Raw genomic sequence first — 56,245 nt, 5'->3', positions numbered from 1 at the left:
TGACCCGCGATGGCGGCGTCAGCCTCACCATCGCTATCGCGGGGCAAGCCCGCTCCCACGTTGTGCAAGGGCTGCCCTTACAACACGATGCTCATGCCATCGAAGGCGACTTCCACGCCCCGGCGCTGCACTTCGGCGCGTTCCGGCGAGTCTTCGTCGAGGATCGGGTTGGTGTTGTTGATGTGGATAAGCACCTTGCGCTGGCGCGGGAAGCCATCCAGTACCTCGAGCATGCCGCCCGCGCCGTTCTGCGCCAGATGGCCCATCTCGCGGCCGGTGCGGGTGCCGACGCCGCGGCGCTGCATCTCATCATCCTCCCACAGGGTGCCGTCGACCAGCAGGCAGTCGGCGCCGTGCATCATCTCCAGCAGCTTGGCGTCGACCTGGCCCAGGCCCGGCGCGTAGAACAGCTTGCCGCCGGTGCGGGTGTCCTCCACCAGCAGCCCGAGGTTGTCGCCCGGGTGCGGGTCGAAGCGGTGCGGGGAGTAGGGCGGCGCGGCGCTGCGCAGGGGGAAGGGGGTGAGGCGCAGGTTCGGGCAGGCGTCGATGACGAAGCTGCCTTCGAGCTCGATGCGGTTCCACACCAGGCCGCCGTTCCAGTGGCTGAGCATGTTGAACAGCGGAAAACCGGTGGTCAGGTCCTGGTGGACCATGTCGGTGCACCACACCTGGTGCGGGCAGCCCTCGCGCAGGCTGAGCAGGCCGGTGGTGTGGTCGATCTGGCTGTCGAGCAGGACGATGGCGTCGATACCGGTGTCGCGCAGGGCGCGTGCCGGCTGCATCGGCGCGAACGCCTGGAGCTGTGCGCGGATGTCCGGCGAGGCATTGCACAGGATCCAGTGCTCGCCGTCGTCGGACAGGGCGATGGACGACTGGGTGCGCGCCGTGGCACGCAGGGTACCGTCACGGTAGCCCTTGCAGTTGGCGCAGTTGCAGTTCCACTGGGGGAACCCGCCACCGGCGGCGGAACCGAGGATCTGGATGTACATGGGTACTCTCTAGCCGCAAAGGTTAGCCCGAAAGCCGTATCGGAAAAACGCAAACGCCCCGGCGGGCCGAGGCGTCGAACCGCGCAGACGCTTAACGGTTGGCGAAGTACATGGTCACTTCGAAGCCGATACGCAGGTCAGTGTATGCAGGTTTGGTCCACATGGGCTTGCTCCTTCCGGATGGGGTTTGGGGTGGTCGGCTCACTATTGGGTACTCCCCGGAGAGAGAGGTTCCATTGGCCGAGATTGCGCTATCTTACAAGAAAAATTTGTACCGAAAGGTTAATTCTTCGAAAAGCGCCATTGCATTTGCGGTAACAATCCCGCCTTTTTTCATAGCCATTCGGCGTCCGGGGCGGCGGCATTGGCCAGGCACAACCAACCGTGGCTGGCATCGAGCAACTGCTGGAGCAATGCATCCAGCTGGCCTTGTTCGACATTGAGGATAGACCCTCGCATGCGCGACAGGTCGGCATTGTGTGTCGCGATATGTGCCTGCCAGGCCCATTGCGTGATATCGGCGTTGGCCATCGCTGTCTCGTCGAACTGATCTGCCAGCTGCGCTCGCGCCGCTGGGGCCAGTGCGACGCCCTGGCGCAGCAGGTCCAGCAGATGGCCGAGGATCTGTGCGTGGTCGGCGTGCGGCGATTGCACGCCGAACAGCAGCCCGGCGTAGCCTTCGATCTGACGAAAGGCGCTGAACACGGCGTAACCCAGCTGCAGCTCGACGCGCAGGCGCTGATAGAACGGGCCTTGCAGCACGTGGGCGAGCAGGCGACCGGCGGCCTGCAGATCAGCCGGCAGCGGACAGAACAGCAACAGCGCGGGCTCGCTGCCCGAAGTCGGGACCTGCTGCCAACGGCGTCCGAGGATCGGGCGCGCTGGCGAGGCGGCGATCGGTTGTCCCATGAGGTCTTGCAGTGCCGTGCCCAGGGCGCCCTGTTGGGCGGGGGTGAACCCTTGCGCCAATCCCTGCCAGCGTGCCTGCTGCCAGAGTGTGTCGAGCCGCGACTGGTCCAGGGTGCAGGCTGGCTGCGATTGACCCTCACCCTTCAGTAAGGCGTCCGGCAGTGCCTTCAGCAGGGCACGGATCGGAATCAGCGGCGCTTCGGCTGCCGTTGGCGAGTGCCAATGCTCTCGGGCCGGCGCGCGCAGCAAGGTCAGGGCTTCCTGCGTGGCAATGATCACGGCCAGCGGATGCCCCGCCAGGCGCAACTGCCAGTACTCGCCAAGGGTCTCGAAGCCCAGTTGCAGCGCCGCCTGCGCGGCCCGCTCGCGCAGGGGTTGCAGGCTGTGTTGCAGAACGACCTGCATGCGCTGACGCAACGGCGAAGGAATGTGCCAACGCAGGTCGAGGGTCGCAAACTGGCGAGAGGGCGGCAGGCAGTCGCCGATATCGAGCCCTGCTGGCAACGGCGTGCTGGTCGCGGGTAGTTCGGTTGCCAGCAGCGCTTCATCGGGGGGCAACTGCCAATCTCCGGCAGCCGAGGAAGGCAAGTCCCACAGCAGTGCGGCGAAGGCGTCCAGGCCTTGTGTCCCGAGCCCTGCGAAAGGCCGGCCGGCACTGTCGCGCTGGGCCAGTTCCAGTGCGCTGGCGGCCTGTTCATGGCGTTGCTGCAGGCGGGTGAAGCGATCGTTCAGTTGCTTGTGGTCCTGTTGTCGCAGAAAACCCAGCCAGCCGTGCAGCAGCTCCCGGGTCTCGGCCAGGCAGGCCTGGTCCGACAGCTGCAGCTGGACATGCCAGAGCAACTGCCCGGCATGGGCGTGGAGTTGTTGCGCCTTGTAGCCCTGCAGCCAGCCGCGCCGGCGCAAGGCGTTCAGCCAACCGCCGGGCTGGCTGTCGTTGAGCTGGGCCAGCAGCAGTTCGAGCGCCTGTTCCGCGCCATCCGGCAGTCCGTCATGGGCGAACAGTAGGTCGCGGCGGTTGCCCCAGGCGTCTGGTTGGTGCAGCGGCGCGTCGAGCAAGGCGGGTGGCCGTTGCCGGGTGACGCTTTCGCCCTTGGCGAACAGCCCGCCGAACTGCCTGCCCAGGTGCGCCAGCTCATCCAGCGGCTGCGGGCCGGCCAGGCTCAGGGTGAGTTGCCCGCCCTGGTAGAAGTCGTGGTGGAACTGCCTCAGTCCTTGCTGGAAGGCCTGGCTTTCCAGCGGCAGGCTATGACGGTTGCCAGCATGGAAGCCGCTCAGCGGATGGCGCGCCGACACCGACTGCAACAGGGCGAACTGACGCTGTGCCTCGGGGTTGCGCGACCAGGCGATGAACTCGGCATGGATCACTTCCCGCTCGCGGCGCTGGCGTTCGATGGCGAAGTCCGGCTCGGCGAGCATTTGGCACAGACGCTCCAGCCCACCAGCCAGCGCCACGGGGGGCACTTCGAAGAAGAAGTCGGTGGTGCGCTCGCGGGTGCTGGCGTTGACCTGGCCACCCAGGCCCTGGACGTAGCGCATCAGGCCGTCGTCCAGCGGAAAACGCGTATTACCGAGGAAGAACAGGTGTTCGAGAAAGTGCGCCAGGCCCGGCCAGCGCGCTGGTGCGTCGTGGCTGCCGGCATGCACCCGCAGCGCAGCCGCCGCGCGCTTGAGGCGTGGCGCGTGGCGCAGGGTCAGGTGCAGGCCGTTGGCGAGGGTGAGGTGGCGAATGGCATCGGACATGACGCCATGCTAGCGCGCAATGCCGAGGTTGTCTGTTCTGGCCTTTTCGCGGCACAAGGCCGCTCCTACAGGCGACCGCGCCCCCCTGTAGGAGCGGCCTTGTGCCGCGAAAGGGCTGCAAAGCAGCCCCGGCAGCTCCAAGCCGAGCGCCAATTCTCAATACCCTGAAAGGACTGGCTGTTAATGCAGATCCCGACGCAAGTCCGCCAGGTAGGGAAACGCCTCCCGCCCTTTCAATACCCGCTCACGCTGCAGGTCTGCCAATAACAGTCCTTCCTCATCCCCGCCCATCACCAGCACATCACCATCCGGCCCGACGATGCTGCTCTGCCCGCAATACCGGATCTTGCCCTCGCTGCCGCAGTAGTTGGCGTACACCAGATAACACTGGTTCTCCTGCGCCCGCGAGCGCACGGTCACCTGGCAGACGAAGTCATAAGGCGCCATGTTCGCCGTTGGCACCAGGATCAGCTCGGCACCGTTCAGCGCCAGGCGCCGGGCGTTTTCCGGGAACTCGATGTCGTAGCAGATCAGCAGCCCGACCTTCCAGCCGTCCAGCTCGACCACCGGGAAGTGATCGGCGCCGGGGCTGAACATCGAGCGGTCCAGCTCGCCGAACAGGTGGGTCTTGCGGTAGTTGCACAGGCTGCGGCCATGGGCGTCGATCAGTTGCACGCTGTTGTGGATCGACCCGTCCTCGGCCTGTTCCGGGTAGCCATAGACGATGGCGATCCGGTGCGCCTGGGCGATCTCGACGACGCTCATGGCCGAGGGGCCGTCCTCGGCCTCGGCCAGGCGTTCCACCTGGTCCAGGCCGATGTTGTAGCCGCTGAGGAACATCTCCGGGCACACCAGCAACTGCGCGCCACGGGCGGCCGCCTGCTGGGCCTGGTGCTGCAGGCGCTCGAGATTGCCGGGCACGTCCAACGGCTTGGGCGTGCCCTGGAACAGGGCGATGCGCATGAGGCTACTCCTCCGCTCAGTCGGCCAGGGCGATCGGGCCGAGCTCGTGGAACACATCGCCCGGGCCGGGGTTGTCCGGGTGGGTCTGGCCACCGAAGTGGTTGATGATACCCCACACCGCATTGAGCGAAGTCTGCACCGCGCCTTCCACCCAGGCCGGGGTCCACGACACATCGTCACCGGCGATGAATATGCCGCGCTGTTCGGCGGGCATGTCCTGCTGCATGAAGTGCGCGTACATGCGCTGGTTGTAGCGGTAGTGGCCCGGCAGCGCGCCCTTGAAGGCGCCGAGGAAGTGCGGGTCGGCCTCCCACGAGATGGTGATCGGGTCGCCGATGATATGCCCGGCGATATCGGTCTTGGGGTAGATCTTCTTCAGTGCGTCGAGGGCCAGTTGCACGCGTTTTTCGGTCGGGTGCGGCAGCATCTTCAGGGCGTCGCTCATCCACGCGTAGGACAGGCAGATCACCCCCGGCTTGTCGTCGCCGTTGTCGAACAGGTAGGTGCCGCGGGTCAGGCGATCGGTGAGGGTCATGCTCATCAGGTCGCGGCCGGTTTCCGGGTCCTTGTCCTTCCAGAACGGCCGGTCGACCATGACGAAGGTCTTCGACGACTGCATGTAGCGGGTGCGGTCCAGGGCCATCCACATCTTCTGCGAGAACAGCGACTCCTCGCAGTCGATCTGGGTGGTCAGCAGCCAGCTCTGGCAGGTGGTGAGCACAGCTGCGTAATGGCGCACGTCGCCGTAGTTGTCGGTGACCGCCAGGCGGCCATCGGCGGCGCGGGCGATGCGCTTGACCCCGGTGCGCGGCGCGCCGCCGTGCAGGCCGCTGAGGCTGGTGCCGGCCGGCCAGTGGGCGCAACGCTCCGGCACATGGCGCCAGATGCCCTGCGGTACCTGCTCGACGCCGCCGACCACCAGGTGCTGGTGATCGTCGCAGTTGGTCATCACCACGCGGAAGATTTCCAGCATCGAGTTGGGGAAGTCCGAATCCCAGCCGCCGGTGCCGAAACCGACCTGGCCGAACACTTCGCGGTGCTGGAAGCTCAACTTGGCGAACGAGCGCGAGGTGGCGACGAAGTCATAGAAGGTGCGGTCGTCCCACAGCGGTACCAGCTTGTTCCACAGGTCCTTGAGGCGCGGCACGTCGCGGTCGCGGATGGCCTGCTGGATATCACCGAACTGCGCGCCGCTCTCCAGGGCGTCGGCCCAGGCCTCGGCCACTTCGTGGAACAGCTGCGGCAGGTCGGCGGATTTCTCGGCGTAGTAGGTTTGGCCTTCCAGGTCGATGACCGTGCTGCCCGAAGCTGGGGTCAGCGGGTTGGGGAAGGGCTTGGTCTCCAGGCCCAGCTTGTCGACGTAGTGGTAGAACGCCGTGGACGACACCGGGAAGCGCATGCCGCCCAGTTCGGCGACGATGCCGTCGGTGCCGTTGAACGCCTGCGAGCGCAGCCGGCCACCCAGCTTGGAGGCCTCGTACACCACCGGCTTGAGGCCCAGCTTCATCAGCTCGTAGGCCGCCACCAGCCCGGCGATACCGCCACCGACGATCGCCACCTCTTCGCCATGGCGCTCCTTGGGAATGCTGCCCAGGCCGGCCGGGTGCTCCAGCCAGTCGTCGAAGGCGAACGGGAAGTCGGGGCCGAAGATGGTGATGGGTTTCTTGCCGTCGGCGGGGTGGCGGTTTTTCTTGTTCATGTAATGACCTTGCCAGGGGCTGCGCAGGGGGCGGAGCCTGAGTATAGAGAATGCCTGGTGGCCATTTTATGAAGTGGGGTGCTCGTTATTAAGGTGCAGAGTGGCGTCGTTATGTGATTTGTTTCGTCTTAATGATTCATACTTATTCAATACTGACGAATCAGCTCAGCGATGCCAGGTGCTCGACGGTTTCAGGGTACTTCTGCACCAGTCGGATGAGTGCCACGGCCTGGGCGTTGGGCTTGGAGCGGCCCTGTTCCCAGCTCTCCAGGGTGCGGGCGTTGGTGCGCAGGTAGGCGGCAAACACTGCCCGGGACATGTTCAGGCGCTGGCGCAGTTCGGTCAGTTCGTTGGGGGCCAGCGGGGCAAGCTCCTCGAAGGTCACCTTGTGCGAGCGCAGGGTCAGTTTGCCGGCGCGCTCATGGGCGAGGGCGTCGAAGCCTTCGGTGAGTTCAGTGAAGATGTTGCGTGGCATTGGTGGCTCCTGCTTTTCAGGTGCGCCATGTTGCCATTTCTGTACGTGATCTACGTATAGAATATTACTTTCAAGTTGTTTCACTTGGCGGGTTCCCAAGTCTTGAGGCGAGATGCATACCTTGTGGGAGCGGGCTTGCCCCGCGAATTGGGCCGCATAGTGATTATCGGGTCATGGCACGGGCTCAGCCCGTGATCGCGGGGCAAGCCCGCTCCCACAAAGTCTACGTCGCGCTGGAGAGAATCAGCTTGGTCCTACAGAGACATGTAATAACAGGAAGTATCCTACGAGCCATGTAGCCTCGGTCTGGCAGTTTGGGAGAACCCTTCGCGGTTAACTTCAGCCGGTCACCGCCTATTCGGTGAGCGGGCGTGAGAACCCTCTTCCAACTTGAGCGCCGAGGCATGCGTTATGGCAGCCTTGCGCGGGCAGGCTTTTGCCTGGCCGGTTTCCAAGTTGGCCGGATTCTCACCCCGCGTACGGCTGCCACCCAATTCCCGTGAGAAGGATGCAGATGGCAGTAAACCCTGGCTCAACTTGGATACTGCGCTATGAAAAAGATCGTCCCCGACCCACCCCTCTCCCTGAACCCGACCACCGAGCAGTCCTTCTGCTCCTGCCAGTCCAGCCATCCCCCCATCTTCACCGTGCGCCCCGGCGTCGATGCCGCCGATGCCCTGGTCCACGCCAGCATGCTGGCCCGGGCCATCCAGGAAATCGCCGATGAATACGCCCAGCACCATGCCCCCGAGGCGGGGCGGGCGATGATCTGGTCGATCCTGCATTCGGCGGAAACGGTACGCGCGCTGCTGGAAGGGCTGCTCGAAGCGATGGAGGCCTGAGGGCCGGGCGTCGCGGTCAGCCCGGCTGGCCGCGGTCCACCTTGCTGCTGAGGATGATCGACGTGGTGGTCTTCTCCACCCCGTCGAGGCTGCCGATCAGGTCGAGCAACTGGTCCAGTTGCTCCGGCGAGTCGCTGAGCAGCCAGGCCACGTAGTCGAACTCGCCACTGACCGCGCACAACTGCTGGACCTGCCCCATGGCGCTGAGGTGGCGCACGATGTCCTTGCCCGAGCGCGGCTGCGCCTTGATCCCCACGTACGCCTGCAGGCCGCCGCCGATCAGGCGCTGGCCCAGGCGCACACCATAGCCGGTGATCACCTTGTTGCGCTCCAGGCGCTCGAGCCGCGAGTTCACCGTGGTGCGGGCGATGCCCAGCTGGCGGGCGAGGGTGGCGACGCTTTCGCGGGCATTGATCTGCAGCAGCGCGATCAACTGGCGATCGATGGCGTCAAGGGCGATGGAGGAGGTGGCCGGCATGGTAGGTCTCTTTTGTCGAGCTGCTAGCCTATGCAAGCGCGACCGCTTCGCGCAAGGCGCACAGAGGCGTCCGGGGCTGGTATTGCGCCGACAAGACGGTACGATGGCAGGCCGCTGCCATCGGGCAGCCTGGACCATGGCAGGAGTGATTGACCCATGAAGTTCAAGGACTGGTACTGGCGGCGATGGATTCGCCAACACGGTTGCAAGGTGAGCACAGGCATTTCCAAGTTCGGCAAGCGGGCGAAGCTGGCGCTCGAAGCCGAAGTGCGCATGGGCGATGTGGCGGTCAGCGCCGCCACCCTCGACGTCGCGATCGGGGCTCATACCTATATCCGCAGCGGCGGTTCGCTGCAGGTGGTCGAATCGATCGGGCGTTACTGCTCCATTGGCAGTGCGGTGGTCATCGGCCAGGAAAAATACGCCCACCCGACCGACTGGCTGAGTTCCCACCCTTTCCAGTTCACCGGCACCCAGTGGCAATACGAACCGCCGAGCACACCGGCGCGTATCGGCCACGACGTGTGGATCGGCGAAGGCGCGATGATCATGGAAGGCGTCGAGGTGGGCACGGGCGCGATCATTGCTACCCGCGCCCTGGTCACCCGGGACGTACCGCCCTACGCCGTGGTGGCGGGCTTTCCGGCCAAGGTCGTGCGTTTTCGATACCCGGAAGCGATGATCGAGCGTCTGCTGGCATCGCGCTGGTGGGAGCGCGATACCCGGCAGTTGCTGGAACTGCCGCTGCACGACCCTGCCGCCTGCCTTGACCGGATCAGCGAGCTGGGTGAAGCCAGTTATTCGCGGATCGAGATCTCGCGGCGCGGGTGCAAGGTGCTGGCGTCTGCTTGAGTCGCCGCGAGATTGAATCGACTGGGGCTGCTGCGCAGCCCATCGCGGGCAAGCCCGCTCCCACAGGCTTCGCGCATTGGCGGGCGATTGCGTGGGAGCGGGCTTGCCCCGCGATGGGCCACAGAGCGACCCCAGTCGTTTTCGATCAACGCGCGGCGCTGGTCTGCGCCGTGGTGGCACAAGGCGACTTCAGGCCAGCGGTCATGCTTTCGACGTTGTCGAGCATCTGGTTGCCCTTGTTGACCTTCTGGGCGTTCTCCGCCAACTGCATGCGCTGGTCATAGGTGGCCGAGGTGCCGTTCATGCTGTTCTTGGTTTCCAGCACCGAGTTGGCGATGCTCAGCAGGCTGCGGCCGGTGGAGATCAGGTTGTCGGTCGCACTGGGCGTGCACGGGGCGTTGCCGCCGGCCATCTGGCTGGGCTGCTGGCCCTGGTTGTAGGAACCCGGCGCTACACAACCGGCGAGTGTTACCAGCATGGGTGCAATGAGCAGGGCCCCAAGCGTTCCTTGGATGTTCATGTGACGTTCCCTCGATCACTGGGCTCCGACCCGGTGCCGAAGCGATGGAGGGATTCTAGAAACGCGGCAGTAATGGCGAAATAGAACGGGTGTGCTAAAGGCACTTTGCCGCTGGTCAGAGCGACCCGAGCTACAAATCCAGGGGAAGCTGGGCACTGTACTGCCAGTGTATTGTTTTTTGTACCGCGGAGCGGTCAGGTTTTTCGGCCATGACGTTGTTCTCCTGGTGAAAATGTGATCAAGGTTGTTGCAAGGTGGCAATTACACACCTAAGATGCCCGCCTTCTCTCACCCGACAGCAAAGGAGGTACATCATGCAACAGTCGATCACCCTTTGCAGGTCGCGCCTGGCTTGAACGCATTCGCCGCTACTCGTTAGCGGTACCGCAACGCCCGGCCTCTGGCCTGCCAATCCGAACATCTTTTTGTTTCAACCCATCAGGATTGGACTATGGGCACTTGCATTCGCAATTTGTCCGACGGCGCCGTATTGGTCGCCGCGGACGACACCTGGATCGAAGGAAAAGCGATCCAACAACTCGAAACCACCGCTCGCCTAGGGGGCATGCATCGGGTGGCCGGCATGCCGGACCTGCATCCGGGGCGTGGCTATCCGGTCGGCGCGGCATTCTTTTCCGTGGGGCGTTTGTACCCGGCGCTGGTCGGCAATGACATCGGCTGTGGCATGGCGCTGTGGCGCACGGACATCCCGACCGCCAAGCTGCATCTGGACAAGCTGGAGAAACGCCTTGGCAACCTCGACCTGCCGCTCGACGAGACGTGGCAGGAGGCCGTCGCCAGCTTCGGTTTGCCTGCCACGGGGCACGAGCGTTCTCTAGGCACCATTGGTGGTGGTAACCACTTCGCCGAGCTGCAGCAACTCGATGAAAACTACGACGATGCGGCCCTGGCAGCCTTGGGCATCGAGCGCAAACACCTGCTGTTGCTGGTGCACAGCGGCTCGCGTGGTTTGGGCGAGGCGATCTTGCGTGAGCAGGTCGACCTGTTCGGTCATCACGGACTGGAGGCGGGCAGCGAGGCCAGCACTCATTACCTGGGCCGGCACGACGGCGCGCTGCGTTTTGCCGAAGCCAACCGTCAGTTGATTGCCCGGCGCATGCTCGACCGCTTGCGTGCCGATGGCGATGTACTGCTCGACATCAACCACAACCTGGTGTCGCCAGCGCAGGTCGACGGGCTCGATGGTTGGCTGCATCGCAAAGGCGCCACACCGTCGGATCAGGGGGCGGTGGTGATCCCTGGTTCGCGCGGCGACTACAGCTACTTGGTACAGCCGATCGCCGACGAGCGCAGCCTGTTGTCCCTGGCCCATGGCGCCGGACGCAAATGGATGCGCAGCGAGTGCAAGGACCGCCTCGCCTCGCGCTACAGCGTCGAGCAGCTGAGTCGTACGGCATTAGGCAGCCGCGTGATCTGCGCCGACCGGGCGCTGATCTACGAGGAAGCGCCGGAGGCCTACAAGGCTATCGACTCGGTGGTGGGTGCCTTGCGTGAAGCGGGGTTGGTTCGCGTGCTGGCACGACTGAAACCGGTGCTCACCTACAAGACGCGCGGAGGGTGCTGCTGATGATCCTACTGCAACTCTCGGCGGCTCAGGGGCCGGAAGAATGTGCCCTGGCAGTGGCCAAGGCATTGCTCAGGCTGCAGGCCGAAGCGGATGCCCAGGCCGTGGCGGTACGGATACTCGAAGAAGAGCCGGGGTCGCGGCGCGGTACCTTGCGCTCGGTGTTGCTGGCACTGGATGGCGAGCAGGCCGAGCGCCTGGCGGATCACTGGACGGGCTCGCTGCAATGGACGTGCAGCAGTCCGTACCGGCCAGGGCATGCGCGCAAGAACTGGTTCTTTGGGGGCGCACGGTTTGCGCCACCGGCACCGGAATTGGCGAGCGAGATCCACTTCGAGACCTTGCGTTCGTCCGGGCCGGGTGGTCAGCATGTCAACACCACCGACTCGGCAGTGCGCGCCACGCACCTGGCCAGCGGCGTCAGCGTCAAGGTACAGAGCGAGCGTAGCCAGCACGCCAACAAACGCTTGGCGCTGCTGCTCATCGGTCAACGCCTGGCGCAACAGGCAGAGCAGGTCGACAGCGAACTGCGCGCGGAGCGGCGGTTGTTCCATCACCGCATCGAGCGTGGCAATCCACGTCGGGTGTTTCGTGGCGAGCGCTTCGAGCCGGCTGACAAGTAGAATGTGTGCGAATAGTCGTCGAGCAAAAGTCAGGCCGGGCGGCGTAGGCGATGCCGGCCCCACAAAAACGGATGAGGAAAGGACCCGGCTCGCACTCGGGTTTACGCGTTGCAAATGAGCATTCCGTATCTGAGGCGATCCCGCCAAAAACGCAAAAGCCGCGCAATGCGCGGCTTCGAAGATGGTGGGCCCACACGGACTCGAACCGTGGACCAAAGGATTATGAGTCCTCTGCTCTAACCAACTGAGCTATAGGCCCTCAGCAGGTGCGCAGGATTATAACGAGGGTTTCGATAGCGTGCCATCCGAAAGATCCGTTTGTGCTATGCGAAGAAAGGTCGCCGCGAACTCCTCCGGCGGCAGCGGCAGGCTGACGATGTAGCCCTGGATCTGTTCGCAGCCTTCGGCGGCCAGGAAGCGCTGCTGCGCCTGGTTTTCCACGCCTTCGGCAATGATCGTCAGCTGCATGCTGCGGCCCAGGGCGATGATGGCGCGGGCGATGGCGGCGTCGTGGGGATCGTCGGGCAGGCCGCGGATGAACGACTGGTCGATCTTGAGGATGTCCAGCGGCAGGCGCTTGAGGTAGCTGAGCGAGGAGTAGCCGGTGCCGAAGTCGTCGATGGCCAACTGCACGCCCAGCAGCTTGAGCTGATGCAGCACGCTCAGCGCTTCCTCGGCCTGGCTCATGATGAAGTTCTCGGTGATCTCCAGCTGCAGGTCGCCGGCCTTGAGCTGATAGCTGCGCAGCAGCTGTTCGATACGCCGGGCCAGGCTGGGCTGGCGCAACTGGGCACCGGCCAGGTTGATCGAGAGCGGGCCAAAGGCATGGTAGGCCTTCTTCCAGGCGTGCATCTGCCGGCAGGCCTGCTCCAGCACCCAGTCGCCGAGCTGCAGGATGGTGCCGTTCTCCTCGGCCAGGTGGATGAACTGCTCGGGCGGCACTTCGCCGAAAGTGGGATGGGTCCAGCGGACCAGCGCCTCTGCGCCGACCAGGCTCTGGGTCTTGAGGCTGAACTTGGGCTGATAGCACAGGCTCAGCTCGTTGCGCTCGATGGCGCGGCGCAGCTCGTGTTCCAGGGCAATGCGTTCGCTGGCCTGGGTGGTGAGCTCGCGGGTGTAGGCCTCGACGCGGTTGCGACCCTTGGCCTTGGAACGGTACATCGCGGCGTCGGCGTTGCGGATCAGGCTGGCGACATCGGTACCGTCCTGCGGGTACAAGCTGATACCGATGCTGGCGCTGGTGAAGAACTCGTGCTCGCCGGCCTGGAACGGCGCGTGGAAGCCGGCCAGCAGCTTGTTGGCGATGGCGCTGGCATCACTGGGCTTGTGCAGGCCGGGCAGGAGGATGATGAACTCGTCGCCACCCAGGCGGGCCACGGTGTCCACGTCGCGCACCTGCTCCTTGAGGCGCTGGGCGATGCCCTTGAGCAGCAGGTCGCCCACCGGGTGGCCGAGGCTGTCGTTGATGTGCTTGAAGCGGTCGAGGTCGAGGAACAGCACCGCGCCCTGGCGGTTGGATATCTGGGCGCAGTTCAGCGCGGCCTGCAGGCGGCTTTCGAACAGGGCGCGGTTGGGCAGGCCGGTGAGCGGGTCGTGGTGGGCCTGGTAGTCGAGCTTGGCCTGGGCGTGCTTGAGGCTGGAGATGTCGGCGAACACGGCGACGAAGTGAGTGATCTCGCGCTCGTGGTTGCGCACGGCGCTGATGGTCAGCCAGCCGGGGTACAGTTCGCCGTTCTTGCGTTTGTTGAAGATCTCGCCCTGCCAGTGCCCCTCGGCGGTCAGCTGGTGCCACATGGCGGCGTAGAAGGCGCTGTCGTGCTGGCCGGAGGCGAGCAGGCGCGGAGTCTGGCCGAGGGCTTCGATCTCGCTGTAGCCGGTGATCTCGCTGAAGGCGCGGTTGACCGCGCTGATGCGCTGGTCGGTGTCGGTGATCAGCACGCCCTCGGCGGTGTTCTCGAACACCGTGGCGGCCAGTTGCAGCTTCTCCTGCATCAGGTGGCGCTCGGTGATGTCGCGGGCGATGGTCAGCATGCAGTCGACGCCGCCGATCGGCAGCGGCCGGGCGGACAGCTCGCAGAGACGGATCTGCCCGTCGCTGCGGCGGATATGGCAGCTGAAGTCGCGCACGAAGCCATCGCGCTGCAGTTGATCGACCAGGCGCTGGCGCTCGTTGAGGTCGACCCAGATGCCCAGGTCCAGCGAGGTCTGGTCGACCGTGGTGCTGATGTCGTAGCCGGTCAGGCGGCAGAAACCTTCGTTGACCTCCAGCAGCAGGCCGTCGCTCTGGCGCGAGAGCAGCAGGCCGTCGGGGGAGGCGTGGAAGGCCTTGGCGAACTTCTCCTCGGAGGTCTGCAACTGCTGCTGGGTTTCCTTGAGCTGGCTGATGTCGCGGATTGCCACCACCAGTGCCGGCATGTTGTCCAGTTCGAAGGTTTCGGCCGAGGTCAGGCCGGTGAACAGTTCGCCGTTGTTGCGCCGGAAGGTCATTTCCAGGTTGCGGATGCCGCCGCGGTGCAGGCGTTCGAGCAAGGCCGGGCCGGTGCCGGCCACGCCCCACAAGCCGAGCTCGGTGGCGGTGCGGCCGATCACTTGCGCAGGATTCAGGCCGATCAGCTCCTCGAACGCTTCGTTGACCTCCAGCAGGCAGCCGTCGCTGTGTCGGGCGATGATCAGGATGTCCGGGCATTGCTGGAACACCGAGGCGAACTTCTGCTCCGACAGGCGCAAGGCATCCTCGGTATGCTTGGTCTCGCTGATGTCGATCATCAGCCCGCGCATCAGCGACTTGTGGCCGTGCTCGATCATGCTGACGATATTGCGCACCCACAGGGTATGGCCGTCGGCGCGGATCACCCGGTAGTCGAGGCTGTGATCGCGTCCGGCCGCCGTTTCACTGTCGCAGTAGGCCTGCGCCCAGAGGGCATCCTCCGGGTGCAGGATGCTGCGCCAGAAGCCGGGCTTGAGCCACTCGCCCGTGGGGTAACCGAGCAGGTCCTCGGCGTGGGGCGAGACATAGCTGTAGCTGAAGTCGTTGGCATCGGCCTCCCAGGCCACCGCCGACAGGCTCTCGATCAGGCCACGGTAGTGGTACTCGCTGCTGCGCAGCTCCTGTTCCAGGGCGATGCGCCGGGAAATCTCCGAACTCAGGCGGCGGTTGATGCGGATCACCACCGCCAGGATGGCCATCAGCATCAGCACCGCCGGCAGGCCATAGAGCAGTACATCGTGCCAGAAGGTCCGCTGATCGACGACGTTGCCCACCCAGCGTTGCTGGATGTGGCTGACTTCACTGCTGCTCATGTCGGCCATCACCTTGTCGAGGATGCCGACCAGCACCTTTTGCTGACGGGGCACGGCCATGGCCAGCTGGTAGCGGTAAGGGGTCTCGCCGCTGACGTACAGGCCGTCCAGCTTTAGCTGACGCAGGCTCCAGATGCTCGAGGCGAGGTCGCCGACCACCGCGTCGACCTCGTCGGTGGCCAGTGCCTGCAGGGTCGAGCTGACGTTGGGCATGGCCACCAGGTTGAGGTCCGGGTGGTGGGTACGCAGCAGTTCGTGAGGCGCGTAGTTCTCCACCACGGCGATCTTCAGGCCGTAGAGGTCCTTGAGGTTGCGTGGTTGCGCGCCGCCGGAATGGGCGAGGATGACGATCGGGAAGTCCAGGTAGGGGCGGGTGAAGGCCAGGTAGTTCTGGCGCTCCGGGGTGGACATGATCCCGGGGAGCAGGTCGAGGCGGTTGCTGCGCGCCTGTTCGAGCACTTCGGTCCAGCTGCTGGGCTCGATCGGCTTGAGGGTGATCCCCAGGCGTTCCTGGATCAGGGCGATGTAATCGGCGGCCAATCCCTGGTAGCGACCTTCCTGGTCGCGGAATTCGAACGGCGGCCATGAAGCATCGACGCCCAGGCGCAGCTGTGGGTGGGCGCTGAGCCAGGCTTGTTCCTCGTCGGTCAGGGTCAGGGCGCCGGCCGTTGTGTTCCAGGCGAGCAGGAGCAGCAACAGGAAGGCCGGCATCATGGGCATAGCGGCCTCTCGATCAGGGGGACTGATTCGAGTGTAGACGGGCATCTCGCCCGCTGGGTAGACCGTGGCAACGACCTTCTGTCACATAAGAAAAACCCCGGCCTGGGCCGGGGTTCGTCTTTACTCGTCGAGGAAGGAGCGCAGGTGCTCGCTTCGCGTCGGGTGGCGCAGCTTGCGCAGCGCCTTGGCTTCGATCTGACGGATCCGCTCGCGGGTCACGTCGAACTGCTTGCCTACCTCTTCGAGGGTGTGGTCGGTGTTCATGTCGATGCCGAAACGCATGCGCAGCACCTTGGCTTCGCGTGCGGTCAGGCCCGAGAGCACGTCACGGGTCGCTTCCTTGAGGCTTTCGACCGTGGCCACGTCGATCGGGGACTGCATGGTGGAGTCCTCGATGAAGTCGCCCAGGTGCGAATCTTCGTCGTCACCGATCGGGGTCTCCATGGAGATCGGCTCTTTGGCGATCTTCAACACCTTGCGGATCTTGTCCTCAGGCATCTCCATGCGCTCGCCCAGCTCTTCCGGGGTCGGTTCGCGACCCATTTCCTGCAGCATCTGCCGGGAAATGCGGTTGAGCTTGTTGATCGTCTCGATCATGTGCACCGGAATACGGATGGTGCGCGCCTGGTCGGCGATCGAGCGGGTGATCGCCTGGCGGATCCACCAGGTGGCGTAGGTCGAGAACTTGTAGCCGCGACGGTATTCGAACTTGTCCACCGCCTTCATCAAGCCGATGTTGCCTTCCTGGATCAGGTCGAGGAACTGCAGGCCGCGGTTGGTGTACTTCTTGGCGATCGAGATCACCAGACGCAGGTTCGCCTCGACCATTTCCTTCTTGGCGCGGCGGGCCTTGGCTTCGCCGATGGACATGCGACGGTTGATGTCCTTGATCTCGGCGACGGTCAGGCCGGTCTCGGTCTCGAGGTCGATCAACTTCTGCTGGCAGGCAACGATGGCTACGTCCTTTTCACCCAGGGCGGCGGCCCACTTGGTGTTGCGCTTGGCCAGGTCACCGGACCAGGTCTGGTCGGTTTCGTTGCTCGGGAACAGGCGCAGGAAGTCGGCGCGCGGCATGCGCGCGTCACGCACGCACAGCTGCATGATGGCGCGTTCTTGCTGGCGCAGGCGGTCAAGGGCGCCGCGTACACGCTCGACCAGTACGTCGAACTGCTTCGGTACCAGCTTGATCGGCATGAACAGGTCAGCCAGGGCCTGCATGGCGCCGATGCTGTCCTTGTGGCCTCGACCGTGTTTCTTCAGCACCTTGAGGGTGTCGACCAGCTGATCCTTGACCGCACCGAAGCGCTGCGCGGCAACGACCGGATCCGGACCGCTTTCGGTCTCTTCCTCGTCATCGCTGCTTTCAGCGTTTTCGTCGTCGTCGTCTTCTTCTTCCTTCGCAGCGGCGGCCTTGGCACCTGGAATCGGTACTTCTTCGGTCGGCGCGGCGATGTTGTCGTCAGGGTCGATATAACCGCTGAGGACATCGGACAGACGGCCGCCTTCGACGGTGACGCGGTCGTATTCGCTGATGATGTAGTCGACGGTGCCCGGGAAGTGAGCGATGGCGCCCATGACTTCACGGATGCCTTCCTCGATACGCTTGGCGATTTCGATCTCGCCTTCGCGGGTCAGCAGCTCGACGGTACCCATTTCGCGCATGTACATGCGCACCGGGTCGGTCGTGCGGCCGATATCGGTCTCTACTGCCGCCAACGCTGCGGCGGCTTCTTCGGCTGCGGCTTCGTCGGTGTCGGCTTCCGCCAACAACAGGGCATCCGCATCCGGAGCACTCTCGAATACGTTGATCCCCATGTCGTTGATCATGCGGATGATGTCTTCCACCTGTTCCGGATCTGAAATATCCTCAGGCAGGTGGTCGTTGACCTCCGCGTAAGTCAGGTAGCCCTGCTCACGACCGCGGGTGATCAACTCTTTGATACGAGATTGCTGTTGCGCTTTTCCGGACATAACACCCTATCCACTGAAGGTCTTGGCGGGCAAAAAACAAGCCGAGGATTATACCCGAACCTGGACCTCACGCGCCAGATGAGGTCGGGTTTTGTGCGGGAACATTGCGGCTCAGCAGGGCGAGCAGCTGAGATTTTTCCTCTGTACTCAGTTCACTTAGACGCGCTTTCCTGAGCAGATGTTCCAGGCTGCGCTCGCGTTGGCGAGCGGACAAACTAGTTATAGTGTCGAAAAACTGTTGTTCAAGGTTGTCGGCATCGATCAACCACTCCTTTTCTGCCAGGGCGCGCAACAGGCGGCCCTGTTCGGTGCCGTGCCAGCGTGCGATCAGCTGCATAGAGCTTAGCTTAGGATTCTTCTGCGCGGCCTCGATCAGCGCCACCAGCAGTTGACTGTACAATTGTTCTTCGTCGGCGAAGTGGCTGGCATCCTCGACCTTGCCGGCCAGCAACGGGTGGTGCAGCAGGGTGCGCAGGGCCGACAGCGTCGGCGGCTCGACCGGCGCCGGCACCCGTGGCGGGGCTTCACCGCGCTGGCCGTCGCGCTGCCAGGGCTTGCCACCTTTCTTGTCCCACGGCTTGCCGTCCCATTGCTTCTTGCCACCGCCCTTGTTCGGCGTCCAGGGGCGTTGCTCCTGTTGCGCCGGGGCGTAGTCGGGCTGGTAGTGCAGTTCGCCATGGTCCGGCGTGTAGCTGGCCATTGCGTCGTAGTCGTAGCCGGGGTCGTAATCCGGCACGCTGGGCGTCGGCGCGCTCTGCGCCAACTGCTCCATCTGTTGCGGGTCGAGGCCGGTGATTTCCTTCAGGCGGTTGCGCATCAACTGGCGCAGATTGGCGCCCGGCACCTTTTCGATCAGTGGTGCGGCGAGGGTGACCATGTGCGCCTTGCCTTCCAGCGAGCGCGGGTCGGCCTCGTTGCTCAACTGTTCGAAGAAGTAGTCGGCCAGTGGCTGGGCGTGCTGGTTGATGCGGGCCTGGAAGGCGTCGGTGCCTTCAGCGCGCACCAGGCTGTCCGGGTCTTCGCCCTCGGGCAGGAACAGGAAGCGCGCACGGCGGCCATCCTGCAGGCTCGACAGGGTCGCCTCCAGGGCGCGCCAGGCGGCCTTGCGCCCGGCCTGGTCGCCGTCGAAGCAGAACAACACGCTGGGTACCACGCGGAACAGGCGCTTGAGGTGCTCCTCGCTGGTGGACGTGCCGAGGGTGGCCACCGCGTTGCGCAGGCCCTGCTGGGCCAGGGCGATGACGTCCATGTAGCCCTCGACCACGATGATCTCGTCGAGGTTGCGGTTGTGCTTGCGTGCCTCGTACAGGCCGTACAGTTCCTGGCCCTTGTGGAACACCGGGGTTTCCGGGGAGTTCAGGTACTTGGGCTTGTCGTCGCCCAGTACCCGGCCGCCGAAGGCGATAACCCGGCCACGGCTGTCGCGGATCGGGAACATCACCCGGTCGCGGAAGCGGTCGTAGCGCTTGCTGCTTTCGGCATTCTCGATCAGCAGGCCTGCGTCGATCATCACTTTCTGCTGCAGCGAGTCGGCGCCCAGGTGCTTGAGCAGGTTGTCCCAGCCCGGCGGGGCGAAGCCCAGGCCGAAGTCGCGGGCGATCTCGCCGGACAGGCCGCGGCCCTTGAGGTAGTCCACCGCCGCCTTGCGGGTGGCGTGGCCGCGCAGGGCCTGGCGGTAGAACTCGCTGGCCGCTTCCAGCAGCGGGTACAGCGGTGAATCGGTTGGCTGGCGCGGCTTCTGTCCGCGACGGCCTTCTTCCCGGGGTACTTCCATGCCGGCCGCGCGGGCCAGTTCCTCGACCGCCTGGGGGAAGTCCAGGTTGTCGTGGTCCATGATGAAGCCAAGCGCGTTACCGCCGGCGCCGCAGCCGAAGCAGTAGTAGAACTGCTTGTCGGGGCTGACGGTGAAGGAGGGGCTCTTTTCCTTGTGGAACGGGCAGCAGGCGGACAGGTTCTTGCCGGTCTTCTTCAGCTGGACGCGCGAACTCACCACATCGACGATGTCGGTGCGGTTGAGAAGGTCATCGATGAAGCTCTGGGGAATCAGCCCGGCCATGGCAGTCTCGTCATCTGGCAGCTGGCAAGTCTAAACGCTTGTGCGCGGGTTTGGCGTGGGGTATCTAGCAGGAAGAGGAGTGTGCTCGTCACCAGCCCATGAAGGGCTCGTCAGAAAGGACGTGCACGCCTGGTCAAGGACCAGTTCTGACGCGTTGATGCAGGTTGCCCATGGCTTTTGCCGGGGCACCCAAGGCGCATGGCCAAGGGTTTGAAGCGACCGCTGCCATCAGCCCGGCACGAGGCCGGGCATGGCAGAAGCTTTGCGTAGAACGGCTGTACTTAGTACAGACGAACGGCGCGGCGCTGTTCGCGCTGAACCTTCTTGGCGTGACGCTTTACAGCGGCAGCGGCTTTGCGCTTGCGCTCGGCGGTCGGCTTCTCGTAAAACTCGCGGCTACGAACTTCAGCCAGTACACCGGCTTTTTCGCAGGAGCGCTTGAAACGACGCAGAGCTACGTCGAAGGGTTCGTTCTCTTTAACTTTGACGGCTGGCATCCAGGGCTACCTTAATTCATTACCGGGGTAGACGTGCTCCTGGCAAAACATAAGGTGTGCTGGAGAACGTCGGTTTTCAAGGGTTGCGGATGTTAACCCTTAGCTGGCCGGAATGCAAAGCCTCTGATCGAAAACCGCTGGTCGGCACCGGACACGGGGACTATCATGCGCGCCTTCGAATTCAGCCTCGACAAGGCACGGACCCATGCTAGTACTGGGATTGGAAACATCCTGCGACGAAACTGGCGTCGCATTATACGACAGTGAGCGCGGCCTGCTGGCCGACGCGCTGTTCAGCCAGATCGACCTGCATCGCGTCTACGGCGGCGTGGTGCCCGAGCTCGCCTCGCGCGACCACGTCAAGCGCATGCTGCCGCTGATTCGCCAGGTGCTGCAGGAAGCCGACTGCGTCGCCACCGAGATCGACGCGATCGCCTACACCGCGGGTCCTGGCCTGGTCGGCGCGCTGCTGGTGGGCGCCTCCTGCGCCCAGGCGCTGGCCTTCGCCTGGGATATTCCGGCGATCGGCGTGCACCATATGGAAGGCCATCTGCTGGCGCCGATGCTCGAGGAGCAGCCACCGGAGTTTCCGTTCGTCGCTTTGTTGGTGTCGGGCGGCCACACCCAGCTGGTGCGGGTCGATGGCATCGGCCAGTACGAGCTGCTGGGCGAGAGCCTGGACGACGCCGCTGGCGAAGCCTTCGACAAGACCGCCAAGCTGATCGGCCTCAATTATCCGGGTGGACCGGAAATCGCCCGCCTGGCCGAGCAAGGCACGCCCGGGCGCTTCGTGTTCCCGCGGCCGATGTGCGATCGGCCAGGCCTGCAGTTCAGTTTCAGCGGCCTCAAGACCTTCGCCCTGAACACCTGGCAGCAATGCCGCGACGCCGGGGACGACAACGAGCAAACCCGTTGCGACGTGTCGCTGGCGTTCCAGCAGGCGGTGGTGGAGACTCTGACCATCAAGTGCAAGCGCGCCCTCAAGCAGACAGGCCTCAAGCGTCTGGTCATCGCCGGCGGCGTGAGTGCCAACACCGCCTTGCGTGCTTCGCTGGAAGACATGCTGGCCAGCATCAAGGGCAATGTCTATTACGCCCGTCCACGGTTCTGCACTGACAACGGCGCGATGATCGCCTACGCCGGTTGCCAGCGCCTGCTGGCCGGGCAGCAGCAGGACCTGGCCATCAGCGTGCAGGCGCGCTGGCCGATGGAGCAGTTGCCGGCGGTGTGAGCCGCGCCGGGGTCATGCGCGCGCCTCAGAAATGGCGTTCGCGCCCGGCGAACAGGTCACGCAGGTTGTTGCGGTGGCGCCAGACGATCAGGATCGTCAACACCGTCATCGGCAACAGCGCTTCGGGCTCGCGCCAGGCCAGCAATGGCAGCGTCAGCGGCGTGGCGATCAAGGCTGCCAGCGAGCTGGTGCGGGTCAGGTAGAAGGTCAGCAGCCAGGCGCCGATGGCCAGCAGTGCGGCGGGAAAGTACAACGCCATGAGCATGCCGGCGGCGGTGGCCACGCCCTTGCCGCCCTGGAAACGGAAGTACACCGGGAACAGGTGGCCGAGCACCGCGCAGATGCCGACCCAGGCCTGTTCCTGCTGGTCGAGCCCGGCCAGGCGGGCCAGCAGTACTGGCAACATGCCCTTGCACAGGTCGCCGAGCAGCGTCAGGATCGCCAGCTTGCGGCCTGCCAGGCGTAGCATGTTGGTCGCGCCGGCATTGCCCGAGCCGCTGGAGCGCGGGTCGGGGCTGCCGCTGAGGCGGCTCAGGACGATGGCGAAGGACAGAGAGCCGAGCAGGTAGGCAAGCAGCGCCAGTGACCAAAACATGCTAACTATTCCGGGCGAGGACGCCCTGATTCTAACGGCGCCCGTCGCCCTTGTCGTGCTGTGGAGAGAAGTGCTTGGACAGAGTGTTCATCGAAGGCCTGGAAGTCGATACCGTCATCGGTGCCTATGACTGGGAGCGGGATATTCGCCAGTGCCTGCGCCTGGACCTGAGTTTCGCCTGGGACAACCGCCCGGCGGCGGCCGGTGACGACCTGTCACTGGCGCTGGACTATGCCAGTGTCTCGGCGCGCGTCCAGGCCTTTGCCGAGCAGGCGCGCTTCGAGCTGGTGGAGACCTTCGCCGAGCGTCTGGTGGCGGTGCTGATGGCCGAGTTCAACATCCCCTGGGTGCGGCTGAAGCTGACCAAGCCGGGCGCGGTGCCTGCGGCCCGTGGCGGTGTAGGCGTGGAGATCGAGCGCGGATGTCTCTGAGTACGGTATATCTCGGGCTGGGCAGCAACATCGACCGCGAGCGGCACTTGTGTGCGGGGCTTGATGCGTTGGCTGGCATGCTCAGTGACATGCACTGCTCCGCAGTGTTCGAGAGCCAGGCCGTGGGAATCAAGAGCGGCCCGTTTTACAACCTGGTGGTGCGCGGATGCACCGACCTGCCACTGCTGGAACTCGACCGCCGGCTCAAGTTCATCGAGGCCGAAAATGGCCGCTACGCCCCGGATCGCAAGGGCCTGCCGCTGGATATCGATGTACTGATGTTCGATGACCTGTGTGGCACGTTCAATGGTCTGGTGCTGCCGCGGGCGGAGATCGTGAAGAACGCCTTTGTGCTGTGGCCGTTGTCGTTGCTGGCACCGGAACTGGTGCATCCGGGCGAGGGCAAGTCCATGGGGCAGCTGTGGCGGGAGGCGAGCATTGAACAGGTACTGGCGCCGGTGCCGTTCGAATGGCGAGGGTTGCAGCTGACTCTGATGTAAGCCAGTACCGCCCTCTTCGCGGGTAAACCCGCTCCCACAGGTATCGCGCCGCTGTTGAGGGCGGTGAAAAACCTGTGGGAGCAACTGTCTTGCTCAATTTTTAGAATCTGGCGCGATCCCTGTGGGAGCGGGTTTAGCCGCGAAGGGCGGGGGCAGATCAAGCTGATTGGTATGCTTCGAGCGCCTTCAGCCGTTTGTCTTTCAGTGCGTCACCCAAGGCCTTTCCGGTCAGTCCTTTCTCAACCAGCGACTTCACCTCCACTGCCCGCGCCGCTTCAGCGGCTCCCCGCAGGTACATGCCCTGAGGGTACGCCGAGCCTGGCGCAGCCATCTCGCACGCGGCGATGAAATCCTCGAAGCGTTGCGGTCGTCGATACACATCGAACTTCTGCAGCAACTCCAGCAGGCTTGTCGGCTCCAGTGCCTGGGCTTCATCGGCCCGTTCGGCGAACTCTCCTACCAGTACTGCCAGTTCCTGGCATTCGCGCGGGACCTTGAAGCGCTGGTTGAGTGCCTTGATCGCCGTTGGCTGCAACCCGCGCAGCAGGCATGCCCAGCGCACCGGCAGTGGTTGCTGGTGCCTGGCCGCCTGGTGCAACGCAGCCAGTGTATCGGCGCCGTGCTCCAGCTCTGGCATCAGCTCGTTCAGCGCGCCGCAACTGCGCAGCACCTCGATGAACACCTGTGGCTCGCTTTCCATCAATGCCCGTTCGATCTCCTTCCAGCTGCGCTCGGCGGTCAGCGCCTGCAGCTCGCCCGATTCGGCGATCTGGCGCATCAGCTTCAAGGTGTCGTCGGCGACGTGGAAACCCAGGGGCGCGTAGCGGGCCGCAAAGCGCGCAACGCGCAGAACCCGCAGGGGATCTTCGGCGAACGCCGGGGAAACATGGCGCAGGATCCGCTGTTCGAGATCGGCCTTGCCGTGATAGGGATCGTGCAGCGCGCCGTGTTCGTCCTCGGCCATGGCATTGATGGTCAGGTCGCGCCGAACCAGGTCTTCCTCGAGGGTGACTTCGGGGCTTGCATGAAAGGTGAAGCCGCCATAACCGCGCCCGCTCTTGCGCTCGGTACGGGCAAGGGCATATTCCTCACCGGTCTTCGGGTGCAGGAACACCGGGAAATCGGCGCCGACCGGGCGGAATCCCTGGGCCTGCATCTGTTCGACGGTGGCGCCAACCACCAACCAGTCGACGTCGCTGACCGGACGGCCAAGCAGGCGGTCGCGCACGGCGCCGCCAACCTTGTAGATCTGCATGTGAAACCTCCATTTCTGCCGACAGGATACCTTGTCGGCAGAAATGGTGCGGGCCGGGCTAGAGGTGGTGCACCACGGCCAGGTCCATGCGCCCGTAGTCGCCGGCCTCGCTGTGCTCGCTGCGCGGTGGCATGTGGTGGGTCTTCATCACCTGGTCGCCCTGCACGGTCTCCAGGTGGATATCGAAGCCCCACAGGCGATGCAGGTGCTTGAGCACCTCCTCGGTGGAGTCGCCCAGCGGTTTGCGGTTGTGCTGCTGGTGACGCAGGGTCAGCGAGCGGTCGCCGCGCCGGTCGATGCTCCAGATCTGCACGTTGGGTTCGCGGTTGCCCAGGTTGTACTGCGCGGCCAGCTGCTCGCGGATGGTGCGGTAGCCGTCCTCGTCATGGATCGCCGGCACCAGCAGGTCGTCACGCTGGTCGTCATCGAGGATGCTGAACAGTTTGAGGTCGCGCATCACCTTGGGTGACAGGTACTGCAGGATGAAGCTTTCATCCTTGAAGCTGCTCATGGCGAACTTGATCGTCGACAGCCAGTCGCTGCCGGCGATCTCCGGGAACCAGCGGCGATCCTCATCGGTGGGGTACTCGCACATGCGGCGGATGTCGGTGTACATGGCAAAGCCCAGGGCATAGGGGTTTATGCCGCTGTAGTAGGGGCTGTCGAAGCCAGGCTGGAACACCACGCTGGTGTGCGACTGCAGGAACTCCATCATGAAGCCTTCGGTGATCAGCCCCTCGTCGTACAGATCATTCATCAGGGTGTAGTGCCAGAAGGTCGCCCAGCCTTCGTTCATCACCTGAGTCTGGCGCTGTGGGTAGAAATACTGGGCGATCTTGCGCACGATGCGCACCACTTCGCGCTGCCAGGGCTCCAGCAGCGGGGCGTGCTTCTCGATGAAGTAGAGGATGTTCTCCTGGGGCTCGGCCGGGAAGCGCGCGTCGTCTCTCTCGCCGCCTTTTTCGGCGCCCTTGGGGATGGTGCGCCAGAGGTCGTTGATCTGCCGTTGCAGGTGCTCCTCGCGCTCCTTCTGCCGGCGCCGCTCTTCCTCGGCGGAAATGGGGTAGGGGCGCTTGTAGCGGTCCACGCCGTAGTTCATCAGGGCGTGGCAGGAGTCGATCAGGTCCTCGACGGCATCGATGCCGTGGCGCTCCTCGCATTGAGCGATGTACTGCTTGGCGAACACCAGGTAGTCGATGATCGAGCTGGCGTCGGTCCAAGTGCGGAACAGGTAGTTGCCTTTGAAGAAGCTGTTGTGGCCGTAGCAGGCGTGGGCGATCACCAGTGCCTGCATGCACATGGTGTTCTCTTCCATCAGGTAGGCGATACACGGATCGGAGTTGATCACGATCTCGTAGGCCAGGCCCATCTGGCCACGGCTGTAGGACTTCTCGGTGCTGAGAAACTGCTTGCCGTAGGACCAGTGGTGATAGCCCAGCGGCATGCCCACCGAGGCGTAGGCGTCCATCATCTGCTCGGCGGTGATCACTTCGATCTGGTTGGGGTAGGTGTCCAGGGCGTAGCGAGCGGCCAGGCGACTGATCTCGCGGTCGTAGGTCTGGATCAGCTCGAACGTCCATTCGGAGCCGGTGGAAATGGGCTGGCGTCTCTGCTCTCTGGCGGTCATGTGGCTAACCTGCGCTGGAAGAGTTCACGGAAGACCGGGTAGATGTCGCCGGCCGATACCAACTGCTGCTGGGCGAAGGTGTCGGGGAACGCCTCGCCGATGCGCTCGTACTCGTACCACAGCGCCTGGTGTTCGCGTGGGGTGATCTCGACGTAAGTGTAGTACTGCACGTGCTGCATGATCTGGTTGGCGAGGATGTCGCGGCAGATCGGCGAGTCGTCGTTCCAGTTGTCGCCGTCCGAGGCCTGGGCGGCGTAGATGTTCCAGTCGCTGGCCGGATAGCGCTCGGCCATGATCTCCTGCATCAGCTTGAGCGCGCTGGAGACGATGGTGCCGCCGGTCTCGCGGGAGTAGAAGAACTCTTCCTCGTCCACTTCACGGGCGCTGGTGTGGTGGCGGATGAACACCACCTCGATGCGGTCGTAGTTGCGCTTGAGGAACAGGTACAACAGGATGAAGAAGCGCTTGGCGATGTCCTTGGTGGCCTGGGTCATGGAGCCGGACACGTCCATCAGGCAGAACATCACCGCCTTGGAGCTGGGGTTGGGCTGCTTGACCAGCAGGTTGTACTTCAGGTCGAAGGTGTCGAGGAACGGCAGGCGGTTGATGCGCGCCTTGAGCCGCTCGATCTCGATCTCGGTGTCCTGGATGTCGGTGAAGTTGTCCGGTTCCTCGACCTTGAGCCGGTCCAGCTCCTTCTGCGCCTCGCGCAGCAGGGCGCGGCTGCTGCCGGTCAGGGCGATGCGCCGGGCGTGGGCCGAGCGCAGGGTGCGGACGATGTTGATGCGCGACGGGTTGCCCTCGTTGGCAATGCCCGCGCGTACGGTCTTGAAGGTGTCGGCACCGGTCAGGTGGCGCTTGACCAGGTTGGGCAGCTCCAGGTCCTCGAACATGAATTCGAGGAATTCTTCCTGGGTGATCTGGAACACGAAGTCGTCCATGCCCTCGCCGGAGTTGCCGGCCTTGCCGCGGCCACTGCCACCGCCGCCACCTTGTGGCCGGGCGATGTGTTCGCCGGCGGTGAATTCCTTGTTGCCGGGGTGGACGATGGTCTGCTTGCCGCCACGACCGTGGTGCAGCACCGGTTCGTCGATGTCACGACCCGGGATGCTGATCTGTTCGCCATGCTCCATGTCCATGATGGAGCGGCGGCTCACGGCCTCTTCGACGGCCTTCTTGATGTGTTCACGGTAACGCCGCAGGAAGCGCTGGCGATTGACCGTGCTCTTGTTCTTGCCGTTCAGGCGTCGGTCGATTACGTAGCTCATGGTCCCTCCGGTAGCTGGGAACAGCTGCATGCTTCAAGCTACGAGCTGCGCGTAAAAGCAGCCGCCGCCGTCCGGGCCGGCAAGGCCAGCCTCGGACGCACGGCGTGTAGCGTGTCGCCTTATTGCGATTTCCTGACCCGCAGGTACCATTCCGACAGCAGTCGAACCTGCTTGTCGGTGTAGCCACGCTCCACCATCCGGGTGACGAAGTCGTTGTGCTTCTGTTGATCCTCCTTGCTGGCCTTGGCGTTGAAGCTGATGACCGGCAGCAGGTCCTCGGTGTTGGAGAACATCTTCTTCTCGATCACCACCCGCAGCTTCTCATAGCTGAGCCAGCTGGGGTTCTTGCCGTTGTTGTTGGCCCGGGCGCGCAGCACGAAGTTGACGATCTCGTTGCGGAAATCCTTCGGATTGCTGATGCCGGCCGGCTTCTCGATCTTCTCCAGCTCCTCGTTGAGGGCGATGCGGTTGAGGATCTCGCCGGTTTCCGGGTCGCGGTATTCCTGGTCCTGGATCCAGAAGTCGGCGTACAGCACGTAACGGTCGAAGATGTTCTGGCCGTACTCGCTGTAGGACTCCAGGTAGGCGGTCTGGATTTCCTTGCCGATGAACTCGATGTAGCGCGGTGCCAGGTATTCCTTCAGGTAGCGCAGGTAGCGCTCGCGTACCTCGGCGGGGAACTGCTCCTGCTCGATCTGCTGCTCCAGCACATACAGCAGGTGCACTGGGTTGGCCGCCACCTCGTGAGGGTCGAAGTTGAACACCTTGGAAAGGATCTTGAAGGCGAAGCGGGTCGACAGGCCGTTCATGCCCTCGTCGACGCCCGCAGAGTCGCGGTACTCCTGGATCGACTTGGCTTTCGGGTCGGTGTCCTTGAGGTTCTCGCCGTCGTACACGCGCATCTTCGAGTAGATGTTGGAGTTCTCGGGCTCCTTCAGGCGTGAGAGCACGGTGAACTGGGCCAGCATCTTCAAGGTGTCCGGCGCGCAGTGCGCCTTGGCCAGGGAGCTGTTGATCAGCAGCTTGTCGTAGATCTTGATCTCGTCGCTGACGCGCAGGCAGTACGGCACCTTGACGATGTAGATCCGGTCGATGAACGCCTCGTTGTTCTTGTTGTTGCGGAAGGTGTGCCACTCCGATTCGTTGGAGTGGGCCAGCAGGATCCCGGAGTAGGGGATCGCGCCCAGCCCCTCGGTGCTGTTGTAGTTGCCTTCCTGGGTCGCGGTGAGCAACGGGTGCAGGACCTTGATCGGCGCCTTGAACATCTCGACGAATTCCATCAGGCCCTGGTTGGCCCGGCACAGGGCGCCCGAATAGCTGTAGGCGTCGGCGTCGTTCTGCGGGAATTCCTCGAGCTTGCGGATATCCACCTTGCCCACCAGGGCAGAGATGTCCTGGTTGTTCTCGTCGCCCGGCTCGGTCTTGGCGATGGCGATCTGGTTGAGAATGGATGGGTAGAGCTTGACCACCTTGAACTTGCTGATGTCGCCGCCGAACTCCTGCAGGCGCTTGGTGGCCCAGGGCGACATGATGGTGTTGAGGTAGCGGCGCGAGATGCCGTATTCCTCTTCGAGGATCTGGCCGTCCTCGGCGGCATTGAACAGGCCCAGGGGCGATTCGAATACCGGCGAGTCCTTGATGGCGTAGAACGGCACCTTTTCCATCAGCTGCTTGAGTTTCTCGGCCAGCGACGATTTACCGCCGCCCACCGGGCCCAGCAGGTAGAGGATCTGTTTCTTCTCTTCCAGGCCTTGGGCGGCATGGCGGAAGTAGGAGACGATCTGGTCGATGCACTCTTCCATGCCATGGAAGTCGGCAAAGGCCGGATAGCGGCGGATCACCTTGTTGGAGAAGATCCGCGACAGCCTGGAGTTGCTTGAGGTGTCGATCAGCTCTGGTTCGCCGATGGCCAGCAACAGCCGCTCGGCCGCCGAGGCATAGGCGCTGCGATCCTCTTTGCACAGCTCGAGGTACTCCTGCAGCGAAAGTTCTTCCTGGCGGGTGGACTCGAAACGTTGTTGGAAGTGGCTAAAAATGCTCATGACGTCACCTCGCTCGATACGTGGAGACGACGCCGGATCAGTCAGCTGATGCTGGCATGCAACCGGGCTCGCCGATTGCTGTATACCCCCCAGAACACCTTGGAACGCTACCGATGACCCGCACGCCGGTGTACCGGCTCTCCCCTTTTTTGGATGGCCTGGGCTTAAGGATAGTTGGTTATACGCAAGGTCAAGGGCGGGGAGCCGAGAAGAGGCCTGCGACCGTTCGTCAGGTCGGGCGCAAGCCCGCGCCAAGCGCGGGCTGGAGGAAAAATGAAAAAATTATTCGGCGCTGCCCTGGGCGGTTTCCGCCGGGTAGGTGTTGCGCCACAGCTCGAAGCCACCGTCGATGCTGTAGACGTTGGAGAAGCCCTGGCCGACCAGGTAGGCGGCAGCGCTCTGGCTGGAATTGCCGTGGTAGCAGACAACCAGTGTAGGCGCGTCCAGGTCGGCGTTGCGGATGAAATCGGCAACCGAGTGATTATCCAGATGAGTGGCGCCGGCGATGTGCCCGGCGGCATAGGCCTGCGGGTCGCGAATGTCGACCACGACCGCGCCTTGCGCACGCAGGGCGAGGGCTTGCTCTGGGGTAATGCGCTTGAATTCGCTCATGGGTGCGGTTCCTTCAGGGGTGTTCGTTGAGTGGAGCCGGCGGGCGCGGGGTGCCCTCGCGGGTGCAGTCGCAGCGGTGGAACTCACCACTGTCGACATTGTACAGGGTCATCGCGCCGCCCCAGACGCAGCCGGTGTCCAGGGCGATCACGCCGGGCACATCAACGCGGCCTTCGAGGGCGGCCCAGTGGCCGAAGATGATCTTCACATGACGCGAGCGACGGTCCGGGTGATCGAACCACGGCTTGTAGCCTTTGGGGGCGCTGTCGGCGCCTTCCTTGGTCTTGAGGTCGAGCTTGCCGGCGGCAGTGCAGAAGCGCATGCGGGTGAAGTAGTTGGTGATCACCCGCAGGCGCTCGATGCCGGCCAGGTCCTTGCTCCACTTGTTCGGCTCGTTGCCGTACATGCCGTCCAGGTACAGCTTCAGGCGACCGTCGTCGCGCAGCACTTCCTCGACCTCGGCCGCCAGCTCCAGCGCCTTGCCAAGGGTCCATTGCGGCGGGATGCCGGCATGGACCATGGCAATGCCGCGGGTTTCGTCGTAGTGCAGCAGCTTCTGCCGGCGCAGCCAGTCGAACAGCTGGTCGGCGTCCGGGGCCTCGATGATTTCGCGCAGGGTGTCGCTTTTCTTCAGGCGCTCGACATTGTGCCAGGCCGCCAGCAGGTGCAGGTCGTGATTGCCCAGCACGCAGACCAGCGCATGGCGGATCGAATAGAGGTAGCGCAGGGTCTCGAGGGACTCGGGGCCACGGTTGACCAGGTCACCCACCAGCCACAGCCGGTCGACCGCCGGGTTGAAGCGCACGCGTTCAAGCAGGCACTTGAGTGGTTGCAGGCAGCCTTGCAGGTCGCCGACCGCGTAGGTGGCCATCAGTGCAGGGCCCCGGGCACGGCCAGGCGGAACGGCGCGATCTCGGCGTCGAAGCGCTTGCCGTCCTCGGCGAACATCTGGTAGCTGCCCTGCATGGTGCCGACGCGGGTGCTGATGACCGCGCCACTGCTGTAGGTGTGGCTCTGGCCGGGCTCGATCAGCGGCTGTTGGCCGATCACGCCGGCGCCGCGCACTTCCTCGACCTCGCCGTCACCGTTGGTGATCAGCCAATGGCGGGACATCAGCTTGGCCGTGACCGTGCCGTTGTTCTGCACGGTGATGGTGTAGGCGAAGGCGAAACGGCTGCTTTCGGGGTCGGATTGGTCTTTGAGATAGCGGGTCACGACGCTGACGTCGATCTGATAGCGGGGGTCGGACATGCAAGGGCCTTGGGCGAACTGACGCAATAACGCAGTCTAGGCCATTGAGAGGGGGGAGGGCCAGCGGGGTGGGGCTTGAGATCGTTGTTATCAGTACCGGCCTCTTCGCGGGTAAACCCGCTCCCACAGGAATCGCACGCGGTCACTGTGGGAGCGGGTTTACCCGCGAAGAGGCCGGTACAGGCGATATCAGGCTTGCTGATCAGCCAACTGGTCAGCCAGGCGCACGAAGGCGGCCAGGTCCAGCTGCTCGGGGCGCAGGCTGCCGTCCACACCGGCGGCTTCGATGGCCGTGCTGTCGAGCAGACCTTTCAGGGTATTGCGCAGGGTCTTGCGGCGCTGGTTGAACGCCTCGCGTACCACCTGTTCCAGCAGTCGCGCATCCTTGGCCGGATGAGGCAGCACTGCGTGCGGCACCAGGCGGACGATGGCCGAGTCCACTTTCGGCGGCGGGTTGAAGGCGCCAGGGCCAACGTTGAACAGGTGCTCGACCCGGCAGTGGTACTGCACCATGATCGACAGTCGCCCCCAGTCACCGCCACCCGGGCCGGCAGCCATGCGCTCGACCACTTCCTTCTGCAGCATGAAGTGCATGTCGCGGATCAGCCCGGCGTGGCTGAGCAGATGGAAGATCAGCGGGGTGGAGATATTGTAGGGCAGGTTGCCGACCACCTTCAGGCTACGCTCTGGCACGCCCAACTGGTTGAAGTCGAACTTCAGGGCATCACCCTGGTGCAGGCGGAAGTTGTCGCGCCCGGCGAACTTGTGTTGCAGGATCGGCACCAGGTCCTTGTCCAGCTCCACCACGTCCAGCTGTGCGCCGCTGCCCAGCAGCCCCTCGGTCAGGGCGCCCTGGCCCGGGCCGATTTCAAGCAGGTGTTCGCCGGCCTTGGCGTTGATTGCCCGCAGGATGCGGTCGATGATTCCGGCGTCATGCAGGAAGTTCTGGCCGAAGCGCTTGCGCGCCCGGTGTTGGTAGTGCTCGGTCATGGTCGGTTCTCGGCCATCTGGTAGGCGGTTTCCAATGCGACGCGCAGGCTGCCGGTATCGATTCGACCGGTGCCGGCCAGGTCCAGGGCAGTGCCGTGGTCGACCGAGGTACGGATGATCGGCAGGCCCAGCGTCACGTTGACCGCGGCGCCGAAGCCCTTGTACTTGAGTACGGGCAGACCTTGGTCGTGGTACATCGCCAGCACCGCATCGCAGTGCTCCAGATATTTGGGGGTAAACAGGGTATCGGCCGGCAGCGGACCGCGCAGGTCCATGCCTTCGGCGCGCAGGCGCTGCAGCGCCGGCTCGATGATGTCAATTTCTTCGCGGCCCAGGTGGCCGCCTTCTCCGGCATGCGGGTTGAGCCCGCAGACCAGGATGCGTGGGTTGGCGATGCCGAACTTGTCGCGCATGTCCGCATGCAGGATGCGGGTGACGCGCTCCAGGCGTTCGCCGGTGATGGCGTCGGCAATATCGCGCAGGGGCAGGTGGGTGGTCACCAGGGCCACGCGTAATCCTCGGGTGGCCAGCATCATCACCACTTGCGCGGTATGGGTGAGGTCGGCGAGGAATTCGGTGTGACCGGAGAAGGCAATGCCACTCTCGTTGATCACACCCTTGTGCACGGGGGCGGTGATCATCCCGGCGAACTGCCCGTCGAGGCAGCCCTGGCCGGCCCGGGTCAGCGTCTCCAGCACGAACGCGGCGTTGGCTTTGTCCAGCTGTCCGGCCACCACCGGGTTGGCCAGTGGTGTGTCCCAGACGTACAGGCTGCCGGCGGGGGCTGGCAGGCTGGGGAAACTGTCGGGGGTGACGGGCAGCAGGCTGACGGCCAGCCCCAGCTGCGTGGCCCGCTCGGCGAGCAGGTCACGGCTGGTGATGGCGATCAGGGGGTGGGGCTGGGCCTCGGCGGCGAGCAGCAGGCACAGGTCGGGACCGATGCCGGCCGGCTCGCCGGGAGTGACGGCGAAGCGCAGGGGTTTCACTGGGCGACCTGGTCGGCGCCAGGCAGCTTGATTTCAACGTAGGCTTCGTCGCGGATCTGGCGCAGCCAGTTCTGCAGCTCTTCGTCGTACTTACGGTTGCGCAGGACGTTCATGGCCTGCTGCTCGCGAGCCTGTTCAGTGCTGTCGGTGGCGCGGCGGCCCAGCACTTCCAGCACATGCCAGCCGTACTGGGTCTTGAACGGCTTGGTCACCACGCCTTGCTCGGCGCTGGCCATCTGCTCGCGGAACTCGGGTACCAGGCTGTTCGGGTCGACCCAGTTGAGATCGCCGCCGTTGAGCGCCGAACCCGGGTCTTCCGAGAAGCTCTTCGCCAGCTCGGCGAAGTTTTCACCGTTCTGGATCCGGTCGTACAGGCGCTCGGCCAGTTGCTCGGTGGCGGCTTCACTGCGGATTTCGCTTGGTTTGATCAGGATGTGGCGTACATGCACTTCGTCGCGCAGGATGCTCTGGCTCCCGCCGCGCTTCTCTTCCAGCTTGAGGATGATGAAACCGTTGGGGATACGGATCGGCTGGGTGATGTCGCCGACCGCCATGCTGCTGAGCATCTTGGCGAAGTCTGGTGGCAGCTGGCCTGCCTGGCGCCAGCCCATTTCACCGCCTTCCAGGGCGTTTTCACTGCGCGAGCGAGCGATGGCCATCTGGCCAAAGTCCGCGCCTTGCTTGAGCTGCTGGTAGACATCGCCTACCTGGCGCGCGGCGGCCTGGATGGCCTCCGAGTTGGCGCCTTCCGGGGTCGGGATGAGGATGTTGGCCAGGCGATACTCTTCCGACATCTGCATCTTGCCCAGGTCCGAGTTGAGGAAGTTCTTCACTTCCTGCTCGGACACCTGAATGCGCTCGGCCACGCGGCGCTGACGCACGCGGCTGATGATCATCTCGCGCTTGATCTGCTCGCGGGCATCGTCGTACGACAGGCCGTCGTGGGCCAGGGCGGCGCGGAACTGCTCCAACGACATGCCATTGCGCTGGGCAATGGTGCCGACGGCCTGGTTCAGTTCTTCGTCGGTGATGCGGATACCCGAGCGCTCGCCGATCTGCAGTTGCAGGTTTTCGACGATCAGGCGTTCCAACACTTGCTGTTCCAGCGCGCTGGTTGGCGGCACACCGCCGCCACGCTTGGCGATGGTCTGCTGCACTTCGCGCACGCGCTGGTCCAGCTGGCTCTGCATGACCACGTCATTGTCGACGGTGGCCACGATGCGGTCGATGGGTTGCACCGCGGCATGCACCGCGCCACTCAGCATTGCGGCGCCCAGCATCAGCGGGCGCAGACGATCAATAAGCTTGCTCTTCACGTGTACGGTAACCTTGAATGCCTTGGTCCAGGAACGATTCGACCTTGTTGCCGACTACACCACCGAGCCCTTTGAGCACGATCTGCAGGAAGATCCCGTGGTCGCCCTTTTCGTTTTCAGGTATTGCCTGGCTGAAGTCGTCGTAGTCCATCCAGTAGCGATTGATCAGGCGCAGTTTCCAGCAGCAGTTGTCGTACTCGAAGCCGCCCATCGCTTCCAGCGTGCGGTTACGGTTGTAGTCATGCTGCCAGCGGGCAATGACGCTCCATTGCGGCACGATCGGCCAGATGACCGAGAAGTCGTGCTGCTGGATCTTGTAGTAGTCCTTGATGTAGCCCGGCGTGCCCGGCGTACCGTAGTCACCACCGCCGACCTTCCAGTTACCGGTCTGCGAGTCGTAGGTGATCAGGTCGTTGCGGTAGCGATAGCCGAGGTTGACGACCTTGTTCGGGTTGTCCTCGGGCTGGTAGTGGAACATCGCGCTGCCCGAACGAGGGCTGTGGGTGTCCGGATCCCAGTTGTAGTCCGAATTGAAGCGCCAGTCGCGGTTGAAAGCGTATTCGTATTCAAGCGCGTACGGCGAGACATCCGACTTGCTGTCCACTCGGGTGCGGTAGTCGATACCTGGCAGCTGGACCTTGCGATCCTTGAAGTAGAAAGCCTGGCCGATACTGAAGCGCTGGCGCTGGAAACCGTTGTCTTCGATCCAGCGGTTGGTCACGCCCAGCGACAGCTTGTTCTCGTCGCCGATGCGGTCGGTGCCGGTGAAGCGGTTGTCGCGGAACAGCGACGAGTAGTTGAAGGTGCTCTCGCCGGAGTCGAACAGCGGGATGTCGGTCTGGTCCTTGTACGGCACGTAGAGGTAGAACAGACGCGGTTCGAGGGTCTGGCGGTAGTTGGTCCCGAACAGCTGGGTATTGCGATCGAAGTACAGGCCGCTGTCGACACTGAAGACTGGAATATCGCGGTTCTGATTGCTCTTGAAGTCGCCATACACGTCAAGCAAGCCCGGGTTGGTGGCGAGGTCTTGCTTGCCCTTGTTGTCGAGGTCGAGGTCATAGTGCGTGTAGACGTACTTCAGCTTTGGCGTGACATAGCCGTAGCTGGCCTCGAGCGGCAGGCTGATCGAGGGAGCGAAGTTGAGGCGGGTGCCGTTGGAGCGGGCAATGCCGAAGAGGTTTTCATCCAGTCGGCGACCAGGGAGGCCGGCAGAGGCATCCGGATTACCATCTTTATCCAGGACGAAGTCATTCTTCAGATCGCGATCAAAGCGCACCGCCTCGGATTCGTAACCAAAGTCCAAACCGCCCGGATGGAATGGCAGCATGCCGCTGAGGGTCAGCTGAGGCAGGCGGTCATAAGGCGTGATCTGCGAAATGGTCGCCAGCTCATAGGCGTGCACGTTCAGGCCAGCGGTGTAGGAGTCGCCACGGTAGGTGAGCGTGCCACGCTGGTTGATGTAATCACGGCTCTGCACGCCGATCTGGTCGGTTTCCAGGTCCTGGAAGTAGAACGGGTCGCTGATGTCGGTGTAGTCGACCTCGGCCATCAGGCGCTGGTCCAGGCCGCCCTTGTGCTGCCAGTTGACCATCCAGCGATCTTTCTTGTAGTCCGTCTGCAGTTCGCGGTCGTTGTCCTTGTCGTTCAGGAAAGCGCCGCCGAACTGCCCTTCGCTGGACTTGGTCAGGTAGCGGAACTCGCCTTCCATCAGCATGCCGCGCTTGGCCATGTAGCGCGGGTACAACGTGGCGTCGTAGTTAGGCGCCAGGTTGAAGTAGTACGGCGTGACCAGCATGAAGCCGGTGTCGCTGCTGGAGCTGAACGACGGCGGCAGGAAGCCGGACTGGCGACGGTCGTCGATCGGGAAGTAGATGTACGGTGTGTAGAACACCGGGAAATCCTTGACCCGCAGCGTCACGTTGGTCGCGGTGCCGAAGCCGGTGGCCGGGTTCAGGGTGATGTTGTTGCCCTTGAGCTGCCACGCGTTGCTGCCCGGCTCACAGGTGGTATAGGTACCGTCCTTGAGGCGGATGATGGCGTTCTCGGCGCGCTTGGCGTACAGCGCGTTGCCGCGGATGTGCGACTTGTGCATCACGTATTCGGCGTTGTCGACCCGGGCTTCGCCGGTGTCGAGCTGGATCTGCGCCTCGTCGCCGACCACCAGCGAGCCGTTGTCGCGGATCTTGACGTTGCCCTTGAGCTCGCCGCGGTTCTCGGCCTGGTACAGGTTGGCCTCGTCCGCCTCGGCCTGCATGCTGCCCTGGCGCATGACCACGTCACCGGCGAGGGTGGCGATCTGCTGCTCCTGCTGGTACTTGGAGACCTTGGCGTTGATGTAGGTGGGCGACTCGTCCTTGGGCGTGGAGTCGTTCATGCCTGGGCGGGTCGGCTCGATGTAGGCGCCGCCGCAGTACGGGCCGGTCTCGGCCAGCTGCGCAGCGGTGAGCTTCTCGCGCGGGACCCAGTCCAGGTGGCTGTAGTCTTCGCTGCGCGATTTCAGGCCGCGGCCCTTGGCCTCGGTGACCAGCATCGGCTTCTCGGCCTCGGGTGCGGCGGCTTCGCCAGGCGCTTCGGCGCCCGAGCTGGCAGCGGCAGCACCCGGATGAACCGGGCGCGGAGGCAGGTTGGCGGAGGTCTTGGGCTTGCAGTCCCAGCCACCGGAAGCGGAAACTTGGCAGTCGAACTGCTCGGCCGCCACCACGTACGACGTGGCCAGGGGTTGCAGGGCCAGCAGACCGCCTGTCACCAGCAATGGAAACTTTCTACGAAACGCGGGGGATTTCAATGCCATCTTATTAGTCCGGGCTTCCTGCGTGCCATCTGCCCGCGTGTGGGGGCCGCACGCCTCTCGATGGTCTGAAAAAGATGCTGGATAATAAAGCATGACCCGCTTGACGGCTAGGGCCGTCGGAGAACCCTTGTAATGCCCGATCACGATGTACGCCTGCAACAACTGACCGCCTGGCTTGCCGGGCAACTGGAGAGCCTGTTCCTTAGCAACGCCTGGGGCGAAGTGCCCCCCGGCAGCCTGACCGCCGCCAGCAGCGATGCGAGTTTCCGCCGTTATTTCCGCTGGGAGGGCGCCGGCCACAGCTTCGTGATCATGGATGCGCCGCCGCCGCAGGAAAATTGCCGTCCGTTCGTCGATATCGATCACCTGCTGGCCACGGCGGGCGTGAACGTGCCGGTCATTCATGCCCAGGACCTGGAGCGTGGTTTCCTGTTGTTGGGCGATCTGGGCCGTCAGACATACCTGGACATCATTGGCCCGGACAACGCCGACGCGCTGTTCGCCGATGCCATCGATGCGCTGCTGGCATTCCAGCGCCTGCCGATGGACGCGCCGCTGCCCAGCTACGACGTTGCCCTGCTGCGCCGCGAGGTCGAGCTGTTCCCCGAGTGGTACGTGGGTCGCGAGCTTGGCCTGAACTTCACCGAAGCGCAGCAGGCCACCTGGCAACGGGTCAGCCAGGTGCTGATCGACAGCGCCCTGGCCCAGCCCAAGGTGCTGGTGCACCGCGACTACATGCCGCGCAACCTGATGCAGAGCACGCCCAACCCGGGCGTGCTGGACTTCCAGGATGCCGTCTACGGCCCGGTCACCTACGACATCACCTGCCTGTTCAAGGACGCCTTCCTCAGCTGGCCGCAGGCGCGCGTGGAAGGCTGGCTGCGTGGTTATTGGGAGAAGGCCCGCGCCACCGGCATCCCGGTGCAGCCTGAGTTCGAGGCGTTCCACCGTGCCAGCGACCTTATGGGGGTGCAGCGCCACCTCAAGGTCATCGGTATCTTTGCCCGCATCTGCCACCGTGACGGCAAGCCGCGCTATCTCGCCGACGTGCCGCGTTTCTTCGCCTATATAGATGAAGTGGTCGCTCGCCGTCCCGAACTGGCCGAGCTGGGGCAACTGATTGCCGAGCTCAAGGGCGAGGCGCGTTCATGAAGGCGATGATCCTGGCGGCAGGCAAGGGCGAGCGCATGCGCCCGCTGACCCTGCATACGCCCAAGCCACTGGTGCCCGCGGCCGGCAAGCCGCTGATCGAATACCACCTCGAGGCACTGGCCCGCGCCGGTATCCGTGAAGTGGTCATCAACCACGCCTGGCTCGGCCAGCAGATCGAGGACCACCTGGGCGACGGCAGCCGTTTCGGACTGAGCATCCGCTACTCCCCGGAGGGCGAGCCACTGGAAACCGGTGGCGGGATCTTCAAGGCGCTGCCGCTGCTTGGGGATGCGCCGTTCCTGCTGGTCAACGGTGATGTCTGGACCGACTACGACTTCACAGGCCTGAATGCTCCCCTGCAAGGGCTGGCGCACCTGGTGCTGGTGGACAATCCCGGCCATCACGGCCGTGGCGACTTCCGCCTGGCGGATGGCCAGGTGAGCGATGGTGACGAAGCGCCGGGAACGCTGACCTTCAGCGGCATCTCGGTGCTGAGTCCGGCCCTGTTCGAGGGTTGCCAAGCCGGCGCGTTCAAGTTGGCCCCGCTACTGCGCAAGGCCATGGTCGAGGGGCGGGTGAGCGGTGAGCACTATCGTGGCCACTGGATCGATGTCGGCACCCTCGAGCGCCTGGCCGATGTCGAGCGCCTGATCGGCGAGCGTGCCTGACATGTGGTGGCCGAGCACAGTGATTGGTGCCGGTGCCGGTTTCGCCGTGGCCAGCATCCCGGGGGCATTGCTGGGGGCGTTGCTGGGACAGGCCATGGATCGGCGCCTGCGACTGCAGGGTTGGGAGGATGTGCGCGAGCGCCTGGGTGGGCGCCCGGCGCTGCGTGACGAGGAACTGCTGTTTGTCCTGCTCGGACGCCTGGCCAAGAGCGACGGCCGGGTGCTCGAGGGGCATATCCAGCAGGCGCGTCAGGAGATGTCGCGGCTGGACCTGGCCGAGCCTGCGCGGATGCGGGCGATTGCCGCGTTCAACCGCGGCAAGTCGGGCAAGGGCCGGCTGGGTCACTACCTGCGCCGGATCAAGCTGCAGCCTCACGCTGCCGAGGGTACCCTGCGTGCCTGTTGGCGCATGGTCTGGGCCGACGGCAAGGCAGGGCGTCAGGAGCGCGACCTGCTGTTGGGCTGGGGGCAGCAGTTGGGGCTCAGTCGCAACCAGGTGCAGGCCATGTCGCTGGAGTATGAACCGCGCAAGTCGGCGGTCGAGGGCGGTGCGATGACCTATGCCGCAGCGTTGAGGCTGCTGGGGGTGGAACCGGATACCGAGGCGGACAAGGTCAAGCAGGCCTACCGGCGTTTGCTCAGCCGACATCACCCGGACAAGCTGGTGGGCAGTGGCGCCAGTGAGGCCAAGGTGCGCGAGGCGACCGAGCATACCCGCGAGTTGCATCAGGCCTATGCCATGATTCGCAAGCGGCGCGGGCTTTAGGTTTGCCATCGCAGGGCAAGCCCGCTCCCACGTTGTTGGAGTTGGCTTGTCCCTCGATACGCGTCACTCTTCCTTGGGCTTCAGCCAGCCGCGTACCCTGCGCAGCAATTGCTCCTGCTCGGCGGCCTTGTTGCCTGGAACGACCATCAGCGACAGCTGCCGGTACTGGCTGTTCTTCTCGCGCTTGCTGGCTTGCAGGCGTTGTTGGGCAGCCAGTCGATCCTGGCTGCGGGTTGTGTAGTACAGATCAGCCGTTGGTACTTTCAGGGTCGGCGTCAGGCTCAGCAGGTCGTGCTCCACCCGCGCCGGCGTCTGTGCGGCGACCATCACCAGTTTCTGCACCTGGGGCGGCTGCTTCTCGCTGAGGTAGCGCGCGGCCCAGTACGCGCCACTGCCGTTACCCAGCAGCACGATGCTGCGCGCTTTCTGCTGCTGGGCATAAGCCACGGCGGCATCGAGGCGGGCGAAGATACGTTCGGCATCCTCCTCACTGGTGTGCTGGTCGGCCTCGACCGCGTCGGTGCTGTCGGCCGCATCCGCCTCGGGCGCGGTGGCCTGGGCGACATTGGCATTGGCGTCTGCTGGCGTGTCCTTGGCTGGAGCCGACTCGCCTTCTTCCTTTTTCGGTTCGACCACCGGCTTGGCTTCGACCCGGGCCTGCGGGCGTTCTGCAAGCAGATCGGGCAGGCTCAGGCTCAGGGTGCTCCAGCCGACATCGGGGAAGCCACGGCGCAGCGGGCCGACGGTGGTTGGCCAGTCAGCACTTTCGCCGGCACCGGGAACAATGATCACCGCGCCTTGCGGATCGCTGTCGTTGGCCGGCTTCCACAGGGCCAGGAAGTTCTCGCCATTGGCCTGCAAGGTCTGTTGCTCGGCCTTGGGCACCTGGCGCTCAAGGGCCAGGGCGTCGTCCTGGCTGCGTTCAAGCAGCGCTGGTCGGGGAGCGGGGGCCGCAGTTTCGGCGGCATCCTGCGGTTTTTCGGCGTCGGCGGCCCGAGCGCCGAGCGGCAGGAGCGAAGCCAGGCAGAACATTGCCAGCGTCGTGCGATAAAGTGTGAACATCGATCAATCCAAGGCCAGAATCATACCGGCAGCCTAATGGTATTTGCCCGCGACGGCCACGCCAGGCGGCCGTCATTGCCAAGACGAGCGTAGAGATGAAGCGAGTGCGTTGCCTGTGGGTTATCGGCTGGTTGTGTCTACCCTTGATCGCCCTGGCAAAGCCGGAGGCGCCGCCACCCGTGGTGCTGGAACCGGCCCAGCAGCAGTGGCTGGACGAACACCGCGGCTTGCGCGTCGGCCTGGTACTGCAGGCGCCCTATGCTCAGTTCGACCGCCGACTGCAGCAATTCTACGGGGCCAACGTCGAACTGATCGACGCACTGTCCCGGGCACTGCGGCTGGACCTGACCTGGCGCGGCTTCCCGGATCAGGCGGCGCTGGAGCACGCGTTGCAGGCGGGAGAGATCGATTTCGCTCCAGGCCTGACGCAGACACCCACCAGCCTGCGGCTGTGGTTGTTCAGTGACCCTTACATGCGTGTGCCGCAGTTGGTGGTGGGGATGCGCAGCGGCGCGGTGGCCGTGGAGCTGGAGAAGCTGACCGCCAACGAACGGGTGGCGGTGCGCATGCCGGGCTCCCTGGCGGACTACCTGCGGAGCAACTACGGCAACCTCAACCTGCAGGGCGTGCCCAACGAGCGGGAGGCGCTGCAGCTGGTGTTGGGTGGGCAGGCCACCTTCGCCGTGCTGGACGAGGCGCAACTGAGTCGGTTTTCCCGCGAAGGCGAGTTCGCCGACCTGGCGGTAGTGGGTGACATCGGTTTGCCGCAGTTGCTGCGGGTCGGATCACGGCGCGATTGGCCCGTGCTCGCCGATATCCTCGAACGCGCCTTGCAGGCCCTGCCGGCCAAGACCCTGGAGCAGATGCACCAGCGCTGGTTGCAGCCCAAGTACCCACGCTTTTCCGAGTCCGCCGGCTTCTGGCAGAACCTCGCCTTGCTGTTCGGCCTGCTGCTGTTGTGTGCCCTGGCCACCCTGGTCTGGCAGCGACGCCAGCAGCGCGGCTTGGAACGAGGCTTGCTGGCGGCCCGCGAGAGCCTGGTGGAGCGCCAGGTGCGCGAGGAGGCCTTGCGCCTGAGTCAGTTCTCCATCGACCAGAGCACGGTGGGCATCCTCTGGGTCAACTGGGACAGCCATGTGCGCTACGCCAACCATGCCGCCGAACGCATGCTGGGTTTCGTCGAGGGGGCATTGCTGGAGCGGCCGCTGGTCGATATCGAACCGAATCTGACGATGGATCGCTGGCTGGAACTGTGGAAGCGCGCACGCACCGGGGATGGCGGCGAGCAGCAGTTTGAAAGCCAGTGCCGGCGCGCCGACGGCAGCCTGTTCCCGGTCGAGTTGTCGTTGTCGTTCCTGCGTTTTCGCGATGCGGAGTATCTGGTGGTGTTCCTCGCCGATGTCACCGAGCGCCAGCGCGATCTGGCCGCGTTGCGCGAAAGCGAGGCGCGGCTCAAGGGCATTGCCGGCAACGTGCCGGGGCTGGTGTTCCGCCTGGAGCGCGACCCGGCCGAGGGCGACCCGGAGTTCCCCTATATCAGCGAGGGCAGCGAGGCATTGGTCGGCTATACCCCGGCGGCGATCCAGCACCCGCAGATGGGGCTGCGCAACCTGGTCCACCCCCAGGACCGCGCCGACTATCACCGGGTCCAGGACCTGGCCCTGGCCAGCGACCAGGACTGGTCGTGGCAGGGCCGTATCCTCACCCGCCAGGGCGAACAGCGCTGGGCTGACATCAAGGCGACTACGCGGCGCCTGGCCGATGGGCGCATGGTGTGGGATGGTGTGGTCTGGGACATCACCCAGGGCAAGCAGGCCGAGCTGGCCCTGGCCGCCTCCCAGGAGCAGTTGCGTGAGTTGTCGGCGCACCTGGAGAGCGTGCGCGAGGAGGAAAAGGCCCGCATCGCCCGCGAGGTGCATGACGAACTGGGGCAGATGCTCACGGTGCTCAAGCTCGAGGTGTCGATGTGCGAGCTGGCCTATGCCGAGCTGGACGCCGGGCTGCATGAGCGCCTGGCCAGCATGAAGCGCCTGATCGCCCAACTGTTCCAGCTGGTGCGTGACGTGGCCAGCGCGTTGCGCCCGCCGATTCTGGATGCCGGGATCGCCTCGGCCATCGAGTGGCAGGCACGGCGTTTCGAGGCCCGCACGCAGATCCCCTGCCTGGTCGAGGTCCCGGAGCAACTGCCGCCCTTGAGCGATGCCAAGGCCATCGGCCTGTTCCGCATCCTCCAGGAGGCGCTGACCAACGTCATGCGCCATGCCCGGGCGCACACCGTACAGATCGCCCTGGTCGAGGAAGGCGGGCAGTTGCGCATGACGGTCATCGACGATGGCGTGGGGTTCGCCGTCGATGCGGCCCGGCCGACTTCGTTCGGCCTGGTGGGGGTGCGTGAGCGCGTGCTGATGCTGGGCGGCGACATGACCCTGGAGAGCGAGCCCGGCGAAGGCAGCAGCCTGAGCGTGGCGATTCCTTTGGCGTAGGAGAGAACGATCGTGATTCGAGTGCTGGTGGCGGAAGACCACACCATCGTCCGTGAGGGCATCAAGCAGTTGATTGGCCTGGCCAAGGACATGCAGGTCGCCGGCGAGGCGGGCAACGGCGAGCAGTTACTGGAGACCCTGCGCCATACCCCTTGTGAGGTGGTGCTGCTGGATATCTCCATGCCGGGGGTCAATGGCCTGGAGGCCATCCCGCGGATCCTGGCATTGAGCAACCCGCCGGCGATCCTGATGCTGTCGATGCATGATGAAGCGCAGATGGCTGCGCGGGCGCTGAAGGCCGGGGCGGCGGGCTACGCCACCAAGGACAGCGACCCGGCGCTGCTGCTCACCGCGATTCGCCGGGTTGCCGGCGGCGGGCGCTATATTGACCCGAGCCTGGCCGACCGCATGGTCTTCGAGGTGGGGTTGACCGAAACCCGGCCGTTGCACACGCTGCTGTCCGAGCGCGAGTTCTCGGTGTTCGAGCGCCTGGCCCAGGGCGCCAACGTCAATGACATCGCCCAGCAGTTGGCGCTGTCGAACAAGACCATCAGCACCCATAAGGCGCGCTTGATGCAGAAGCTCAAGGTCAACTCGCTGGCGGAGCTGGTGAAGTACGCGATGGAGCACAAGCTGGTCTGATTGCGACATGCCCGGTTCATGACGGGTACAGATTCCTGTGGGAGCGGGTTTACCCGCGAAGGGGCCAAACCTGCTGACCTTGGTGGTTTTGCTGGCCTCTTCGCGGGTGAACCCGCTCCCACAGGTTCAATGCCCGTCGCAAATTGCATTCCAATCCCGCCATCCATGTAGGGCAATCCCTACAGCAAGTCTTCCATCCGGATGATGGCAATCTCTCAGTCCCCCCGATTTTCGGGCGCTTGCGCCTCTTCTACGCTGTGCCCACGCAGTCATTCCAACAAGAAGGTGCAGGGCATGAGCGAGGCGAATTCGAACGAGACGCTGGTCAGCTTCCGAGGTGTGCAGAAGAGCTACGACGGCGAATCGCTGATCGTCAAGGACCTCAACCTGGACATCCGCAAGGGCGAGTTCCTGACCCTGCTCGGCCCGTCCGGCTCGGGCAAGACCACCAGCCTGATGATGCTGGCCGGCTTCGAGACCCCCACCGCCGGTGAAATCCAGCTGGCCGGACGCTCGATCAACAATGTGCCGCCGCACAAGCGTGACATCGGCATGGTGTTCCAGAACTACGCGCTGTTCCCGCATATGACCGTGGCCGAGAACCTGGCCTTCCCGCTGACCGTGCGCAACCTGAGCAAGACCGACATCAGCGAGCGGGTCAAGCGCGTGCTCGGCATGGTCCAGCTCGACGCCTTCGCCAAGCGCTACCCCGGACAGCTGTCCGGCGGTCAGCAGCAGCGCGTGGCCTTGGCCCGTGCCCTGGTGTTCGAGCCGCAGCTGGTGCTGATGGACGAACCGCTCGGCGCCCTGGACAAGCAACTGCGCGAACACATGCAGATGGAGATCAAGCATATCCACCAGCGCCTGGGCGTGACCGTGGTCTACGTGACCCACGACCAGGGCGAGGCGCTGACCATGTCCGACCGGGTGGCGGTGTTCCACCAGGGCGAGATCCAGCAGATCGCCGACCCGCGCACCCTCTACGAAGAGCCGCGCAACACCTTCGTCGCCAACTTCATCGGCGAGAACAACCGCCTCAACGGCACCCTGCTGGCCAGTGACGGCAAGCGCTGCCAGGTGCAACTGGCCCGTGGCGAGCGGGTCGAGGCGCTGGCGGTGAACGTCGGCCAGGCCGGCGAGCCGGTGACCCTGTCGATCCGCCCGGAGCGCGTGCGCCTGAACGGCCACAGCGAAAGCTGCGTGAACCGCTTCTCCGGCCGCGTGGCCGAGTTCATCTACCTGGGCGACCACGTGCGGGTGCGCCTGGAGGTGTGCGGCAAGGCCGATTTCTTCGTCAAGCAGCCGATCGCCGAGCTCGACCCGGCCCTGGCCGTGGGCGATGTGGTGCCGCTGGGCTGGGAGGTGGAACACGCCCGCGCGCTCGATCCGATTGCCGAAGCCCATTGATGGTTTGCTTCACCAACCCTGAACTGTGGAGAGAATAATAATGCGCAAGCAGTTGAAACTGACCGCCCTGGCCCTTGGCCTGTTCGCCGCCGGGCAGGCCCTGGCGGCCGACCTGACCGTGATCTCCTTTGGCGGCGCCAACAAGGCGGCCCAGACCAAGGCGTTCTACGAGCCATGGGAGAAGGCTGGCAAGGGCAAGATCGTCGCCGGTGAGTACAACGGCGAGATGGCCAAGGTGAAGGCCATGGTCGACACCAAGAGCGTGTCCTGGAACCTTGTGGAAGTCGAGTCGCCGGAGCTGGCCCGTGGATGCGACGAAGGCATGTTCGAGGAACTCGACCCGGCCCTGTTCGGTGATGAGGCTGACTACGTACCGGGCGCCATCCAGCCATGCGGCGTCGGTTTCTTCGTGTGGTCCACGGTGATGGCCTACAACGCCGACAAGCTCAAGACCGCCCCGACCAGCTGGGCCGACTTCTGGGACACCAAGAAATTCCCGGGCAAGCGCGGCCTGCGCAAGGGCGCCAAGTACACCCTCGAATTCGCCCTGATGGCCGACGGCGTCGCGCCAAAAGAAGTGTACAAGGTGCTCGGCACCAAGGAAGGCCAGGACCGCGCCTTCAAGAAACTCGATCAGCTCAAGCCAAGCATCCAGTGGTGGGAAGCTGGTGCCCAGCCACCGCAGTACCTGGCCTCGGGTGACGTGGTCATGAGCTCGGCCTACAACGGCCGGATCGCCGCGGTGCAGAAAGAAAGCAACCTGAAGGTGGTGTGGAACGGCGGCATCTACGACTTCGACGCCTGGGCCATCCCGAAAGGCGCCAAGGATGTGGAAGAAGCGAAGAAATTCATCGCCTACACCGTCCAGCCCGAACAGCAGAAGACCTACTCCGAGAACATCGCCTACGGCCCGGCCAATTCCAAGGCCGTCCCGCTGCTGGCCGATGCGGTGAAGAAGGACATGCCGACCACGCCTGAGAACATCGCCAACCAGGTGCAGATCGACGTGGCCTTCTGGGCCGACAACAGCGAACAGCTGGAGCAACGCTTCAACGCCTGGGCGGCGAAGTAGTAGGGACACAATCCCTGATGTCTGTAGGAGCGGCCTCGTGCCGCGAAAGGGCTGCAAAGCAGCCCCCAGCATCTTGTGCATCACGGCTGAGATCCAGGGGCCGCTTCGCGGCCCTTTCGCGGCACGAGGCCGCTCCTACAGTTAGCGCGTCAAGCCTGAGGTCACCGCTGTCATTGTAAAGCGGCCTCGATGTTTCCCTGATTTCCCGGAGTTCGCCATGGCCATTGCAGTGCCCCTCAACGAAGGCGCGGGTAAAAGCCTCAAGCAGCGCCTCAAGCATGCCGAGCGGGTCAACCGCTGGAAGGCCCAGGCGTTGATCGCGCCGCTGGCGCTGTTCCTCCTGCTGGTGTTCCTGGTGCCGATCGCGGCGCTGCTGTACAAGAGCGTCGGCAACCCCGAGGTGGTCGCCGGCCTGCCGCGCACCGTCGAGGCGGTGGCGCAGTGGGACGGCAAGAGCCTGCCCGGCGAGGAGGTCTACAAGGCCCTGGGCCAGGATCTGGCCGAGTCGCGCAAGAACCAGACCCTGGGCGATCTTTCCAAGCGCCTGAACATGGAGCTGGCCGGCTACCGCAGCCTGCTGGCCAAGACTGCGCGGGCGCTGCCGTTCAAGGCCGAGCCCGCGTCTTATAAAGATGCCCTGCAAGCGCTGGACGAGCGTTGGGGCGACCCGGCCTACTGGCAGGCGATCCGCCGCAACACCAGCACGGTCACCTCTTTCTATCTGCTGGCCTCCGTCGATCATCGCATCGACGACCTCGGCGAACTGGCCAAGGCCACGCCGGACCAGGCCATCTACCTGGATATCTTTGCCCGCACCCTGTGGATGGGCGTGGTGATCACCGCCATCTGCCTGGTGCTGGCCTACCCGCTGGCGTACCTGCTGGCCAACCTGCCGACCCGGCAGAGCAACCTGCTGATGATCCTGGTGCTGCTGCCGTTCTGGACCTCGATCCTGGTGCGGGTGGCGGCGTGGATCGTGCTGTTGCAGTCGGGCGGGCTGATCAACAGCGCGCTGATGGCCATCGGCATCATCGACCAACCGCTGGAGCTGGTGTTCAACCGCACCGGCGTGTACATCTCGATGGTGCACATCCTGCTGCCGTTCATGATCCTGCCGCTGTACAGCGTGATGAAGGGTATTTCGCCCAGTTACATGCGCGCGGCGATTTCCCTGGGTTGCCATCCGTTCGCCAGTTTCTGGCGGGTGTACTTCCCACAGACCTATGCCGGTGTCGGCGCCGGTTGCCTGCTGGTGTTCATCCTGGCCATCGGCTACTACATCACCCCGGCGCTGCTGGGCAGCCCGAACGACCAGATGGTCAGCTACTTCGTCGCCTTCTACACCAACACCAGCATCAACTGGGGCATGGCCACCGCTCTGGGCGGGCTGTTGCTGCTGGCGACCGTGCTGCTGTACCTGATCTATAGCTGGCTGGTCGGCGCCAGCCGCCTGCGCCTGAGCTGAGGAGCGTTGTCATGCTGAGCCCCTACATGTCGCCCGTGGAACGGGTGTGGTTCTACAGCCTGCGCATCCTGTGCGGCCTGATCCTGCTGTTCCTGGTATTGCCGGTGCTGGTGATCATCCCGCTGTCGTTCAACAGCGGGAGCTTCCTGGTGTACCCGCTGCAAGGTTTCTCGCTGCACTGGTACCAGGACTTCTTCGCTTCCGCTGAATGGATGCGCGCCCTGAAGAACAGCATCATCGTCGCCCCGGCGGCCACGGTGCTGGCCATGGTGTTCGGCACCCTGGCGGCCATCGGCCTGACCCGCGGCGACTTTCCCGGCAAGTCGCTGGTGATGGCGCTGGTGATTTCGCCGATGGTGGTGCCGGTGGTGATCATCGGCGTGGCCAGCTACCTGTTCTTCGCCCCGTTGGGCATGGGCAACAGCTTCACCTCGTTGATCCTGGTGCACGCGGTGCTGGGTGTGCCGTTCGTGATCATCACCGTGTCGGCCACGCTGCAGGGCTTCAACTACAACCTGGTGCGCGCGGCGGCCAGCCTCGGGGCCTCGCCATTGCTGGCCTTCCGTCGGGTGACCTTGCCGCTGATCGCCCCCGGGGTGATCTCCGGCGCGCTGTTCGCCTTCGCCACGTCGTTCGATGAGGTGGTGGTGACCCTGTTCCTCGCCGGGCCCGAGCAGGCGACCCTGCCACGGCAGATGTTCAGCGGCATTCGCGAGAACCTGAGCCCGACCATCGCGGCGGCGGCCACCTTGCTGATCGCCTTTTCGGTGATCCTGCTGCTGACCCTGGAGTGGCTGCGTGGGCGCAGCGAGAAGCTGAGGACCCAGCAGCCGGCCTGACTGCCGGGAGGGCTTTGCCCTCCTTTCGCGGCGCAAGGCCGCTCCTACAAGGGATCGCGGTCTCCTGTAGGAGCGGCCTTGTGCCGCGAAAGGGGGGCCAATTGATACCAATCAGCCCTCATCCGCTTCCCTGAGTTACAATGCGCGCCACCGTGATTCTGCCCAACAGGTGCGCCATGCAGCCCTTCGCTATTGCCCCCTCCATTCTGTCCGCCGATTTCGCCCGCCTGGGCGAGGACGTCGACAAGGTCCTGGCCGCCGGGGCCGACATCGTCCACTTCGATGTCATGGACAACCACTACGTGCCCAACCTGACCATCGGCCCGATGGTCTGCAGCGCCCTGCGCAAGTACGGCGTGACCGCGCCGATCGACGTGCACCTGATGGTCAGCCCGGTCGACCGCATCATCGGCGACTTCATCGAGGCCGGCGCCACCTACATCACCTTCCACCCGGAAGCCTCCCAGCACATCGACCGCTCGCTGCAACTGATCCGCGACGGCGGCTGCAAGGCCGGCCTGGTGTTCAACCCGGCCACCGGCCTGGATGCGCTGAAGTACGTGATGGACAAGGTCGACATGGTCCTGCTGATGAGCGTCAACCCAGGCTTCGGCGGGCAGAAGTTCATCCCCGGCACCCTCGACAAGCTGCGCGAAGCCCGCGCGCTGATCGACGCCAGTGGCCGTGACATCCGCCTGGAGATCGACGGCGGCGTCAACGTAGGCAATATCCGCGAGATCACCGCCGCCGGCGCTGACACCTTCGTGGCCGGCTCGGCGATCTTCAACGCCCCGGACTACAAGGAAGTCATCGACAAGATGCGTGCCGAAATGGCGCTGGCACGCGCATGAGCGGTTTCGAGCAGCTGTTCCCGGGGACACTGCCCAGGCTGGTGATGTTCGATCTGGATGGCACCCTGATCGATTCGGTACCCGACCTGGCCGCAGCTGTCGACCGCACGCTGCTCGAACTCGGGCGACCGCCCGCAGGCCTGGAGGCCGTGCGCCACTGGGTCGGCAACGGTGCCCAGGTGCTGGTGCGCCGGGCCCTGGCCGGCGATATCGATCACACCGCGGTGGACGACGAGCTGGCCGAACGCGCGCTGGCGCTGTTCATGGAAGCCTATGCCGACAACCATGAACTCACCGTGGTCTACCCCGGTGTACGCGATACCCTGCGCTGGCTGCGCAAGCAGGGCGTGGAGATGGCGCTGATCACCAACAAGCCCGAACGCTTCGTCGCCCCCTTGCTCGACCAGATGAAGATCGGCCGCTATTTCCGCTGGATCATCGGCGGTGACACCCTGCCACAGAAGAAACCCGACCCGGCGGCGCTGTTGTTCGTCATGAAAATGGCCGGCGTCAGTGCCGAACAATCGTTGTTCGTCGGCGATTCGCGCAGCGACGTGCTGGCCGCCAAGGCCGCCGGCGTCAAGTGCGTTGGCCTGAGCTACGGCTACAACCATGGCCGGCCGATCGGCGACGAGTCACCCAGCCTGGTCATCGACGACCTGCGCCTGCTGTTGCCCGGTTGCTTAGTCACCGACACTGGGATAACGTTGGCGGACCTTCAAGCCCCGCAAAGCAGAGACAACAACGTGGTGGTTACCGGCAAATTCTGGATGAAAGTCATCAAGGCCCTGGCCCGCTGGCGCTGGCGCGCCTGACTCCTGCCCACCGGCGCCTGCCGGTATATCCATTTGTCCGCCCCCATTGCTGCTTGCCCCGAGGCTACACATGACCCGCGAAGAATTCCTGCGCCTGGCCGCTGCCGGCTACAACCGTATTCCCCTGGCCTGCGAAACCCTGGCCGACTTCGACACGCCGCTGTCGATCTACCTGAAGCTGGCCGACCAGCCCAACTCCTACCTGCTCGAGTCCGTGCAGGGCGGCGAAAAATGGGGCCGCTATTCGATGATCGGCCTGCCGTCGCGCACCGTGCTGCGTGTGCACGGCTACCACGTCAGCATCCTGCAGGATGGCGTCGAGGTGGAAAGCCACGACGTCGAGGATCCGCTGGCCTTCGTCGAGACGTTCAAGGACCGCTACAAGGTCGCCGACATTCCCGGCTTGCCGCGTTTCAACGGCGGCCTGGTGGGCTATTTCGGCTATGACTGCGTGCGTTACGTGGAAAAACGCCTGGGCGCCAGCCCCAATCCGGATCCGCTGGGGGTGCCGGATATCCTGCTGATGGTCTCCGATGCCGTGGTGGTGTTCGACAACCTGGCGGGCAAGATGCACGCCATCGTGCTGGTCGACCCGGCCGAGACGCAGGCCTTCGAGCAAGGCCAGGCTCGCCTGCAGGGGCTTCTGGACACCCTGCGCCAGCCGATCACTCCGCGTCGTGGCCTGGACCTGAGCGGGCCGATGGCCGCCGAGCCGGCATTCCGCTCCAGCTACACACAAGCCGACTACGAAAACGCCGTGGGCCGCATCAAGGAATACATCCTGGCCGGTGACTGCATGCAGGTGGTGCCGTCCCAGCGCATGTCCATCGACTTCAAGGCCGCGCCCATCGACCTGTACCGGGCGCTGCGCTGCTTCAACCCGACGCCGTACATGTACTTCTTCAATTTCGGCGACTTCCATGTGGTCGGCAGTTCGCCGGAAGTGCTGGTGCGGGTCGAGGACAACCTGGTCACCGTGCGCCCGATCGCCGGTACCCGCCCACGCGGGACCACCGAAGAAGCCGACCGGGCGCTGGAAGACGACCTGCTGTCGGACGACAAGGAAATCGCCGAGCACCTGATGCTCATCGACCTGGGCCGCAATGACGTGGGCCGGGTGTCGGCCACCGGCAGCGTGCGCCTGACCGAGAAAATGGTGATCGAGCGGTACTCGAACGTCATGCATATCGTGTCCAACGTCACCGGCCAACTGCGTGACGGGCTGACGGCCATGGACGCGCTGCGGGCGATCCTGCCGGCCGGCACCCTCTCCGGTGCGCCGAAGATCCGTGCCATGGAGATCATCGACGAGCTGGAGCCGGTCAAGCGCGGTGTCTACGGCGGCGCGGTGGGCTACTTTGCCTGGAACGGCAACATGGACACCGCCATCGCCATCCGCACCGCGGTGATCAAGGACGGCGAACTGCATGTGCAGGCCGGTGGCGGCATCGTCGCCGACTCGGTGCCGGCGCTGGAGTGGGAAGAGACCATCAACAAGCGCCGGGCGATGTTCCGTGCGGTGGCGCTGGCCGAGCAGACCTCCGTCAAGTAGATCGATTGGGGCTGCTTTGCAGCCCATTCGCGGCTAAAGCCGCTCCCACAGATTGGCGTAGTACCTGTAGGAGCGGCTTTAGCCGCGAATGGGCCGCAGAGCGGCCCCAAAGAGCTAGAAGTCGACGCTGACCCCCAGGCTCACCCCTTGCTGGGTCAACTCATCACTCTTGCGCCAGTTATAGTTCCCCCGCAGGTTCACCCCCGGCACCAGTTCATGGCTCAGCCCCAGGCTGGCGCGGGTCAGGTTGCTGTGCGGCGTATACCCGGTCAGGGTGAAGTCGTTCGCCGGCAGGCTGGTCAGGTGCAGGCGCAGGTCCTGCTGATCGTCCTCGAACTCGTGCTCGCGGGCCACCTCGGCAAACAGCCTGGTCGTCGGCAGGAGCTGCACGCTCCCTAGCAGGCCGGCCCCCAGCCGGCGCGATGTGCGCTCCTGATCGTCGAAGCCGAGCGCCGTGGAGCGGCCGCTTTTCTCGTCATACCCATCGACCTTGACCCGCGCATAGTCGGCGCTGATGAACGGTGCCAGTTGCCAGCGGCTGCTCTCGGCCGCCAGGTTGTAGCCCACCCGGCCGGTGACGGCCCAGGCTTCGCCATTGGAATCGCCTTTCTCGCTGCGGTCATTCACCCCCAAGGCGAAGGTGCGTTTGAGGTCGCGATAGTCCAGGTGCCCGGCGGTCAGCGCCGCGTCGGCCCACCAGCGATCCTGGCGGAACTGGGCGAAGGCACTGGCAAGGTAGCTGTCGAGCTTGTAGTCGGAATCCTCCTGGCCGGCCTCGAGCTTTTGCCGGTACACGCCCGCTGCCAGCCCCACGCGCCAGGCGTCATCCAGCCGATAGCTGCCGCCGAGGGTCAGGTTGTAGCCGCGCCCGTCGCCACTGGCGGCGCTGCGCTGGCTGCCGAAATCCAGGTCCTGGCCGCCGGTGGCGACGAACGCCTGCCATTGACCGACCGCCTGCCAGGGCGTCTGCCACTGGTTGCGCAGTTCATCCTGGTGGGCGCGGATACTGGCGTGGGCGATTTCCGGCAGCAGGGTCAGTTCCCAGGGCGCGGCGAGGATCGAATAGGCGTAGTCGGCAATCAGTTGCTGACCGGCGATGGTCGGGTGCACCGAGTCGTTGAACAGCAGCCGGGTCGGGTCCGGCGTCGTGCCGTTCGCCCCGTAGACCGGGTTGCCCACGCAGCCGTCGCCGCTGTAGCAGGTGCCGACCAGGTTCTGGTCGGCGGCCAGGCCGAACTGGGCGGGGCTGGCCAGGGCCTCGCGTAGCAGTACTGGGACATTGAGCGGGATGATCTCGGCGTCGATCTGCCCGAGCCGGTTGACCAGCGACTGGTTGAACACGCCGGACAGTTGCGACAGCGGCCCTTGCTGGGGCGTGCCGCTGAAGTTCGGTGTCTGCCCCAGGTCCGGCAGCAGCCAGACCATGATGTAGCGCGCGCCGCCCTGTTGCAGCGCCTGCGCACTGGCCGCCAGGCGGGCACCGGCGGCGGCCGCGTCGGCGGGGCTGTTGACCAGACCCTGGAGGAAGTCGTTGCCGCCACCGGTCAGGTAGTACAGGGCATTGGGATCGGCCCGCAGGCCGTTGGCCAGGTAACCGTCACGCTCGCGCAGAACCGTGCCGGCGCCGGGGCGACCGGGTGGGATGACGGCTTGCGAGGTGTCGGTGATCGAGTCGAGGATCTGCTGCGTGGTGTAGCCGCCCACGGCCCAATTGTTGCCGTCCGGGGTGCCTTGCAGCTGGTTGGTCAGCGACGTCGAGGGCCCCAGGCTTGTGCCGGAAAAGCCCAGCCTGCCACCCAGGATCATCGGCGACACCGGCGCGTAGTTGCCATTGGCATCGCGGTTGGTGAAGCGCATGCCTGGCGTGCCGCCGGTCAGGTCGGGGAACTGCCCGGCGTCGCTGAGGCTGTCACCGAAGACGATGAGTGATGCGTAGGGGGAGGGCGCGGCCATGATGGCCTGGCTGCAGGTGAGGGCGAGCATGCCGAGGGTGACGTGCAGGAATGGGGTCTTGCGCATGCATGAATATCCTTTTCGTTGTTTTTATTAAGGCAAGCCGCATGAACATAGCAAATCGCCGGTCTTTGCCCAGCATGGCAATGTTTTTCCAGTGTTTAGGGGCATATTGCACCCGCCGCCCCGGTAGGTTACTGTCCCGGAACGTATGAACGAGACCTACCCTGTGTTGATCGTCAGCAAACTCTTGATGCGCGTTATCAAGGCCGTCGCCCGTTGGCGTTGGCGCGCCTGACTTTTTCTCCTGCCGGTTCGCCCGGCCCGTCCCCGTTTGCCTTCCCCACTTGTTCCGTCAACCGCCCCGTGCGGGATCGGCCGCATTCATGAGCGGCAGCGGAAGGCTCGAATCAAAAGTCAGTATTCAAGAGGTTCGTTGCAGATGTTACTGATGATCGACAACTACGACTCCTTCACCTACAACGTCGTGCAGTACCTTGGCGAGCTGGGTGCCGAGGTCAAGGTCATTCGCAATGACGAAATGACCATCGCCCAGATCGAAGCCCTGAACCCCGAGCGCATCGTCGTCTCCCCGGGCCCGTGCACGCCGAGCGAAGCCGGGGTCTCCATCGAGGCCATCCTGCACTTCGCCGGCAAGCTGCCGATCCTGGGCGTCTGCCTGGGCCACCAGTCCATCGGCCAGGCCTTCGGCGGCGACGTGGTACGCGCCCGCCAGGTGATGCACGGCAAGACCAGCCCGGTGCTGCACCGTGACCTGGGCGTGTTCGCCGGCCTGAACAACCCGCTCACCGTGACCCGCTACCACTCGCTGGTGGTCAAGCGCGAAACCCTGCCCGACTGCCTGGAGGTAACCGCCTGGACCGCCCACGCAGACGGCTCCGTCGACGAAATCATGGGCCTGCGTCATAAAACCCTGAACGTCGAAGGGGTACAGTTCCATCCCGAATCCATCCTCACCGAGCAGGGCCACGAGCTGTTCGCCAATTTCCTCAAGCAGACCGGCGGACGCCGTTAAGGACCGATCATGGATATCAAGACCGCTTTGAGCCGTATCGTCGGCCACCTGGATTTGTCCACCGAGGAAATGCGCGACGTCATGCGCCAGATCATGACCGGCCAGTGCAGCGAGGCGCAGATCGGCGCTTTCCTCATGGGCATGCGCATGAAGAGCGAAAGCATCGACGAGATCGTCGGCGCGGTGTCGGTGATGCGTGAGCTGGCCGACAAGGTCGAGCTGAAGACCCTCGACGGCGTGGTCGACATCGTCGGCACCGGCGGTGATGGCGCCAACATCTTCAACGTGTCGACTGCTTCGGCCTTTGTGCTGGCTGCAGCTGGTTGCACCGTGGCCAAGCATGGCAACCGTGCGGTTTCCGGCAAGAGTGGCAGCGCCGATCTGCTGGAAGCCGCCGGTATCTACCTGAACCTGACCCCGGTCCAGGTCGCCCGCTGCATCGATAGCCTCGGCATCGGTTTCATGTTCGCCCAGACCCATCACAGTGCCATGAAGCACGCCGCCGGCCCGCGTCGCGACCTGGGCCTGCGCACCCTGTTCAACATGCTCGGCCCGCTTACGAATCCGGCCGGTGTGAAACACCAGGTGGTCGGGGTCTTCACCCAGGCCCTGTGCCGCCCGTTGGCCGAGGTGCTACAGCGCCTGGGCAGCAAGCATGTGCTGGTGGTGCACTCGAAGGACGGTCTGGACGAGTTCAGCCTGGCCGCGCCGACCTTCGTCGCCGAACTGAAGAATGACCAGATCACCGAGTACTGGGTCGAGCCGGAAGACCTCGGCATGAAGAGCCAGAGCCTGCATGGCCTGGCGGTCGAGGGGCCGCAGGCATCGCTGGAGCTGATCCGTGACGCCCTGGGCCGGCGCAAGACCGAGAACGGCCAGAAGGCCGCCGAGATGATCGTGCTCAACGCTGGCGCGGCGCTGTATGCCGCCGACCACGCGATGACCCTGGCCCAGGGTGTCGAGCTGGCCCACGATGTGCTGCACACCGGGCTGGCCTGGGAGAAACTGCAGGAGCTGGGCGCCTTTACTGCGGTATTCAAGGTGGAGAACGAAGCATGAGCGTACCGACGGTGCTGGAAAGGATCATCGCCCGCAAATTCCAGGAAGTGGCCGAGCGCAGCGCGCGGGTCAGCCTGGCTGAACTCGAGCGTCTGGCCAAGGCCGCTGATGCGCCCCGTGGCTTTGCCAAGGCGCTGATCGAGCAGGCCAAGCGCAAGCAGCCCGCGGTGATCGCCGAAATCAAGAAGGCCTCGCCAAGCAAGGGCGTGATCCGCGAAAACTTCGTACCGGCGGAGATTGCCGTCAGCTACGAGAAAGGCGGGGCGACCTGCCTGTCGGTGCTGACCGACGTGGACTACTTCCAGGGTG

Annotated in this window: 48 protein-coding genes and 1 tRNA gene (1 of these 49 cut by a window edge); 22 read left to right on the top strand and 27 right to left on the bottom strand. The window is 64.4% G+C overall.

All coding sequences use genetic code 11. The features are described from left to right. Window positions 1-77: 77 nt before the first annotated feature. The 6 genes from pqqB to PRtIB026_RS01075 all read right to left on the bottom strand — a co-directional run bounded on the left by pqqB (window position 78) and on the right by PRtIB026_RS01075 (window position 6,775). The gene (gene pqqB / locus PRtIB026_RS01100) at window positions 78-989 is read right to left on the bottom strand and encodes a pyrroloquinoline quinone biosynthesis protein PqqB (protein WP_203649873.1); all 912 of its coding nucleotides are present in this window, start codon (window positions 987-989) and stop codon (window positions 78-80) included. Window positions 990-1,080: 91 nt separating this feature from the next. Further along, window positions 1,081-1,152 carry a pyrroloquinoline quinone precursor peptide PqqA gene (gene pqqA, locus PRtIB026_RS01095; protein WP_003243383.1) on the bottom strand — a complete coding sequence of 24 codons (72 nt, stop codon included), beginning with the start codon at window positions 1,150-1,152 and terminating at the stop codon, window positions 1,081-1,083. Between the two features lie 170 nt (window positions 1,153-1,322). After that, a complete protein-coding gene (gene pqqF / locus PRtIB026_RS01090; RefSeq protein WP_203649875.1) occupies window positions 1,323-3,638 on the bottom strand; it encodes a pyrroloquinoline quinone biosynthesis protein PqqF in 2,316 nt (771 codons plus the stop codon). A 180-nt stretch (window positions 3,639-3,818) separates the two neighbouring features. Continuing rightward, complete coding sequence (locus PRtIB026_RS01085) at window positions 3,819-4,601, bottom strand: carbon-nitrogen hydrolase family protein (protein WP_203649877.1); 783 nt, start codon at window positions 4,599-4,601, stop codon at window positions 3,819-3,821. A gap of 16 nt (window positions 4,602-4,617) precedes the next feature. Beyond that, a complete protein-coding gene (locus tag PRtIB026_RS01080) occupies window positions 4,618-6,300 on the bottom strand; it encodes a flavin monoamine oxidase family protein (RefSeq protein WP_203649880.1) in 1,683 nt (560 codons plus the stop codon). A 160-nt stretch (window positions 6,301-6,460) separates the two neighbouring features. Continuing rightward, window positions 6,461-6,775 (bottom strand): helix-turn-helix domain-containing protein, encoded by a 315-nt coding sequence (locus tag PRtIB026_RS01075; RefSeq protein WP_203649882.1) that lies wholly within the window; start codon window positions 6,773-6,775, stop codon window positions 6,461-6,463. Window positions 6,776-7,326: 551 nt separating this feature from the next. Between PRtIB026_RS01075 and PRtIB026_RS01070 the strand changes: the two genes are divergently transcribed. After that, entirely contained in the window at window positions 7,327-7,617 is a 291-nt protein-coding gene (locus tag PRtIB026_RS01070) for a DUF3077 domain-containing protein (protein ID WP_203649884.1), read from the top strand. A 16-nt stretch (window positions 7,618-7,633) separates the two neighbouring features. Here PRtIB026_RS01070 and PRtIB026_RS01065 read toward each other — a convergent pair whose 3' ends face one another. Further along, window positions 7,634-8,095, bottom strand: a complete 462-nt coding sequence (locus PRtIB026_RS01065; RefSeq protein ID WP_088852407.1) for an Lrp/AsnC family transcriptional regulator — start codon at window positions 8,093-8,095, stop codon at window positions 7,634-7,636. A 156-nt stretch (window positions 8,096-8,251) separates the two neighbouring features. Between PRtIB026_RS01065 and PRtIB026_RS01060 the strand changes: the two genes are divergently transcribed. Beyond that, on the top strand, window positions 8,252-8,947 hold the full coding sequence (locus PRtIB026_RS01060) for a CatB-related O-acetyltransferase (protein WP_203649886.1): 696 nt from the start codon (window positions 8,252-8,254) through the stop codon (window positions 8,945-8,947). Between the two features lie 145 nt (window positions 8,948-9,092). Here the strand turns inward: PRtIB026_RS01060 and PRtIB026_RS01055 are convergent, their stop codons facing one another. Beyond that, the gene (locus PRtIB026_RS01055; protein WP_203649888.1) at window positions 9,093-9,467 is read right to left on the bottom strand and encodes a hypothetical protein; all 375 of its coding nucleotides are present in this window, start codon (window positions 9,465-9,467) and stop codon (window positions 9,093-9,095) included. Window positions 9,468-9,918: 451 nt separating this feature from the next. On the opposite strand from PRtIB026_RS01055, the gene PRtIB026_RS01050 reads away from it, so the two are divergent. Both PRtIB026_RS01050 and prfH read left to right on the top strand, forming a co-directional pair. Beyond that, on the top strand, window positions 9,919-11,055 hold the full coding sequence (locus tag PRtIB026_RS01050; RefSeq protein ID WP_011531823.1) for an RNA ligase RtcB family protein: 1,137 nt from the start codon (window positions 9,919-9,921) through the stop codon (window positions 11,053-11,055). Further along, on the top strand, window positions 11,055-11,675 hold the full coding sequence (gene prfH / locus PRtIB026_RS01045; protein WP_203649890.1) for a peptide chain release factor H: 621 nt from the start codon (window positions 11,055-11,057) through the stop codon (window positions 11,673-11,675). Before PRtIB026_RS01050 ends, prfH begins: the two co-directional genes overlap by 1 nt. Before the next feature lie 182 nt (window positions 11,676-11,857). Here the strand turns inward: prfH and PRtIB026_RS01040 are convergent. The 5 genes from PRtIB026_RS01040 to rpsU form a co-directional block, all read right to left on the bottom strand. Further along, window positions 11,858-11,934, bottom strand: a tRNA-Ile gene (locus PRtIB026_RS01040). Window positions 11,935-11,951: 17 nt separating this feature from the next. Further along, on the bottom strand, window positions 11,952-15,695 hold the full coding sequence (locus PRtIB026_RS01035; protein ID WP_203649898.1) for a bifunctional diguanylate cyclase/phosphodiesterase: 3,744 nt from the start codon (window positions 15,693-15,695) through the stop codon (window positions 11,952-11,954). Between the two features lie 120 nt (window positions 15,696-15,815). Further along, window positions 15,816-17,666: an RNA polymerase sigma factor RpoD gene (gene rpoD, locus PRtIB026_RS01030; protein ID WP_203649907.1), complete on the bottom strand. Its 1,851-nt coding sequence runs from the start codon at window positions 17,664-17,666 to the stop codon at window positions 15,816-15,818. A gap of 67 nt (window positions 17,667-17,733) precedes the next feature. Beyond that, window positions 17,734-19,722 carry a DNA primase gene (gene dnaG / locus PRtIB026_RS01025; protein ID WP_267813387.1) on the bottom strand — a complete coding sequence of 663 codons (1,989 nt, stop codon included), beginning with the start codon at window positions 19,720-19,722 and terminating at the stop codon, window positions 17,734-17,736. Between the two features lie 281 nt (window positions 19,723-20,003). Continuing rightward, the gene (gene rpsU, locus PRtIB026_RS01020; RefSeq protein ID WP_003255575.1) at window positions 20,004-20,219 is read right to left on the bottom strand and encodes a 30S ribosomal protein S21; all 216 of its coding nucleotides are present in this window, start codon (window positions 20,217-20,219) and stop codon (window positions 20,004-20,006) included. Between the two features lie 205 nt (window positions 20,220-20,424). Between rpsU and tsaD the strand changes: the two genes are divergently transcribed. Then, a complete protein-coding gene (gene tsaD / locus PRtIB026_RS01015) occupies window positions 20,425-21,450 on the top strand; it encodes a tRNA (adenosine(37)-N6)-threonylcarbamoyltransferase complex transferase subunit TsaD (protein ID WP_203649916.1) in 1,026 nt (341 codons plus the stop codon). 25 nt (window positions 21,451-21,475) lie between these two features. Here the strand turns inward: tsaD and plsY are convergent, their stop codons facing one another. Further along, window positions 21,476-22,045: a glycerol-3-phosphate 1-O-acyltransferase PlsY gene (gene plsY, locus PRtIB026_RS01010; protein WP_050703505.1), complete on the bottom strand. Its 570-nt coding sequence runs from the start codon at window positions 22,043-22,045 to the stop codon at window positions 21,476-21,478. A gap of 74 nt (window positions 22,046-22,119) precedes the next feature. Between plsY and folB the strand changes: the two genes are divergently transcribed. Both folB and folK read left to right on the top strand, forming a co-directional pair. Then, window positions 22,120-22,476 carry a dihydroneopterin aldolase gene (gene folB / locus PRtIB026_RS01005; RefSeq protein WP_110994292.1) on the top strand — a complete coding sequence of 119 codons (357 nt, stop codon included), beginning with the start codon at window positions 22,120-22,122 and terminating at the stop codon, window positions 22,474-22,476. Further along, window positions 22,467-22,976: a 2-amino-4-hydroxy-6-hydroxymethyldihydropteridine diphosphokinase gene (gene folK, locus PRtIB026_RS01000; RefSeq protein ID WP_203649918.1), complete on the top strand. Its 510-nt coding sequence runs from the start codon at window positions 22,467-22,469 to the stop codon at window positions 22,974-22,976. The genes folB and folK overlap by 10 nt, the downstream gene beginning before the upstream one ends. A gap of 157 nt (window positions 22,977-23,133) precedes the next feature. Here folK and PRtIB026_RS00995 read toward each other — a convergent pair whose 3' ends face one another. The 11 genes from PRtIB026_RS00995 to PRtIB026_RS00945 all read right to left on the bottom strand — a co-directional run bounded on the left by PRtIB026_RS00995 (window position 23,134) and on the right by PRtIB026_RS00945 (window position 37,114). Beyond that, window positions 23,134-24,231 (bottom strand): multifunctional CCA tRNA nucleotidyl transferase/2'3'-cyclic phosphodiesterase/2'nucleotidase/phosphatase, encoded by a 1,098-nt coding sequence (locus tag PRtIB026_RS00995; protein WP_203649920.1) that lies wholly within the window; start codon window positions 24,229-24,231, stop codon window positions 23,134-23,136. A gap of 58 nt (window positions 24,232-24,289) precedes the next feature. Continuing rightward, window positions 24,290-25,858, bottom strand: a complete 1,569-nt coding sequence (locus tag PRtIB026_RS00990; RefSeq protein WP_203649922.1) for a SpoVR family protein — start codon at window positions 25,856-25,858, stop codon at window positions 24,290-24,292. Then, the gene (locus tag PRtIB026_RS00985) at window positions 25,855-27,126 is read right to left on the bottom strand and encodes a YeaH/YhbH family protein (protein WP_203649924.1); all 1,272 of its coding nucleotides are present in this window, start codon (window positions 27,124-27,126) and stop codon (window positions 25,855-25,857) included. The genes PRtIB026_RS00990 and PRtIB026_RS00985 overlap by 4 nt, the downstream gene beginning before the upstream one ends. A gap of 119 nt (window positions 27,127-27,245) precedes the next feature. Further along, the gene (locus PRtIB026_RS00980) at window positions 27,246-29,168 is read right to left on the bottom strand and encodes a PrkA family serine protein kinase (protein ID WP_203649925.1); all 1,923 of its coding nucleotides are present in this window, start codon (window positions 29,166-29,168) and stop codon (window positions 27,246-27,248) included. 282 nt (window positions 29,169-29,450) lie between these two features. Further along, entirely contained in the window at window positions 29,451-29,780 is a 330-nt protein-coding gene (gene glpE / locus PRtIB026_RS00975; protein ID WP_050703512.1) for a thiosulfate sulfurtransferase GlpE, read from the bottom strand. 13 nt (window positions 29,781-29,793) lie between these two features. Beyond that, window positions 29,794-30,651 (bottom strand): symmetrical bis(5'-nucleosyl)-tetraphosphatase, encoded by an 858-nt coding sequence (locus tag PRtIB026_RS00970; protein ID WP_203649926.1) that lies wholly within the window; start codon window positions 30,649-30,651, stop codon window positions 29,794-29,796. Continuing rightward, window positions 30,651-31,031, bottom strand: a complete 381-nt coding sequence (gene apaG, locus PRtIB026_RS00965) for a Co2+/Mg2+ efflux protein ApaG (RefSeq protein WP_198742856.1) — start codon at window positions 31,029-31,031, stop codon at window positions 30,651-30,653. The genes PRtIB026_RS00970 and apaG overlap by 1 nt, the downstream gene beginning before the upstream one ends. Window positions 31,032-31,220: 189 nt before the next feature. Then, a complete protein-coding gene (gene rsmA, locus PRtIB026_RS00960) occupies window positions 31,221-32,021 on the bottom strand; it encodes a 16S rRNA (adenine(1518)-N(6)/adenine(1519)-N(6))-dimethyltransferase RsmA (protein ID WP_203649927.1) in 801 nt (266 codons plus the stop codon). Further along, the gene (pdxA, locus tag PRtIB026_RS00955) at window positions 32,018-33,007 is read right to left on the bottom strand and encodes a 4-hydroxythreonine-4-phosphate dehydrogenase PdxA (RefSeq protein WP_203649928.1); all 990 of its coding nucleotides are present in this window, start codon (window positions 33,005-33,007) and stop codon (window positions 32,018-32,020) included. The genes rsmA and pdxA overlap by 4 nt, the downstream gene beginning before the upstream one ends. Beyond that, a complete protein-coding gene (locus tag PRtIB026_RS00950; RefSeq protein ID WP_203649929.1) occupies window positions 33,004-34,323 on the bottom strand; it encodes a peptidylprolyl isomerase in 1,320 nt (439 codons plus the stop codon). Before PRtIB026_RS00950 ends, pdxA begins: the two co-directional genes overlap by 4 nt. Next, window positions 34,304-37,114 (bottom strand): LPS-assembly protein LptD, encoded by a 2,811-nt coding sequence (locus tag PRtIB026_RS00945; protein WP_203649930.1) that lies wholly within the window; start codon window positions 37,112-37,114, stop codon window positions 34,304-34,306. Before PRtIB026_RS00945 ends, PRtIB026_RS00950 begins: the two co-directional genes overlap by 20 nt. Before the next feature lie 132 nt (window positions 37,115-37,246). On the opposite strand from PRtIB026_RS00945, the gene PRtIB026_RS00940 reads away from it, so the two are divergent. From PRtIB026_RS00940 to PRtIB026_RS00930, 3 genes are read left to right on the top strand one after another with little or no spacing between them, the layout of a single operon-like run. Beyond that, on the top strand, window positions 37,247-38,266 hold the full coding sequence (locus PRtIB026_RS00940; protein WP_267813376.1) for an aminoglycoside phosphotransferase family protein: 1,020 nt from the start codon (window positions 37,247-37,249) through the stop codon (window positions 38,264-38,266). Beyond that, entirely contained in the window at window positions 38,263-38,934 is a 672-nt protein-coding gene (gene murU, locus PRtIB026_RS00935) for an N-acetylmuramate alpha-1-phosphate uridylyltransferase MurU (RefSeq protein WP_203649931.1), read from the top strand. Before PRtIB026_RS00940 ends, murU begins: the two co-directional genes overlap by 4 nt. 1 nt (window position 38,935) lies before the next feature. Continuing rightward, window positions 38,936-39,700 (top strand): TerB family tellurite resistance protein, encoded by a 765-nt coding sequence (locus PRtIB026_RS00930; protein WP_203649933.1) that lies wholly within the window; start codon window positions 38,936-38,938, stop codon window positions 39,698-39,700. Between the two features lie 63 nt (window positions 39,701-39,763). On the opposite strand, the gene PRtIB026_RS00925 is transcribed toward PRtIB026_RS00930, so the two are convergent. Then, the gene (locus tag PRtIB026_RS00925) at window positions 39,764-40,762 is read right to left on the bottom strand and encodes an alpha/beta hydrolase family protein (RefSeq protein ID WP_203649935.1); all 999 of its coding nucleotides are present in this window, start codon (window positions 40,760-40,762) and stop codon (window positions 39,764-39,766) included. Between the two features lie 95 nt (window positions 40,763-40,857). Here PRtIB026_RS00925 and PRtIB026_RS00920 point away from each other — a divergent pair, with 95 nt between their 5' ends. The 9 genes from PRtIB026_RS00920 (at window position 40,858) to trpE (ending at window position 51,888) form a co-directional block, all read left to right on the top strand. After that, on the top strand, window positions 40,858-43,245 hold the full coding sequence (locus PRtIB026_RS00920; RefSeq protein ID WP_203649937.1) for a PAS domain-containing sensor histidine kinase: 2,388 nt from the start codon (window positions 40,858-40,860) through the stop codon (window positions 43,243-43,245). A 9-nt stretch (window positions 43,246-43,254) separates the two neighbouring features. Continuing rightward, window positions 43,255-43,887: a response regulator transcription factor gene (locus PRtIB026_RS00915; RefSeq protein WP_203652578.1), complete on the top strand. Its 633-nt coding sequence runs from the start codon at window positions 43,255-43,257 to the stop codon at window positions 43,885-43,887. Between the two features lie 294 nt (window positions 43,888-44,181). After that, window positions 44,182-45,294, top strand: coding sequence for an ABC transporter ATP-binding protein (locus PRtIB026_RS00910; RefSeq protein ID WP_203649939.1), 1,113 nt, complete (start codon window positions 44,182-44,184; stop codon window positions 45,292-45,294). A 40-nt stretch (window positions 45,295-45,334) separates the two neighbouring features. Next, entirely contained in the window at window positions 45,335-46,366 is a 1,032-nt protein-coding gene (locus tag PRtIB026_RS00905) for an ABC transporter substrate-binding protein (protein WP_203649941.1), read from the top strand. A 217-nt stretch (window positions 46,367-46,583) separates the two neighbouring features. After that, window positions 46,584-47,831 carry an ABC transporter permease gene (locus tag PRtIB026_RS00900; protein WP_203649943.1) on the top strand — a complete coding sequence of 416 codons (1,248 nt, stop codon included), beginning with the start codon at window positions 46,584-46,586 and terminating at the stop codon, window positions 47,829-47,831. A gap of 11 nt (window positions 47,832-47,842) precedes the next feature. Next, a complete protein-coding gene (locus PRtIB026_RS00895; RefSeq protein WP_028689019.1) occupies window positions 47,843-48,670 on the top strand; it encodes an ABC transporter permease in 828 nt (275 codons plus the stop codon). 176 nt (window positions 48,671-48,846) lie between these two features. Further along, the gene (gene rpe / locus PRtIB026_RS00890; RefSeq protein ID WP_203649945.1) at window positions 48,847-49,521 is read left to right on the top strand and encodes a ribulose-phosphate 3-epimerase; all 675 of its coding nucleotides are present in this window, start codon (window positions 48,847-48,849) and stop codon (window positions 49,519-49,521) included. Continuing rightward, window positions 49,518-50,336: a phosphoglycolate phosphatase gene (locus PRtIB026_RS00885; protein ID WP_203649947.1), complete on the top strand. Its 819-nt coding sequence runs from the start codon at window positions 49,518-49,520 to the stop codon at window positions 50,334-50,336. Before rpe ends, PRtIB026_RS00885 begins: the two co-directional genes overlap by 4 nt. 70 nt (window positions 50,337-50,406) lie before the next feature. Beyond that, window positions 50,407-51,888: an anthranilate synthase component I gene (gene trpE, locus PRtIB026_RS00880; RefSeq protein WP_203649949.1), complete on the top strand. Its 1,482-nt coding sequence runs from the start codon at window positions 50,407-50,409 to the stop codon at window positions 51,886-51,888. Between the two features lie 114 nt (window positions 51,889-52,002). Here the strand turns inward: trpE and estP are convergent, their stop codons facing one another. Then, window positions 52,003-53,907, bottom strand: a complete 1,905-nt coding sequence (estP, locus tag PRtIB026_RS00875) for an esterase EstP (RefSeq protein WP_203649958.1) — start codon at window positions 53,905-53,907, stop codon at window positions 52,003-52,005. A 376-nt stretch (window positions 53,908-54,283) separates the two neighbouring features. On the opposite strand from estP, the gene PRtIB026_RS00870 reads away from it, so the two are divergent. The 3 genes in view from PRtIB026_RS00870 to trpC are tightly spaced (at most 9 nt apart) and all read left to right on the top strand, a layout consistent with a single transcriptional unit that may run on beyond the window. Further along, complete coding sequence (locus PRtIB026_RS00870; RefSeq protein WP_110734621.1) at window positions 54,284-54,877, top strand: aminodeoxychorismate/anthranilate synthase component II; 594 nt, start codon at window positions 54,284-54,286, stop codon at window positions 54,875-54,877. A 9-nt stretch (window positions 54,878-54,886) separates the two neighbouring features. Further along, on the top strand, window positions 54,887-55,936 hold the full coding sequence (trpD, locus tag PRtIB026_RS00865; protein WP_186731674.1) for an anthranilate phosphoribosyltransferase: 1,050 nt from the start codon (window positions 54,887-54,889) through the stop codon (window positions 55,934-55,936). After that, window positions 55,933-56,245: the start of an indole-3-glycerol phosphate synthase TrpC gene (trpC, locus tag PRtIB026_RS00860; protein ID WP_203649961.1), read on the top strand. Its footprint extends 521 nt past the window's final position; the window shows 313 of its 834 coding nt (coding positions 1-313); the start codon lies at window positions 55,933-55,935; its stop codon lies beyond the right edge, outside the window. Before trpD ends, trpC begins: the two co-directional genes overlap by 4 nt.

The sequence above is a fragment of the Pseudomonas sp. RtIB026 genome, from assembly GCF_016861355.2.
Taxonomy (GTDB): Bacteria; Pseudomonadota; Gammaproteobacteria; order Pseudomonadales; family Pseudomonadaceae; genus Aquipseudomonas; species Aquipseudomonas peradeniyensis.
This window is presented reverse-complemented; position numbering and strand designations above follow the sequence as displayed.

What these genes read in the sequence shown, in the direction of transcription:
- glpE (WP_050703512.1), bottom strand. Translation starts at nt 29,780, where the DNA reads ATGAGCGAATTCAAGCGCATTACCCCAGAGCAAGCCCTCGCCCTGCGT.
- PRtIB026_RS00895 (WP_028689019.1), top strand. Translation starts at nt 47,843, where the DNA reads ATGCTGAGCCCCTACATGTCGCCCGTGGAACGGGTGTGGTTCTACAGC.
- PRtIB026_RS01085 (WP_203649877.1), bottom strand. Translation starts at nt 4,601, where the DNA reads ATGCGCATCGCCCTGTTCCAGGGCACGCCCAAGCCGTTGGACGTGCCC.
- plsY (WP_050703505.1), bottom strand. Translation starts at nt 22,045, where the DNA reads ATGTTTTGGTCACTGGCGCTGCTTGCCTACCTGCTCGGCTCTCTGTCC.
- PRtIB026_RS00995 (WP_203649920.1), bottom strand. Translation starts at nt 24,231, where the DNA reads ATGCAGATCTACAAGGTTGGCGGCGCCGTGCGCGACCGCCTGCTTGGC.
- PRtIB026_RS01060 (WP_203649886.1), top strand. Translation starts at nt 8,252, where the DNA reads ATGAAGTTCAAGGACTGGTACTGGCGGCGATGGATTCGCCAACACGGT.
- PRtIB026_RS00905 (WP_203649941.1), top strand. Translation starts at nt 45,335, where the DNA reads ATGCGCAAGCAGTTGAAACTGACCGCCCTGGCCCTTGGCCTGTTCGCC.
- trpD (WP_186731674.1), top strand. Translation starts at nt 54,887, where the DNA reads ATGGATATCAAGACCGCTTTGAGCCGTATCGTCGGCCACCTGGATTTG.
- pqqB (WP_203649873.1), bottom strand. Translation starts at nt 989, where the DNA reads ATGTACATCCAGATCCTCGGTTCCGCCGCCGGTGGCGGGTTCCCCCAG.
- PRtIB026_RS00980 (WP_203649925.1), bottom strand. Translation starts at nt 29,168, where the DNA reads ATGAGCATTTTTAGCCACTTCCAACAACGTTTCGAGTCCACCCGCCAG.
- tsaD (WP_203649916.1), top strand. Translation starts at nt 20,425, where the DNA reads ATGCTAGTACTGGGATTGGAAACATCCTGCGACGAAACTGGCGTCGCA.
- PRtIB026_RS00970 (WP_203649926.1), bottom strand. Translation starts at nt 30,651, where the DNA reads ATGGCCACCTACGCGGTCGGCGACCTGCAAGGCTGCCTGCAACCACTC.
- rpsU (WP_003255575.1), bottom strand. Translation starts at nt 20,219, where the DNA reads ATGCCAGCCGTCAAAGTTAAAGAGAACGAACCCTTCGACGTAGCTCTG.
- PRtIB026_RS01065 (WP_088852407.1), bottom strand. Translation starts at nt 8,095, where the DNA reads ATGCCGGCCACCTCCTCCATCGCCCTTGACGCCATCGATCGCCAGTTG.
- PRtIB026_RS00910 (WP_203649939.1), top strand. Translation starts at nt 44,182, where the DNA reads ATGAGCGAGGCGAATTCGAACGAGACGCTGGTCAGCTTCCGAGGTGTG.
- PRtIB026_RS00885 (WP_203649947.1), top strand. Translation starts at nt 49,518, where the DNA reads ATGAGCGGTTTCGAGCAGCTGTTCCCGGGGACACTGCCCAGGCTGGTG.
- PRtIB026_RS01070 (WP_203649884.1), top strand. Translation starts at nt 7,327, where the DNA reads ATGAAAAAGATCGTCCCCGACCCACCCCTCTCCCTGAACCCGACCACC.
- apaG (WP_198742856.1), bottom strand. Translation starts at nt 31,031, where the DNA reads ATGTCCGACCCCCGCTATCAGATCGACGTCAGCGTCGTGACCCGCTAT.
- folK (WP_203649918.1), top strand. Translation starts at nt 22,467, where the DNA reads ATGTCTCTGAGTACGGTATATCTCGGGCTGGGCAGCAACATCGACCGC.
- PRtIB026_RS00945 (WP_203649930.1), bottom strand. Translation starts at nt 37,114, where the DNA reads ATGGCATTGAAATCCCCCGCGTTTCGTAGAAAGTTTCCATTGCTGGTG.
- murU (WP_203649931.1), top strand. Translation starts at nt 38,263, where the DNA reads ATGAAGGCGATGATCCTGGCGGCAGGCAAGGGCGAGCGCATGCGCCCG.
- PRtIB026_RS00940 (WP_267813376.1), top strand. Translation starts at nt 37,247, where the DNA reads ATGCCCGATCACGATGTACGCCTGCAACAACTGACCGCCTGGCTTGCC.
- PRtIB026_RS00930 (WP_203649933.1), top strand. Translation starts at nt 38,936, where the DNA reads ATGTGGTGGCCGAGCACAGTGATTGGTGCCGGTGCCGGTTTCGCCGTG.
- PRtIB026_RS01055 (WP_203649888.1), bottom strand. Translation starts at nt 9,467, where the DNA reads ATGAACATCCAAGGAACGCTTGGGGCCCTGCTCATTGCACCCATGCTG.
- PRtIB026_RS00870 (WP_110734621.1), top strand. Translation starts at nt 54,284, where the DNA reads ATGTTACTGATGATCGACAACTACGACTCCTTCACCTACAACGTCGTG.
- pqqF (WP_203649875.1), bottom strand. Translation starts at nt 3,638, where the DNA reads ATGTCCGATGCCATTCGCCACCTCACCCTCGCCAACGGCCTGCACCTG.
- estP (WP_203649958.1), bottom strand. Translation starts at nt 53,907, where the DNA reads ATGCGCAAGACCCCATTCCTGCACGTCACCCTCGGCATGCTCGCCCTC.
- PRtIB026_RS01035 (WP_203649898.1), bottom strand. Translation starts at nt 15,695, where the DNA reads ATGCCCATGATGCCGGCCTTCCTGTTGCTGCTCCTGCTCGCCTGGAAC.
- rpoD (WP_203649907.1), bottom strand. Translation starts at nt 17,666, where the DNA reads ATGTCCGGAAAAGCGCAACAGCAATCTCGTATCAAAGAGTTGATCACC.
- PRtIB026_RS00920 (WP_203649937.1), top strand. Translation starts at nt 40,858, where the DNA reads ATGAAGCGAGTGCGTTGCCTGTGGGTTATCGGCTGGTTGTGTCTACCC.
- PRtIB026_RS00900 (WP_203649943.1), top strand. Translation starts at nt 46,584, where the DNA reads ATGGCCATTGCAGTGCCCCTCAACGAAGGCGCGGGTAAAAGCCTCAAG.
- PRtIB026_RS00985 (WP_203649924.1), bottom strand. Translation starts at nt 27,126, where the DNA reads ATGAGCTACGTAATCGACCGACGCCTGAACGGCAAGAACAAGAGCACG.
- trpE (WP_203649949.1), top strand. Translation starts at nt 50,407, where the DNA reads ATGACCCGCGAAGAATTCCTGCGCCTGGCCGCTGCCGGCTACAACCGT.
- dnaG (WP_267813387.1), bottom strand. Translation starts at nt 19,722, where the DNA reads ATGGCCGGGCTGATTCCCCAGAGCTTCATCGATGACCTTCTCAACCGC.
- PRtIB026_RS01080 (WP_203649880.1), bottom strand. Translation starts at nt 6,300, where the DNA reads ATGAACAAGAAAAACCGCCACCCCGCCGACGGCAAGAAACCCATCACC.
- PRtIB026_RS01075 (WP_203649882.1), bottom strand. Translation starts at nt 6,775, where the DNA reads ATGCCACGCAACATCTTCACTGAACTCACCGAAGGCTTCGACGCCCTC.
- rpe (WP_203649945.1), top strand. Translation starts at nt 48,847, where the DNA reads ATGCAGCCCTTCGCTATTGCCCCCTCCATTCTGTCCGCCGATTTCGCC.
- PRtIB026_RS01050 (WP_011531823.1), top strand. Translation starts at nt 9,919, where the DNA reads ATGGGCACTTGCATTCGCAATTTGTCCGACGGCGCCGTATTGGTCGCC.
- rsmA (WP_203649927.1), bottom strand. Translation starts at nt 32,021, where the DNA reads ATGACCGAGCACTACCAACACCGGGCGCGCAAGCGCTTCGGCCAGAAC.
- PRtIB026_RS00925 (WP_203649935.1), bottom strand. Translation starts at nt 40,762, where the DNA reads ATGTTCACACTTTATCGCACGACGCTGGCAATGTTCTGCCTGGCTTCG.
- PRtIB026_RS00990 (WP_203649922.1), bottom strand. Translation starts at nt 25,858, where the DNA reads ATGACCGCCAGAGAGCAGAGACGCCAGCCCATTTCCACCGGCTCCGAA.
- prfH (WP_203649890.1), top strand. Translation starts at nt 11,055, where the DNA reads ATGATCCTACTGCAACTCTCGGCGGCTCAGGGGCCGGAAGAATGTGCC.